Origin of the sequence: Shewanella sp. SM21, from assembly GCF_025654335.1 — a bacterium.
In the GTDB taxonomy this organism is placed as follows: domain Bacteria; phylum Pseudomonadota; class Gammaproteobacteria; order Enterobacterales; family Shewanellaceae; genus Shewanella; species Shewanella oncorhynchi.
Map to the genome: position 1 here is coordinate 115,343 of NZ_JAKKRL010000002.1, position 57,516 is coordinate 172,858.

At 44.8% G+C, this 57,516-nt stretch carries 55 protein-coding genes and 1 tRNA gene (1 of these 56 running past the window's edge); 20 read left to right on the forward strand and 36 right to left on the reverse strand.

Annotated features, from left to right (window positions below; genetic code table 11):
* Positions 1-1,247: the 3' portion of a TonB-dependent receptor plug domain-containing protein gene (locus L5L94_RS02595; protein ID WP_263160999.1), read on the forward strand. The gene continues 814 nt to the left of window position 1, outside the view; 1,247 of the gene's 2,061 nt are visible here — the last part of the coding sequence; its start codon lies off the left edge, out of view; the stop codon is at positions 1,245-1,247.
* Positions 1,248-1,771: 524 nt separating this feature from the next.
* On the opposite strand, the gene L5L94_RS02600 is transcribed toward L5L94_RS02595, so the two are convergent.
* The 3 genes from L5L94_RS02600 to L5L94_RS02610 all read right to left on the reverse strand — a co-directional run bounded on the left by L5L94_RS02600 (position 1,772) and on the right by L5L94_RS02610 (position 5,319).
* Complete coding sequence (locus tag L5L94_RS02600; protein WP_263161000.1) at positions 1,772-2,662, reverse strand: DMT family transporter; 891 nt, start codon at positions 2,660-2,662, stop codon at positions 1,772-1,774.
* A gap of 691 nt (positions 2,663-3,353) precedes the next feature.
* The gene (locus tag L5L94_RS02605) at positions 3,354-3,854 is read right to left on the reverse strand and encodes a peptidylprolyl isomerase (RefSeq protein ID WP_263138382.1); all 501 of its coding nucleotides are present in this window, start codon (positions 3,852-3,854) and stop codon (positions 3,354-3,356) included.
* A gap of 61 nt (positions 3,855-3,915) precedes the next feature.
* Complete coding sequence (locus L5L94_RS02610) at positions 3,916-5,319, reverse strand: DEAD/DEAH box helicase (protein WP_105252329.1); 1,404 nt, start codon at positions 5,317-5,319, stop codon at positions 3,916-3,918.
* 310 nt (positions 5,320-5,629) lie between these two features.
* On the opposite strand from L5L94_RS02610, the gene L5L94_RS02615 reads away from it, so the two are divergent.
* Positions 5,630-7,402, forward strand: a complete 1,773-nt coding sequence (locus tag L5L94_RS02615; protein ID WP_263161001.1) for a DUF885 domain-containing protein — start codon at positions 5,630-5,632, stop codon at positions 7,400-7,402.
* Positions 7,403-7,653: 251 nt separating this feature from the next.
* Here the strand turns inward: L5L94_RS02615 and L5L94_RS02620 are convergent, their stop codons facing one another.
* A complete protein-coding gene (locus L5L94_RS02620; RefSeq protein WP_028760093.1) occupies positions 7,654-7,974 on the reverse strand; it encodes a hypothetical protein in 321 nt (106 codons plus the stop codon).
* Positions 7,975-8,194: 220 nt separating this feature from the next.
* On the opposite strand from L5L94_RS02620, the gene L5L94_RS02625 reads away from it, so the two are divergent.
* The 3 genes from L5L94_RS02625 to L5L94_RS02635 are packed head-to-tail and all read left to right on the forward strand — an operon-like array spanning position 8,195 to position 11,193.
* A complete protein-coding gene (locus L5L94_RS02625; protein WP_028760092.1) occupies positions 8,195-8,689 on the forward strand; it encodes a putative 4-hydroxy-4-methyl-2-oxoglutarate aldolase in 495 nt (164 codons plus the stop codon).
* Positions 8,690-8,746: 57 nt separating this feature from the next.
* Positions 8,747-10,573, forward strand: a complete 1,827-nt coding sequence (locus L5L94_RS02630) for an AsmA family protein (RefSeq protein WP_263161002.1) — start codon at positions 8,747-8,749, stop codon at positions 10,571-10,573.
* Complete coding sequence (locus tag L5L94_RS02635; protein ID WP_263161005.1) at positions 10,573-11,193, forward strand: BsuPI-related putative proteinase inhibitor; 621 nt, start codon at positions 10,573-10,575, stop codon at positions 11,191-11,193. Before L5L94_RS02630 ends, L5L94_RS02635 begins: the two co-directional genes overlap by 1 nt.
* Positions 11,194-11,316: 123 nt before the next feature.
* On the opposite strand, the gene L5L94_RS02640 is transcribed toward L5L94_RS02635, so the two are convergent.
* Positions 11,317-12,864 carry a LysM peptidoglycan-binding domain-containing protein gene (locus L5L94_RS02640; protein WP_028760089.1) on the reverse strand — a complete coding sequence of 516 codons (1,548 nt, stop codon included), beginning with the start codon at positions 12,862-12,864 and terminating at the stop codon, positions 11,317-11,319.
* 232 nt (positions 12,865-13,096) lie between these two features.
* Positions 13,097-13,888 carry a hydroxyacylglutathione hydrolase gene (gene gloB, locus L5L94_RS02645; RefSeq protein ID WP_263161007.1) on the reverse strand — a complete coding sequence of 264 codons (792 nt, stop codon included), beginning with the start codon at positions 13,886-13,888 and terminating at the stop codon, positions 13,097-13,099.
* A gap of 154 nt (positions 13,889-14,042) precedes the next feature.
* Between gloB and L5L94_RS02650 the strand changes: the two genes are divergently transcribed.
* The gene (locus L5L94_RS02650) at positions 14,043-14,780 is read left to right on the forward strand and encodes a class I SAM-dependent methyltransferase (RefSeq protein WP_263161009.1); all 738 of its coding nucleotides are present in this window, start codon (positions 14,043-14,045) and stop codon (positions 14,778-14,780) included.
* A 33-nt stretch (positions 14,781-14,813) separates the two neighbouring features.
* Positions 14,814-15,722 (forward strand): LysR substrate-binding domain-containing protein, encoded by a 909-nt coding sequence (locus tag L5L94_RS02655; RefSeq protein WP_105252337.1) that lies wholly within the window; start codon positions 14,814-14,816, stop codon positions 15,720-15,722.
* A gap of 190 nt (positions 15,723-15,912) precedes the next feature.
* Here L5L94_RS02655 and rnhA read toward each other — a convergent pair whose 3' ends face one another.
* Entirely contained in the window at positions 15,913-16,383 is a 471-nt protein-coding gene (gene rnhA / locus L5L94_RS02660; RefSeq protein ID WP_006081489.1) for a ribonuclease HI, read from the reverse strand.
* 70 nt (positions 16,384-16,453) lie between these two features.
* Here rnhA and dnaQ point away from each other — a divergent pair, with 70 nt between their 5' ends.
* The 3 genes from dnaQ to L5L94_RS02675 all read left to right on the forward strand — a co-directional run bounded on the left by dnaQ (position 16,454) and on the right by L5L94_RS02675 (position 19,035).
* A complete protein-coding gene (gene dnaQ, locus L5L94_RS02665) occupies positions 16,454-17,182 on the forward strand; it encodes a DNA polymerase III subunit epsilon (RefSeq protein ID WP_263161013.1) in 729 nt (242 codons plus the stop codon).
* A 10-nt stretch (positions 17,183-17,192) separates the two neighbouring features.
* Positions 17,193-18,566, forward strand: a complete 1,374-nt coding sequence (locus tag L5L94_RS02670) for a TIGR03503 family protein (protein WP_263161014.1) — start codon at positions 17,193-17,195, stop codon at positions 18,564-18,566.
* Between the two features lie 392 nt (positions 18,567-18,958).
* Positions 18,959-19,035, forward strand: a tRNA-Asp gene (locus tag L5L94_RS02675).
* Between the two features lie 145 nt (positions 19,036-19,180).
* Here L5L94_RS02675 and L5L94_RS02680 read toward each other — a convergent pair.
* From L5L94_RS02680 to L5L94_RS02710, 7 genes are all read right to left on the reverse strand, one after another.
* On the reverse strand, positions 19,181-20,044 hold the full coding sequence (locus L5L94_RS02680; RefSeq protein ID WP_028760081.1) for an OmpA family protein: 864 nt from the start codon (positions 20,042-20,044) through the stop codon (positions 19,181-19,183).
* Complete coding sequence (locus tag L5L94_RS02685; protein WP_131525782.1) at positions 20,044-20,466, reverse strand: DUF4398 domain-containing protein; 423 nt, start codon at positions 20,464-20,466, stop codon at positions 20,044-20,046. Before L5L94_RS02685 ends, L5L94_RS02680 begins: the two co-directional genes overlap by 1 nt.
* 344 nt (positions 20,467-20,810) lie before the next feature.
* Positions 20,811-20,987 (reverse strand): hypothetical protein, encoded by a 177-nt coding sequence (locus tag L5L94_RS02690; protein WP_263161017.1) that lies wholly within the window; start codon positions 20,985-20,987, stop codon positions 20,811-20,813.
* A gap of 501 nt (positions 20,988-21,488) precedes the next feature.
* Positions 21,489-22,256, reverse strand: coding sequence for a Crp/Fnr family transcriptional regulator (locus tag L5L94_RS02695; protein ID WP_173496650.1), 768 nt, complete (start codon positions 22,254-22,256; stop codon positions 21,489-21,491).
* A 122-nt stretch (positions 22,257-22,378) separates the two neighbouring features.
* Positions 22,379-23,077 (reverse strand): Crp/Fnr family transcriptional regulator, encoded by a 699-nt coding sequence (locus L5L94_RS02700; protein WP_263161019.1) that lies wholly within the window; start codon positions 23,075-23,077, stop codon positions 22,379-22,381.
* Between the two features lie 105 nt (positions 23,078-23,182).
* Positions 23,183-23,524: a BON domain-containing protein gene (locus L5L94_RS02705; RefSeq protein WP_263161021.1), complete on the reverse strand. Its 342-nt coding sequence runs from the start codon at positions 23,522-23,524 to the stop codon at positions 23,183-23,185.
* A gap of 38 nt (positions 23,525-23,562) precedes the next feature.
* Positions 23,563-23,724 carry a DUF3309 family protein gene (locus tag L5L94_RS02710; RefSeq protein ID WP_081729035.1) on the reverse strand — a complete coding sequence of 54 codons (162 nt, stop codon included), beginning with the start codon at positions 23,722-23,724 and terminating at the stop codon, positions 23,563-23,565.
* 285 nt (positions 23,725-24,009) lie between these two features.
* On the opposite strand from L5L94_RS02710, the gene L5L94_RS02715 reads away from it, so the two are divergent.
* Complete coding sequence (locus L5L94_RS02715; RefSeq protein WP_028760076.1) at positions 24,010-24,429, forward strand: PRC-barrel domain-containing protein; 420 nt, start codon at positions 24,010-24,012, stop codon at positions 24,427-24,429.
* Between the two features lie 508 nt (positions 24,430-24,937).
* The gene (locus L5L94_RS02720) at positions 24,938-26,845 is read left to right on the forward strand and encodes a cation:proton antiporter (protein WP_263161023.1); all 1,908 of its coding nucleotides are present in this window, start codon (positions 24,938-24,940) and stop codon (positions 26,843-26,845) included.
* Positions 26,846-27,052: 207 nt separating this feature from the next.
* Here the strand turns inward: L5L94_RS02720 and L5L94_RS02725 are convergent, their stop codons facing one another.
* On the reverse strand, positions 27,053-28,411 hold the full coding sequence (locus L5L94_RS02725) for a PLP-dependent aminotransferase family protein (protein WP_263161025.1): 1,359 nt from the start codon (positions 28,409-28,411) through the stop codon (positions 27,053-27,055).
* 92 nt (positions 28,412-28,503) lie between these two features.
* On the opposite strand from L5L94_RS02725, the gene L5L94_RS02730 reads away from it, so the two are divergent.
* Positions 28,504-29,130 (forward strand): LysE family translocator, encoded by a 627-nt coding sequence (locus tag L5L94_RS02730; protein ID WP_263161027.1) that lies wholly within the window; start codon positions 28,504-28,506, stop codon positions 29,128-29,130.
* A 184-nt stretch (positions 29,131-29,314) separates the two neighbouring features.
* The gene (locus L5L94_RS02735; RefSeq protein ID WP_105252613.1) at positions 29,315-31,072 is read left to right on the forward strand and encodes a SulP family inorganic anion transporter; all 1,758 of its coding nucleotides are present in this window, start codon (positions 29,315-29,317) and stop codon (positions 31,070-31,072) included.
* A gap of 131 nt (positions 31,073-31,203) precedes the next feature.
* On the opposite strand, the gene L5L94_RS02740 is transcribed toward L5L94_RS02735, so the two are convergent.
* Positions 31,204-31,401, reverse strand: a complete 198-nt coding sequence (locus L5L94_RS02740; protein ID WP_028760072.1) for a hypothetical protein — start codon at positions 31,399-31,401, stop codon at positions 31,204-31,206.
* Between the two features lie 187 nt (positions 31,402-31,588).
* Positions 31,589-32,245, reverse strand: coding sequence for a glutathione S-transferase (locus L5L94_RS02745; RefSeq protein ID WP_263161029.1), 657 nt, complete (start codon positions 32,243-32,245; stop codon positions 31,589-31,591).
* 144 nt (positions 32,246-32,389) lie between these two features.
* Between L5L94_RS02745 and L5L94_RS02750 the strand changes: the two genes are divergently transcribed.
* The 3 genes from L5L94_RS02750 to L5L94_RS02760 all read left to right on the forward strand — a co-directional run bounded on the left by L5L94_RS02750 (position 32,390) and on the right by L5L94_RS02760 (position 34,422).
* Positions 32,390-32,563 (forward strand): hypothetical protein, encoded by a 174-nt coding sequence (locus L5L94_RS02750; RefSeq protein ID WP_173496656.1) that lies wholly within the window; start codon positions 32,390-32,392, stop codon positions 32,561-32,563.
* A 47-nt stretch (positions 32,564-32,610) separates the two neighbouring features.
* Positions 32,611-33,615, forward strand: a complete 1,005-nt coding sequence (locus tag L5L94_RS02755; RefSeq protein WP_028760070.1) for a rhodanese-related sulfurtransferase — start codon at positions 32,611-32,613, stop codon at positions 33,613-33,615.
* A gap of 339 nt (positions 33,616-33,954) precedes the next feature.
* Complete coding sequence (locus L5L94_RS02760; RefSeq protein WP_131524476.1) at positions 33,955-34,422, forward strand: hypothetical protein; 468 nt, start codon at positions 33,955-33,957, stop codon at positions 34,420-34,422.
* 166 nt (positions 34,423-34,588) lie between these two features.
* Here the strand turns inward: L5L94_RS02760 and L5L94_RS02765 are convergent, their stop codons facing one another.
* The 18 genes from L5L94_RS02765 to L5L94_RS02850 form a co-directional block, all read right to left on the reverse strand.
* A complete protein-coding gene (locus tag L5L94_RS02765) occupies positions 34,589-34,846 on the reverse strand; it encodes a DUF2897 family protein (RefSeq protein ID WP_263161033.1) in 258 nt (85 codons plus the stop codon).
* A gap of 45 nt (positions 34,847-34,891) precedes the next feature.
* Complete coding sequence (kdsB, locus tag L5L94_RS02770) at positions 34,892-35,629, reverse strand: 8-amino-3,8-dideoxy-manno-octulosonate cytidylyltransferase KdsB (protein WP_012197229.1); 738 nt, start codon at positions 35,627-35,629, stop codon at positions 34,892-34,894.
* 97 nt (positions 35,630-35,726) lie between these two features.
* The gene (gene kdnB, locus L5L94_RS02775) at positions 35,727-36,797 is read right to left on the reverse strand and encodes a 3-deoxy-alpha-D-manno-octulosonate 8-oxidase KdnB (RefSeq protein ID WP_028760066.1); all 1,071 of its coding nucleotides are present in this window, start codon (positions 36,795-36,797) and stop codon (positions 35,727-35,729) included.
* Between the two features lie 20 nt (positions 36,798-36,817).
* The gene (gene kdnA / locus L5L94_RS02780) at positions 36,818-38,005 is read right to left on the reverse strand and encodes an 8-amino-3,8-dideoxy-alpha-D-manno-octulosonate transaminase KdnA (protein WP_028760065.1); all 1,188 of its coding nucleotides are present in this window, start codon (positions 38,003-38,005) and stop codon (positions 36,818-36,820) included.
* Between the two features lie 193 nt (positions 38,006-38,198).
* Entirely contained in the window at positions 38,199-38,816 is a 618-nt protein-coding gene (gene can, locus L5L94_RS02785) for a carbonate dehydratase (protein WP_028760064.1), read from the reverse strand.
* 298 nt (positions 38,817-39,114) lie between these two features.
* Positions 39,115-39,552 (reverse strand): phosphate ABC transporter substrate-binding protein, encoded by a 438-nt coding sequence (locus L5L94_RS02790; RefSeq protein ID WP_105252606.1) that lies wholly within the window; start codon positions 39,550-39,552, stop codon positions 39,115-39,117.
* 10 nt (positions 39,553-39,562) lie between these two features.
* Entirely contained in the window at positions 39,563-40,741 is a 1,179-nt protein-coding gene (locus L5L94_RS02795; protein WP_105252605.1) for a porin, read from the reverse strand.
* A gap of 325 nt (positions 40,742-41,066) precedes the next feature.
* Complete coding sequence (locus L5L94_RS02800) at positions 41,067-41,897, reverse strand: alpha/beta fold hydrolase (RefSeq protein ID WP_263138723.1); 831 nt, start codon at positions 41,895-41,897, stop codon at positions 41,067-41,069.
* 112 nt (positions 41,898-42,009) lie between these two features.
* Positions 42,010-42,723, reverse strand: coding sequence for a M15 family metallopeptidase (locus tag L5L94_RS02805; protein ID WP_263138724.1), 714 nt, complete (start codon positions 42,721-42,723; stop codon positions 42,010-42,012).
* Positions 42,717-43,856: a succinyl-diaminopimelate desuccinylase gene (dapE, locus tag L5L94_RS02810; RefSeq protein WP_263161410.1), complete on the reverse strand. Its 1,140-nt coding sequence runs from the start codon at positions 43,854-43,856 to the stop codon at positions 42,717-42,719. Before dapE ends, L5L94_RS02805 begins: the two co-directional genes overlap by 7 nt.
* A complete protein-coding gene (locus L5L94_RS02815; protein ID WP_263161037.1) occupies positions 43,856-44,200 on the reverse strand; it encodes an ArsC family reductase in 345 nt (114 codons plus the stop codon). Before L5L94_RS02815 ends, dapE begins: the two co-directional genes overlap by 1 nt.
* A 279-nt stretch (positions 44,201-44,479) precedes the next feature.
* Entirely contained in the window at positions 44,480-45,568 is a 1,089-nt protein-coding gene (locus tag L5L94_RS02820) for a porin (RefSeq protein WP_263161039.1), read from the reverse strand.
* Positions 45,569-45,630: 62 nt separating this feature from the next.
* The gene (locus L5L94_RS02825) at positions 45,631-47,499 is read right to left on the reverse strand and encodes a methyl-accepting chemotaxis protein (RefSeq protein ID WP_263161042.1); all 1,869 of its coding nucleotides are present in this window, start codon (positions 47,497-47,499) and stop codon (positions 45,631-45,633) included.
* Positions 47,500-47,945: 446 nt separating this feature from the next.
* On the reverse strand, positions 47,946-48,455 hold the full coding sequence (gene crr / locus L5L94_RS02830; RefSeq protein ID WP_263161044.1) for a PTS glucose transporter subunit IIA: 510 nt from the start codon (positions 48,453-48,455) through the stop codon (positions 47,946-47,948).
* Positions 48,456-48,526: 71 nt separating this feature from the next.
* Positions 48,527-50,230 carry a phosphoenolpyruvate--protein phosphotransferase gene (gene ptsP / locus L5L94_RS02835; RefSeq protein WP_263161046.1) on the reverse strand — a complete coding sequence of 568 codons (1,704 nt, stop codon included), beginning with the start codon at positions 50,228-50,230 and terminating at the stop codon, positions 48,527-48,529.
* A gap of 178 nt (positions 50,231-50,408) precedes the next feature.
* Complete coding sequence (locus tag L5L94_RS02840; RefSeq protein WP_028760055.1) at positions 50,409-50,666, reverse strand: HPr family phosphocarrier protein; 258 nt, start codon at positions 50,664-50,666, stop codon at positions 50,409-50,411.
* A 28-nt stretch (positions 50,667-50,694) separates the two neighbouring features.
* Complete coding sequence (locus tag L5L94_RS02845; RefSeq protein WP_198573284.1) at positions 50,695-51,090, reverse strand: ACT domain-containing protein; 396 nt, start codon at positions 51,088-51,090, stop codon at positions 50,695-50,697.
* Positions 51,091-51,298: 208 nt separating this feature from the next.
* Entirely contained in the window at positions 51,299-52,936 is a 1,638-nt protein-coding gene (locus tag L5L94_RS02850; protein ID WP_263161047.1) for a methyl-accepting chemotaxis protein, read from the reverse strand.
* 357 nt (positions 52,937-53,293) lie between these two features.
* Here L5L94_RS02850 and L5L94_RS02855 point away from each other — a divergent pair, with 357 nt between their 5' ends.
* Both L5L94_RS02855 and L5L94_RS02860 read left to right on the forward strand, forming a co-directional pair.
* Positions 53,294-54,022, forward strand: coding sequence for a DUF3334 family protein (locus L5L94_RS02855; RefSeq protein ID WP_028760052.1), 729 nt, complete (start codon positions 53,294-53,296; stop codon positions 54,020-54,022).
* A gap of 104 nt (positions 54,023-54,126) precedes the next feature.
* Positions 54,127-55,173, forward strand: a complete 1,047-nt coding sequence (locus tag L5L94_RS02860) for a LacI family DNA-binding transcriptional regulator (protein ID WP_263161049.1) — start codon at positions 54,127-54,129, stop codon at positions 55,171-55,173.
* Positions 55,174-55,299: 126 nt separating this feature from the next.
* Here the strand turns inward: L5L94_RS02860 and L5L94_RS02865 are convergent, their stop codons facing one another.
* A complete protein-coding gene (locus tag L5L94_RS02865; protein ID WP_263161050.1) occupies positions 55,300-55,926 on the reverse strand; it encodes a PolC-type DNA polymerase III in 627 nt (208 codons plus the stop codon).
* A gap of 219 nt (positions 55,927-56,145) precedes the next feature.
* On the opposite strand from L5L94_RS02865, the gene L5L94_RS02870 reads away from it, so the two are divergent.
* A complete protein-coding gene (locus L5L94_RS02870) occupies positions 56,146-57,303 on the forward strand; it encodes a cupin domain-containing protein (protein ID WP_263161052.1) in 1,158 nt (385 codons plus the stop codon).
* Positions 57,304-57,516: the final 213 nt, after the last annotated feature.

The window sequence follows — 57,516 nt, forward strand, 5'->3', positions numbered from 1 at the left end:
GTGACAATCTTTATCTTACAGCGGGCTATATGACAGAGAACCGTCGAGGTGGGACACTAAACGGGTATACTGTTGCAGACGGCAATCCCTTTGTTGAAACTCAGAACTCTGAGCGGATGGATGGTGGCATAGTCTACAATCGCCCCGTGGCCGATACTTTGACCTTTAGCACCCGAGCTTCCGCCATGGTGCAAGAACACTTCCATGGCTATGGCGTTGATAACGACAATGACAGGCATGGTAATTACCTGATGGAAGCGAGTCTATCTGGATACCTTGATCGTTTGGATTGGGTCATTGGTGCAGCGTATCAATCAGAAACCTACAGTTCAGATAATTATTCTGAATTTGATTATTCCTTCGATGTGCCGGGACTCTTTGCCCTTGTCGACTATAACTTGACCGAAGACTTAATTGCCTCTGTCAGTGCTCGTATGGATGACCATAGCCAGTACGGTAGTGAGCTTAGCCCACGGTTCTCGCTCTTGTATCGAGCTGATGATTTTACTGTACGAGGCTCATATGGCCGAGGTTATTATGCTCCAACCCCATTTGTGGAAGAAATTGAAGCGGCAGGGTTATCAAGACTTGAGCCTCTAGGGGAGCTCAAAGCAGAAACCGCCAAAACAGCTTCACTGGATTTTACTTACCGCTTCGACGATTTAGAGACGAGTTTAACCTTGTTCGGTTCAGATATTAGCAATGTCACCGAACTTGAAGAATTCACTGTGGGAAATAATGAGACTCCTAACCGAGTCCGTTTAGTCAACGCAGAGGGCGAAAGCCGTATTCGCGGTTCTGAAATGCTACTGCGTTACTATCTTGGCGACCTTAAGCTGACGGCGAGTTATCTATATCTTGACGCTACTGAATCCAGTCAAGATAACACAGCACGTCGAGCTATTGCGTTAACGCCTAAGCATTCCGCTGGATTTGTCGCGATGTGGGAACAACACGGAAACTTTAGAGCAGGATTTGAGGCCTATTACACTGGCATTCAACGTCTAAATGACAATCCTTATCTATTCGAATCGGAACCCTACTGGCACTTAGGCCTAATGGGAGAAATGACATTTGGCCGCTACAGTTGGTTCATCAATCTGGAAAACCTGCTGAATATCAAACAGAGCGATACCCATCCGTTGCTGTTGCCTGAAAGGAGTCCAGCAGGACAATGGACTACCGATATCTGGTCTCGAAATGATGGGTTTATTGCTAATGCAGGAGTCAGGATAAAATTTGGATAAACTGTATGCCTAGGTTTGCTTGCTGATATTCGGAGTAAACCTAGGGATGAACTTGTAGTTACTTATATCAAGTCACTACATGCTCAAACTTACAGTACTATTTTTTCGATGGGACTTCTTCACTCAAGATTGTATTGGCTTTCGGGCTTAACCTATGTCCCGACGCGAGTTGAGTTATATACGATATTTAATACTTGATTTCAGGTAACATCAGATGTAGTAATCAGTATTGTTTTTGAAGGAGTCGACTTGAAAAGTCTGCTCCTCTAGTATTTAAAGTGGTACAAAAAGCTGGTACAATCTGAAAAAATCAAGGTGCACAACACTATGATTTTATAGGGTTTGTTAGAGAAGCGTGTGATTCGAGGGTTCGACTCCCTCTCTCGCCAAATTAAAGCAAAGGTAATCAGTATCTTACTGGTTCCCTTTGTTGCATCTGGGCAAAATCGCCGTTTTGTTCTCCTTCCGTGTCCTTGGTAAAACCAAGCATTTCTGACACTCGATTAGCCATTCTTAGTGAGTCCTTAGGTTTTTGCCACATTAGCTATGTTATTCATTGTCATTCTTTTACGCGCTTGAACTAAGGTATAGCCGCCACTTAATACTATGAGTAGGCTTCCCAGAATAGTCAGCAAATCTGGGGATTCTCCAAATATAAATATTCCTAAAGCTAAGGCAAAGAGTAAACGTGTATAACGAAAGGGGCTTACTACCGATACATCTCCAGTGCGCATAGCGATTGTCAGCGCATTATAGGCAACTACACCAAAGACGATTGCTCCAATTATTTGTATTGCTGCGGTAGCACTAAACTGTATTGCTTCATTTTGGTAAATCAGTATCGCTAAGCCTGTAGGAATCAACACAAAAAAACCATATACTCCAAGCTGCATATTAGATAACACGGGAGAGGCTGCGCGTGTTGCTAAATCGCGTCCTGCAAAACCTAAGGTAGCGATAACGGCGAATAAAGATGTGACCTCAAAACCATCAAGTCCTGGACGAATAATCATCAGCACGCCCATAAAACCAATCAATACTGCAAGCCATCTCTTATGACCCACTTGTTCACCGAACAACAATGCCGCGCCAAGCATGGCGATTAAAGGTGTGGCTTGCAAAATAGCGGATGCACTTGAGAGTGGCGTTAACGTGATGGCTAAAGCAAAACAGAATCGGCCGACGATTTCACATAGTGCACGTACTAATATGGGGGTAGACAAGACTGCAGGATGAAGCACAGTTTCACCCTTTCGCCAGGTTAACAGTATAAAAATCAACATTCCACCTAGGCCAAATAGCGCTAAAATGAGGCCGATAGAGGTGGTTTCTGCTGCGGATTTGATCAGCATGTCTTCAATAGAAAATGCTGCCATCGCAGCAACCATAAACAGACTACCTTTTCTATTATTCAAAATAAATTCCCTAAATGCTTAGACGCTATCTCTAGTCAAAAGTTTTGTCATGAGAGTTCTGGTTTCATCAACAAAGGCACAGAAGTTACGATATAGCTTATTAGAATCCAATAGAAACATCATTTTCTGATCACTATAGCAAGCTTTCTCTGCTTATCTGAATAGGGTTCGTAGCTTAAGTTAACAATGATTCTGGCTTAAAAATAAATAGGGATAATAAGCATTAGCAAGAAACGATAATAGATACAGAAATGGTTTTTTTATCTATATCAGATGGCAAGTTAAGCCTCTTTTTACCATAAGGATTATGGTTGGTGTATTGTTTTAATATTATCAACTTGTGCGGCTAGTCTAAGATATTGATGTCAGGTATGTGCTGCTGTTTTTCAGCTTTTATGATGAATAACATTGTTTGAAAGAGGTCTATATTGTTTGAAAGAAGCCTATATTGTGAGGTTAATTTTATATTTAGTAGTCTTAAGTCAATAATGGGAACGATTAAATAATCCATCAGTTTATTTTACACTAAGTGATTTTGTATTGGGGATTTAGTGTTTTTAGGTTTATATCAAATGAAATTGCGTTGAATGGTACTGAAAAGTTAACTAAATAACTTTGGGGAAATGATTAATCGCTTAACTAAAACTGAGCGATTAATCATATTAACGAAAAAGTCTTATTGTTTTAAAAATTAACTTTGGATATTAATCGTTACTTTCTCGATGACGATAGGTTCACGGGGCACGTCTTCGTGGCCAGCGACCGTGGAGGTTTTGACTTTCTCAATCTGCTGGATAATGTCCATTCCCGCCGTAACCTTACCAAATACCGCGTAGCCCCAACCGTTATTGGTGGTGGCAGTATGGTCTAAAAAGTCATTATTGGCTGTGTTGATGAAGAATTGCGCGGTGGCCGAGTGAGGCGCATCGGTGCGAGCCATAGCGATTGTGCCTATGGTGTTACTTAGGCCTTTGTTGGCTTCGTTAACAATAGGCTCGTGGGTCGGTTTTTCCTTCATTTTTGCGGTAAACCCGCCGCCTTGGATCATAAAGCCTTTGATCACTCGGTGAAAAATCGTGTGTTCAAAGAAGCCTTCTTCACAATAGCGGACAAAGTTTTTTGAACTGACAGGCGCATGTTCAAAATCGAGTTCTATAGTGATGTCGCCTAGATTGGTGCTAAATGTAATCATGCTAATATCTTCTATCTTAATGAGTTTTTATATCTAATAAGTCACGACTTGTACTGAGTCATTACTTGGTTTTAGGGCCGCTATTCCACGGATTAAAGGGCGCGCTGCGACCTGTTGTCTCGTTACCGTTGTCAGTCTGAATAGATTGCGGCCGTGTTACATTGGCTTTAACCTCTGGCTTTGATTTCGCGCTGCGATGCTTTTTCGCATGGGCGGTTTCAAAGGAGCCTTCTTTCGCGGGGCGCGAGGATCTGGCCTCAGGTGCCCGAGCTTTAAAGGTTTTTGGCGTAGTATTTTTGGGCACAAAATCGAGAATAGACACAGGCACTTCTTTGTTCGGCACAAAGCCTTCAATTTCTTTACGCACTATGAGGTGACCTAGACGGCGCTCGATAGCACATAGATTCCTAAAATCATCTTTAGAAACAAAGGAAATGGCTTCGCCGCAGGCGCCAGCACGACCGGTTCGGCCGATACGGTGAATATAATCATCGGCTTCATCGGGCAAATCATAATTGACCACACGGGTGAGGGCGTCGATATCGATACCGCGGGAAGCAACGCCAGTCGCGACTAAAAAGCGTAGTTTGCCAGATTTAAAATCCACTAATAATTGCTCGCGTACCGCTTGGCTGCGACCGCTGTGAATGGCTTCGGCGGCAATGCCACGTTTTTCGAGTTGACTAACCAGTTTGGCGGCGCCTTGTTTCGTCTGGATAAAGATCAGTGCCTGTTCCCACGCTTGCTCAGTGATGAGTTTGCTTAACAGTGCCGACTTTTTATCTTTATCGACAGTGATCAACCATTGGTCGATTTGCGGTGCGTTTGCGCTGTCGCGGGCAATTTCAATTTCGACTGGGTTTTCAACCGCTGTTTTCGCTAAAAAGCGCACTTGCTTAGATAAGGTTGCCGAAAACAACAGATTTTGGCGTTCTGTTGGCAGACGTTCGATGATCTTATTGATGTCTTCGATAAATCCCATATCGAGCATTCTATCGGCTTCATCTAGGACTAATACCGAGATTTCATCGAAATGAATCGCTCTTTGGGTGTACATATCGAGCAATCTACCGGGTGTTGCCACCAGAATATCGACGCCTTCAATAAGACGTTGTTTCTGCGGTGCGGAATCCACGCCACCATACATGGCCATAGACGTCAGCGGCAGGTATTTTGCGTACTTGGCAATATTGTCTTCTACCTGAACGGCCAATTCGCGGGTTGGTGTTAAGATTAATGCACGAACGCGTTTAGCACGGATTTTCGGCATCTCGGCGAACATTTGCAGTATAGGCAACACAAAACTGGCGGTTTTACCTGTACCTGTTTGCGCGCCAGCAAGCAGGTTTTTGCCTTTCAAGATCACCGGAATGGCTTTTTCTTGGATCGGAGTAGGTTGTGAATAGCCGAGCTCAGTAATGGCTCTTAAAATCGGATCGCTTAATCCAAGTTTGGAAAATGGCATTGAATGTCTCAGGTAAAGGGTCAGGTCAATAATGTATAAGCAAACTGTTACGCTAAAGCATGAACAGTGGAGCAGGGCGATATTATAGCAGGAGGTGAAACAGAATAGGCGATTATCATTATTTGTGTGTGTTTGGTAAAGAGGGGCTTAAACGTCGAATAGGCGAATGATAGGCGGCAATATATTGAGAACTTACAATTTTGTAACCACACATGTATTCATGGCTAACATAGCTGCAATTATTGGGGCAATATGATTAACTGAGGTAATTTTTGTATGCCTGATAAATCTCAACAAAGGACCCATAATAATGAAAAAAAACGCTATTTCCCTTGCGATAGTGCTATCGCTGGCCAGCCTTGCTGGTTGTCAGTCCCATACGAGTCAAATCGCGCCCGTGGTCGCACCTGAAATTAAAGCCCACTCATTTGAGCAATTTTCAGCATCCTTTATTGATTCATTGTGGGAATTGTCACCGACTTGGGCCTTATACAGTGGCAAGCATGTTAACGATGGTTACCTTGAAATCCCCGATGCAGCAGGTCGAGCAAAGACCTTAGCGTTTGTGAAAGCTCAGCAAGCGCAATTGACTCAGTTCGAGCAAAAGTCGCTAACGCCGAATGAACTGATTGATTACCATCTGATCGACAATTTACTCGGTAGTATGGCATGGGAAATTGACAGTTTTAAATCTTGGCAGTGGGATCCTTCAAGTTACAACGTATCGGGCGGTTTTGCCCAAATCATCAATGAAAATTTCGCTCCATTAGATGACAGATTACGTTCGGTATTAGCGCGTTTAGAAAATGTGCCAGCTTATTATGCTGCTGCGCAGGCGAACATTAGCAAACCAACATTGGAGCACTCTGAGTTAGCAGTGCTGCAGAATCAAGGTGCATTTTCGGTTTTTTCCGATGACTTATTAAAACAGGTCGCCGACTCTGGTCTGACTGATGCGGAAAAAGCGTTATTTAAAACGCGTTTCGATGCAGCAACTGCCGCGATTAACGGCCATATCGCTTGGTTAGACAAATTAGTGGTTCAACTTAAAAAAGATGGAGCACGTAGTTTTAGAATTGGCGAGGCATTATATGAGCAAAAATTTGCCTTTGATATCCAAGCGGGGATGACGGCGAAACAGCTATATCAAAAAGCCGTAGCCGATAAAGAGCGTGTTCAAGGAGAAATGGCTAAAATTACCGATAAGTTATGGCCTAAATATTTTACTATGCCAAAGCCCGCTGACAGTAAGCTCGCCATTCGCCAATTAATCGATAAATTATCGACTCAGCATGTTCAGCGCGATGAATTCGTGAATGAAGTGCGTAAGCAAATTCCAGAGCTGATTGAATTTGTAAATAAGAAAAAACTAGTCACATTAGATCCTAAAAAACCACTCGTTGTCCGTGAAACGCCCGAATATATGCGTGGTTATGCCGGTGCATCAATTAGTGCGCCTGGACCCTATGAGAAGTCAGGTAATACTTATTATAACGTGACGCCGCTCGATGGCATGAGTGATGAGTCTGCCGAGAGTTACTTACGTGAATATAATCACTGGATCCTGCAAATCCTCAATATTCATGAAGCCATCCCAGGGCACTACACTCAACTCGTTTATTCTAATCAATCTCCGAGTTTAGTGAAAAGTTTATTTGGCAATGGCGCTATGGTTGAAGGTTGGGCGGTTTATACCGAGCGTATGATGTTAGAAGAAGGCTATGGAAATTTTGAGCCTGAAATGTGGTTGATGTACTACAAGTGGAATTTACGTGTTATATGTAACACGATTTTGGATTATAGCATTCATGTGAAAGGCATGACCGAAGACCAAGCTATTGCCCTGATGATGAATGAAGCCTTCCAACAGCAAGCTGAAGCCGAAGGAAAGTGGCGCCGTGCGACACTTAGTCAAGTGCAACTGACGAGTTACTATTCAGGTTATCGAGAAATCTATGATTTCCGTGAAGAATACAAAAAATCGCAAGGTAAAGATTTTGACCTTAAAACTTTCCACGAAACATTCTTGAGTTATGGTAGTGCACCAGTGAAATATATTCGCCAATTAATGCAGAGCAAATAAGTTCGCATATTGATATAAATCAGCAGAGCTTAGGCTCTGCTTTTTTATGCCAAATAGCTAGACAGGTATAGTGTGAGCTTAACATAAGTTGGCATTGTTACTTATGAAATGAAATCGTTAACACTGTGCGAATAATGAAAAGCCAAAAATTCTGCCATATAACCGAAAAAGTATATATTTCGTTATATGGCATATGCAGATGTTAATCAAACAATTTCACTGCGTGGTGATAGAGCACAATGGCGATAAACTTACTTCTTAGATTTAGATGATGCCATCAGCGCTAATACTTCATCGTAAGAAATGTTAAATTCTCTAGACAAGTTAATGATTTTTGTTTTGTAGGTTTGAATATTCTCTTGCTGAGCTAATTGATGTTTCTTTTCTTCAACTAACTCATTAACGGTTTCTTGTAATATCAATAATCGACGTAAACTATAGTCGAGAGATTTAATATATTTACCCATTTGTTGCTTGTTACGTGCTTGCTCAAGATCCGTTGAGACTTTCTTATCATATCCATACTCATCAAGAGCTGCGATTGCGCTCTGTAAATCAAGATCAGTTGTCATTTGGTTTTCGCTTTATAACAAAGAGGTGTGGGAACAAATTTATGAAACTTTAAAGAGTGTCATAGGACGTTAACTATCGCAGATTATAATGCTTATGCCAATATACACCAAGCCTTTGCACGTTAAAATGAAATAAAAAATTCCGCTGATTTTTGCTTTGACCTTGTCGGGGTCTACAATAATGAGTAGTCTAAAGTTATAGACTATCATGGAGATTCAAATGCTTGATCTACTACCAGATTTATTCGACCACTATCCGTCTAAATTACAGTTACTTCCCCTTGCATTTAAACCCTTTGGTGGTAAACGGCTCTTCTGGGGCGAGATAGTCACAGTAAAGTGCTTTGAGGATAATTCAAAGGTAAAAGAGATACTTGCACAGGATGGGCATGGAAAAGTGCTCGTTGTCGATGGGGGCGGTTCTCTGCGCCGCGCATTGTTAGGGGATCTCATAGCGCAGAGCGCCTTAGATAATGGTTGGCAAGGGATAGTGATTAATGGTTGTGTTCGCGATGTGGCGAGATTAAATACTTTCAGCTTAGGTGTCTTTGCCTTAGGGGCTATGCCGATAAAAACCGAAAAGTTAGGTCAAGGCCAAATTAATGTGGCTGTCGATATGGGGGGCGTGACGGTTAAGCCTGGTATGATGCTCTATGCTGATGAAAATGGTATTGCAGTAAGTGATGAAATGTTGAACTTTGCATTTTTAAATTAACATTTCTAAATGCATTAGTTGCTATAAATTCAAGTTGTTTTTGATAAGGATATTTATATGAAATTCATTAAGTGGCTCTTAGCCTTAATGGTGACGCTCATTCTTTTAGTTACCGTTTATCTCACCGTCTTTTTCGACCCTAATGATTTTAAACCTGAAATAGTCGATGCCGTAAAAAAACAAACGGGTCGTGAATTAGTCATTACTGACGATTTATCTTGGACATTTTTCCCTGTTATAGGGATTAATTTAGGAGGGGTGTCTTTATCTAACCCTGAAGGCTTTACGCCTAAGGCTATGTTAGAAGTCAAAAAAGCCGTTGCTGAAGTGGCGCTAATGCCGTTGTTTAGTCAGAAAATTGAAATTGCAGAATTGAGTCTCGATGGCGCAACGATCAATTTAGTCACCCGTAAAAATGGCACTAGCAGTTTCGATGGGTTGAGCGGCGATAATAGCCCAAAAACAGCGTCTCCAGCTGCTGCCGGATCCTTATCGAATGCCAAACTTAACGACATTAATATTGGTGGCATTTCTATCACCAATACCCAAATTAATATGATTGACGAAGCTAATAAGCAGACACAAGTCTTTACCTTAAGTAGCTTCACCCTAGGTGAGTTCGCTTTAGAACAATTTGCGCCCATCGCCTTTGAATTCAGTGCAACTATGCCGGATATGACGGTAAGTAGCGAAGCTAAAGGTGAACTAAAACTCAGTCGAGACTTTAAACAACTCGTTATCAATGGGCTGAAAATTGATACTGTGGTGGAAGGTGAGAGTATTCCGAACAAGAAACTCGAAACATCTGTCAGCTTAGCAACTCAAATCGCCCTTGATAAACAGCAATTGTCCGTCGATATTGCGCAGCTTACCGCGGCGAGCATTACCGCTGCGGGTAAAGTGGGTGTTAATTATGGTACGAAAATTCCACAAATTAATGCTGATTTTCAAGTTGGCGATATTGATTTAGATACACTGTTACCTAAAACAGAGGCCACCGCCACTGCTGAACAAGCGCCAGCAGCAAACTCTCAGGCAGTTGAGCCTGATCTCTCAGCCCTTAAGCAGCTTGATGTAAAACTCAAGTTGACTGTTAAGTCTATTAAGGTCGCGAATCTGTCGACTCAAAATTGGTTAATGGATGTGGGCATTAAAAATGGCGTGTTAGATCTGACGAAATTGAATGCGGATTTATATCAAGGTCAGTTGCTGGTGAGCGCTCAGGTTGATGCTCGTCAAGCAGTGGCAAGTTATCAATTCGATAAAAAAGTGACGGGTGTACAAATTCGTCCTTTGCTGAAAGATGCGGCGGATGTGGATTTACTGGCGGGTACAGCCAACTTTGATGTGAAGGGGAAAGGTAAGAGTTTGATCCCTGAGCAGTTAAAGAAAAACCTGTTAGCGAATGGTCATTTTGATATTAATGACGGTGCTCTGTACGGGGTAAATATTCCACAGATGATCCGCAGCGCCCAAGCTAAGTTAAAGGGTGACTTATCGCCAGAAACGAAGGCGGAGCGCAAAACTGACTTCTCGAGCCTGACGGGCAATTTCTCGTTGGATAATGGCGTTGCCACGAATCCAGATCTTGCCTTGTCTTCGCCTTTACTGCGTTTGGATGGTAAAGGCACTGCAAATTTATTGACTGAAGCCTTGGACTACAGACTAACCGCTAGCCTAGTGAATTCATTGAAGGGTCAGGGCGGTAGCGACAAAGATGCGCTGGCTGGAGTTGATATTCCGTTGGCGATTACAGGCACTTTCCAAAAACCTGAATATGCTTTGGATACTAAAGCCTTACTGAATAATCAGCTTAAGGAAGAAACCGACAAAGCTAAGGAAAAATTAAAAGACTCCTTATTGAAAAAACTAGGCGGTTTTTAATGGTTGCTTCTACGCGTTACGCATTACTTGTTTGCGCGAGTGCTTTTGTCGGCGGGCAACTTGTTGGGTGCTCGGCGCCCGAAGCCGCTGACACGAGTCAGTCAACCAAGGGTGAGACTACAACAGCCGCGGCCGTTCAGCCTGAGATTATTCGCGCTGCCGATCTGGCGCTCGATGTTTCTGGGCTTAAAAGCACTCCGACATTAAAGGCTGAACCTGTGATGGCAGAAAAGGCACAAGGCCTGCTTCGCGGCGAATTAACTTTAGAACCTTTTATCGATTTTAAGCAGCCGGTAAAGGCGACATTGACTGTGACAAATCCACAAACTTATGCTGTCGGCCTACGTTATAACTCTGGGATGACGGCGGATTTGTGGTTGGTAACGCAGGAGGGAAAACGTCTGTGGGCTTGGTCGGATGATATGATGTTTACCCAAGCATTACGTGATAGCCAATTGGCTGCAGGGAAAGTGATCACGACTTCATTTAGTATTCCGCCCAAAGCATTTGCAGGAATACCTGCAGATGGTGCTCGCCTAGAAGCGCATTTTGCCGCTAAAGCATTAGAGTCTGATGCCGTTGTTATGGCGCCTGTTGTCTTATTACTGACGATGGAATAACGTCGCCTCTCATATAGAAAAAGGCAGCAATCCGATAGGGTTGCTGCCTTTTTGTTATCTATGGCTCAATTTTGCTTAGGATTTATAGCACTAATCCGTTCGAACTATGTGCCAGTGTAGTCCTTACGCACTCAACTTAGTTTCATCAACCACTAATTTGATCACTTGGCCTGGTTGTAAATACTGTGATTGCGCTAGGCTATTCCACTCGAGTAGCTCGGCAACAGTTACGTTAAATTTATTGGCGATACGGGCAAGTGAATCACCGGATTTTACCTTGTAACTGACAGTACGAATTTGTGCGGTTTGCTCAAGCTCCTTTGGTGCTAAGATCACTAACTTCTGACCGTTTTGTAGCTTGCTATTCTTAGCCAATTTGTTCCAAGTGCTGAGTTGTTTCACCGTCACTTTATGGGCTTGGGCTATTTCTGAGAGTGTGTCTCCTGACTTAACCTGATAAGCAATTTTTGTTGATTCAACTGCAGCATGTGATTTTTTCGGCAATTGCTGCTTAGTTGACAGGGCATAAAGTTGCTTGTCTTGCGCATCGACAGGAATAATCAAATGCTTGCCTGCGACGATCGTGTTGCTTTTCATGCCGTTGGCGGCGCGAATAGCGGCAACGGTCGTATGGTGCTGCGTAGCAATCTTGCCAATGCTATCGCCAGATTTGATCGTGTAACGTAACCAGCTGATCCTATCTTCGGTTTCTGTTTCTGCGAGCGCTTTTTTAAATTCTTCCGATTTATCAATTGGTAGCACTAAGGTGTGCGGACCAAGTGGCGACGTAGCCCAGCGGTTATAACCTGGGTTGAGTTTTTGTAACTCAAGCGTGGTCATATTGGCAAAACCTGCCGCCATGGCTAAATCAATTTGGCTATCAATATCAACCACTTCAATAGTGGGATTGTTGTCGATTGGCGCTAAAGATATGCCATATTCATCAGCGTGTTTAATGACTTCTGCCAGTGCGAGCAGTTGCGGCACATAGCGTTCTGTCTCTCTGGGCAAATCCAATGACCAAAAATCCGTTTTTAAGCCTTTTTTCTCGTTACGTTTGATCGCATTGAGCACCCGTGATTCACCCGAGTTATAGGCAGCAATGGCATAAAGCCAATTGTTATTGGTTTTATCGTAGAGGTATTCCAGCATATCGAGCGCCGCAGTCGTTGATGCGGGGACATCACGGCGACCGTCATACCACCAGTTCATTTCTAAACCGAAATGACTGGCCATAGGTGTGGTAAATTGCCACAGACCCGATGCCGCGCCAGTCGATGATGCGGAAGGATCAAAGGCGCTTTCAATTATGGGTAACAAAGCTATCTCAATAGGAAGATGACGCTTTTCAAGTTCTTCTACAATCATGTACATATAAGGTGCAGCACGTTCCGAGATGATCGCCAGATGCTGTGGATTTTTGATGTACCAATCACGGTATTGATTCACCAATTTTTGATCTGGAACCGGTAACTGCATGCCTTGACGAATTCGCTCCCACACATCGGTAATTTGCGCCGATGGAGCCTCGGTTGCGAGGTAATATTCTGGGACTGTATTTTCGGTTGTGACGGCTTCAACTTCTGTTTGGTTAACGCCATGGTTGTCTAATGTTTGACAGCCTGTGAGTAGGGCAAATCCCCCTACAACAACATAAAGTGATACTCTCATTGAAAACGGTAGTCCTCTGTTAGTGCATCGCTTTTCTTTATAGTAACAGTATGTTTTATATGAAGATAAAGACGACGCAGCGCGCAAAGTTTTCACGCAAAACGAGCCATTCTATGGGATCTTTTCGATCTTGTCCCTTAATTATCGTACATAATGTAAGGCCATTTTTGACTTACATCATCAAAAATGAGAAAAACTGTTTGAATTTCAATCTATAATATTGCTTTTGTGATCAAAAATTATCTTTCCACTGTCTGAGTAAGGTAAAACCGCTGAGTTCGTCTAAATTTGCGTGATTTAGACCGCTAAAATGCTGTTTTATGTTATCGACAATTTCAATGTCGCTAGGGCGTAAAAAAGGATTGATGGCACGCTCTAAAGCGATGGTGGAGGGAACAGTCGCTTTGTCTTGGCGACGTAACTGCATCGCGCGTTCGTTATAGTCTTGGAGCTCGCGATTGTTGGGATTGACCGCGAGGGCAAATTTGAGGTTTGAAAGTGTGTACTCATGGGCACAATAAACCCGAGTGTCGGCGGGAAGCTGGGCAAGTTGCTGTAGTGAGTTGTGCATTTGCGCTGGCGTGCCTTCAAATAAGCGTCCGCAGCCGCCGCTAAACAGGGTGTCACCGCAAAATAAGGCATCTTCAACAACGTAGGCTATATGTCCTGCTGTGTGGCCTGGTACATCTAAGACTTGCAGCTCAGCGCTGAGATACTCCAGTGTGAATCTGGGCTTGGCTTTTGCGTGCAGTGGATGTGTGATGCCTTCGATCTTCTCATTATCTGGGCCATAAACCGTGAGTCTATTATGACTATAGGCTTGAAGCGCTGCTACGCCACCCGTATGGTCATTGTGGTGGTGGGTCAGTAAAATACCCGCTAGCGTGAGTTGATTCGCTTGCAGGTAGTCAATGACCACACTTGCATCGCCTGGATCGACAACATAAACCTGAGTATGGGGCTGTTGTTGTAACACCCAGATATAATTGTCATTAAAGGCTTTGATCGCTGTTATAGTGAGCATAGAACTGCCTATGTCTGTATTTCAATTTGAAGATAAAGGTATTATCCATGAGTGAACGGCCCTTGGCGACCTTTGCCGCTTTTGCCCTGTGGCAGAATGTTGGTCATCTTTGACCCCATTGGATACTTGTCTACCCAGCTAACGGAGGAACTCTGTGTCGCATTTTAGTACTGAGCTCAAGCCCGAACAATGGAGTGACCTACCCAATGGTGAGGCACTACAGCAAGCCGTCGCTAAACAGCTTGAAGATTGGTGGCCAAGAGTCTTTGGTTATCATTTATTAAAGTTAGGGCCTTTGAGTGCCGAATTGTCGAGCATGGCATCGCCAGTCGCCCATCATTTTTCACTCTCGCCATCTAAAGGCACCTCTATTGAAGGCGATTTTTGCCATCTACCCCTGCAGAATGCGGCGATAGATGCGGTGGTGATGAGTTTATTGCTCGAATTTGAACCCGATCCTTACCGTATTCTTCGCGAAACCGATAGGGTACTCATCGCTGGAGGCTATCTTTTTATCGTCGGTTTTAATCCCTTGAGTCCGGTATTTTTGGGTAAGTTATGGCCTAAATATCAGGATTGTCTTCCTTGGAATGGCCGTTTTTTTATGCCTTCGAGGGTGCGAGATTGGTTAGGTTTATTAGGTTATCAAGTGGTGGGGGATGAGCGTTTGGTCTACCACCCATTAATGGGCGAGTTTACCCAAGGTAGATTTTTTCAACAGAGTTTAGCGTCATGGCTTCCTAGCGCGGGCAGTTTGTATTTGATTGTGGCACGTAAACTCGAGTCGCCACTCACACCTATTCGCGATAAACGTAAGGTGCGGCAGACAAATTGGACCACGGCACCGACTGCGGGTCGTTCGGGGCATTTATCAGAGCATTCGGAAAACTGATAAGCCATTTCCATTTTTAGTACAGGTTTTTATATGCGGATCACCTTAAGACAACTGGCAGTATTTGAGGCCGTGGCACGTAGCGGCCAAGTCGCGAAGGCGGCTGAACAAGTGAATTTATCACCACCGGCGACATCTATGGCCTTGGCTGAATTAGAAAAGCAGCTAAATGCCCGCCTATTTGAACGTATTGGCAATCGATTACAGCTTAACTCGCAGGGTAATTTACTGCTGCCATTGGCAACGGATCTATTACACCGTGTTGAACAAATTGAGCAGGCATTTACTTATCATGGTGGTGATCTGGTTGGGCGTTTAAGCATCAGTGCCAGTTCGACAATCGGCAATTATCTAATGGCGAAAGCCGCAGTGGCATTTTGTCAGCAACATACTCAAACCCATGTGGATGTGGCGATTACTAATACTCAAGATGTGATCCAAGCGGTTGCTCAGTTCCGCTCTGAAATGGGTTTTATTGAAGGCCATTGCACTGACAATCGTTTGAGTGTCGAGGCATGGCATAAGGATAGGCTGCTGGTGTTTTGTCATCCGGCGCATCCTCTGGCGGGGAAAGTGGTTAAACCTGCGGCGGTTAAAGGCCTGTCTTGGGTGCTACGTGAGGAAGGATCGGGCACTCGTGAATATTTTGTAAATGCCGCCAATGAGTTGGATATGCAGCCAGAGGCTAAATTCTGCTTTACTACGCCGGATGCGATTAAATTGGCTGTGAAACAAGGTGCTGGGCTTGGGGTGTTATCTGAGTTGGCGCTGGAAAAAGAAATCAGCCGTAAAGAGTTAGCGTTAGTCACGATTGAGGGACTCGTACTCGAGCGGCAGTTTTATCGCATCACCCATAAGAGCCGTCAGGCGACATCCCTAGGTCAAGCTTTTGTGCTGTTTTGTGAGAATTTTTTTAATATTGCAGGTGTGGAACTGAAATAAACCGTTTGATAGCAATGGCCCTCGTAAACAGTGAGCTTAAGCGATTTATTTAAAAGGTTAATTTTGACGGTAAGCTTAAACTGTGAGATGAATCGCGAATTAAATCATCACGCCCAAATGTTTAACTTAGGCGTGATTGCATCGAACTTACTTTTTCGCACTTAGCGAGTTTACACTGAGTGGCACAGAGTTAAGGCTGGTAGCCTAAATCGGGTTGGGTTGGTTTAGATTCTGCTGCGGTGCGAGCTAATACATCGCAACGTTCGTTTTCGGCGTGGCCCGCATGACCTTTAACCCATTGCCAGTCGATAGTGTGCATCTGTGAGGCTTTATCTAATCGTTTCCATAGGTCAACGTTTTTGACTGGGGTACGGTTTGATGTCATCCAACCTTTTTTCTTCCAGCCATGGATCCATGTCATTATGCCTTGGCGCATATATTGGCTGTCGCTGGTGAGCACGACTTGGCAAGGCTCTTTCAAGCTTTCTAACGCTATGATTGGGGCTAACAATTCCATGCGATTATTGGTCGTGAGCGCAAAACCGTCGGACATCTCCTTTGTATGGCCTTTATAATTCATTACAATGCCATAGCCGCCAGGACCGGGATTGCCTAAGCAAGAGCCGTCGGTGAAGATGTGGATCAGTTTTAGTTCAGTCATCAAATTGTTACCATAGCCGGGAATTTCGGCCGAGTATAACTAAAAATTGTCATAAGAAGCGCATAAAAACATGAATATTATCTCTAATGCTAGCCGTCAGGTTATTTTAGATACCGAAACCACAGGTATGAACCAAGGCAGCGGCGCCATCTATTTAGGCCATAGGATCATCGAGATAGGTTGTGTGGAAGTGGTGAACCGTCGTTTGACGGGGCGTTATTACCACCAATATATCAATCCAGGTCAAGCAATCGATCCCGAAGCCATCGCCGTTCACGGTATTACCGATGAGCGCGTTTCCAAAGAGCCGCGTTTCCATCACATTGCTCAAGAGTTTATCAACTTTATCGACGGCGCTGAAATCGTCGCCCATAACGCAAACTTCGACGTGAGCTTCATGGATCATGAGTTTTCATTGTTGCAGCCACGTGGGCCGAAAACCGCTGATATTTGTCAGATCCTCGATACCTTAGAGATTGCTAAGTTTTTACATCCCGGCCAGAAAAACAACCTTGATGCCCTCTGTAAGCGTTATGGCGTGGATACGTCTCGCCGCGAGTACCACGGCGCTTTACTCGATGCCGAGATCCTCGCCGATGTTTATCTGATCATGACCGGCGGGCAGACAAAGTTTAATTTGTCTAACGAAGAAGCGGGGCAGGAAGCGGGGGGGATTCAACGTTTTGCTCCACAATCACTTAATCTTAAAGTGATTGGCGCATCGGCCGATGAACTGACAATGCATGAACAACGCCTTGATTTAGTCGCAAAATCAGGTAAATGCCTCTGGAGAGGATAGAAGAATTACTATGCCGATGTCGCGCCATAAACCCATTTTAGCGCTTTGCCTTGTTGTCACTACGCTGTTATTAAGTGTGGCGAGTGTATTGGCCGCTGACCTAGATCCCGCCAAAAAAGTCGTCAAGCCACCAAAGGCTACGCCGATTGTAGGATTGGAGACGGCTTCCGAGCTTAAAAACCGTTTTCGTATTGATCATATGGTCGATAATATGACCTTATTAGTGGAGCGTGAATATGGCTCTGCGCCTGTGGTCATAGTGTTACCCGATGGCAGTAAATGGTACGCCAATCGTCATCCAGAAACCGTTAAGTGGGTTGATGGTATAACGGGCGATATTATTTACATTGAGTCACCACAGCCCGGACCTTGGCAGTTGGTGGGCAAGGTTGTCTCAGGTTCAACCCTTAAGAAGCTCTCTAAACTCGAAATCGAAGTCCAGCCTTTACCACAGCCAATCTTCCAAGGTGAACAAGTTAAAATTGTCGCGCAGTTAATGGGTGACGAGCAGCGTGTGCGTATGCCTGGGTTAGATTATTTAGTCGAATGGACTGCACATTTTGTGAGTAAACATAAGGCGGGCGATGAAAACTTTGCCGCGGGTGATATTATTGTTGGTTCTTATAAAGACAATGGTGAAGATTACGATGAAAAACCTGACGATGGTGTATTTACCAGCAATATCAATATAAAGCAGCCTTGGGGTGATTATGAGTTTGTCGTGCAGGCACGTAATAATGTGTTTGAACGGCAGGTTTCATTCCCGTTTAAATTGTCACCTCGGCCAATTAATCTAGAAGTAATTACCCCTGACGATCCGTTAACGGGGCAATGGAAAGTCATGTTACACGTGGATAAGACAGTGTTGCAGCTGGCTGAGACGCATTTTTCCTTTGAGTTAGTCGGCCCTGCTGGCTTGCAACTGCCTTTGGTTGTAAATGGTCTCACTGAGCCTGACTCTGAATTAGATTTACCTACAGTGACAGAGTTTGGTAGTTATCGAATTAAAGGTTTTGTGGCTACGACGACTGTCACTGGTCGTGAAATCGTGCTGGATTTACCTGAGCTTTTCTTTAACTTAATTGAACCACCAGAACCACCACCAAGTGCCGAAGAGTTGGCTGCTGTTGCTGCACAAAAAGCGGCAGAGGAAGAAGAGCTTGCGAAGAAAGATGCAATGTTCTGGATCATTACAGTCAACGCTATCTTATTAGTCTTAGGCGTGGTGGGATTAATTGTGTGGCGTAAGCGTCAAAGTTTGGCGCAGGCCTTAGCTGCCGCGGAGTTACGTTTATTGAATGAAGCATCTGTAAATCCACCCGCAGCACCTTCATTAGATGAAATCGATCTCACTATGCCAGATGAGGCAGATAAAGACCGTTAGCCAAACGTTGCTTAATGTGTTTGATTTATGACTTTGAACTGGAACGTTGAGCGATATTTGGGATATAAATCAAGGTCTGCAATTGATTTGGCTTTTTTTTAATCAAATGATAAATCGAAGTAAAAAAACGGTTGACGCCTGCAGGGCTCAACCGTATTATTCTTCGCATCTTACAGCAGAGCCTTGATAAGTGTGTTGAATTATCATTCTGTTTTAATATCAGCGGCCTGTCACGCTGGAGTTAGGGGGGGGTGATGCCCGTAAGATACTTGGATATGGAAAAATTTGGAGCGGTAGTTCAGTTGGTTAGACTATCGTTTTGACATCAGCGGCCTGTCACGCTGGGGTTAGTGGGTTAGATACCCGTCAAATATTTGGATATGGAAGAATTTGGAGCGGTAGTTCAGTTGGTTAGAATACCGGCCTGTCACGCCGGGGGTCGCGGGTTCGAGTCCCGTCCGCTCCGCCAAATTGCAAAAAGCCCCATCGAAAGATGGGGCTTTTTGCTTTTTACTGATCTCCTTAATTTCTGCGCTGTTCATCTTATTAGCGATGAGACTCGATTCAAATGTCAGCAAGGATCACGCTGAAATCTTAATATGATTAAGTGATAGCTACTGTGGAGCCTGTGCGGTGTCGGTGAGGATGACTTCAACCCGACGGTTTTGCTGGCGGCCACTGGCGGACTCATTATTGGCAACCGGTGAGCTTTCACCTTTACCTAGGCTACTGAGCCGATTGGATTGGATCCCTTTTCCTTGTAAAAAATGGCTAACACTATCAGCTCTTTGCTGCGATAAACCCAGATTGTATTGTTCACTGCCTACACTATCTGTATACCCTTCAATCATGGCACCACGCGCGGGATACTTGTTCAGAAAGTTCGCTAGGTTGGTTAGATGTTGACTGGTCGATGACTTAAGATCCGCTTTGGCAGTGTCAAATAAAACATCACCTAAGGTTACGACCCAACCACGTTCTGACTGACGGGCATTCAGCAATGTGAGCTGGGCTTGCAGTTCGGTCGTTTCCTGACGCGCATCTGCAGCATCAGCACGGGCTAGTCGCGCATCTTGATGGGCTTGATTGGCCTCTGTGGTGCGAGCATCCAATCTGGCGTCATCGCGTTTTTTAGCGAGGACTTTGTGTTGATCCTCGGCAAAGCGGCTCTGCGCTTGAGCTAAGGCAATATTGACTTTCTTATCAGCAACAAACACTAGGTGCTGTGATTGTTGCTCATCTTTTACCGGTTGTTCAGCAGCGCGAACGGCTTCTTCAGCTTGTTTAATGGCAGCAGGGGCTAAAATTGCCAGTTCATTATTCGCTTGCAGTTTATTAAGTTCTGTACGGATATCACCGATGCCTTCAGCTATTTTGGGCGTACTGCTACAAGCTGCTACAGTGGTTAGGAGTAGGCTATATGCCAGTATTTGGCTAAAACGTAAAGGCAGACCCGACGAAGCGATAAGTTTTTTCATTACTGAATTCCTCCTGAACGGCGCAACATTTCTTGCTGCAGTATGCTGATATTGTTTTTCATTTCATTATTGACGCTATTGGCTTGTGCCAGCTCAGCGCGAGCTTGTGCCAGTTCGGCCTCAAGGCTCGCCTCTATGGCGTAACGATCGGCGCTGACAGTGTCCATATTGAGTAATGCGCTGCTTGCAGATTGAAGTTTAAGTCTGGCCTGTGCCAGTTCATTTGAGGCATATTGGCCGACTCTTGCTTGCTCAGCGCGGGCAATGGTGTGTTCAGCCCGTTCCATTTCTGCGGTCTTAGTCAATGGCGTTGAACTACAGCCCACGAGCGCTGTTGCAATACAGCCTGCCAATAAGAAGTGCTTGGCTCGCTGTAAACCGATTGGATATTGCTGTGGTTGTTGATTTTTATTGATGTTCATTTGAAATTCCTTTCTCGGAAACAGTGCACCGAGTGTGGTCTTTAGGTTTGTTATTGCACCATGCACAGTCAATATGCTGGTGAATAGCCCCATTTTTGAGTCAGTTGGTATGAGTGAGTAATTTGACGCCACGGAAATTCATGAGCTACTCCTCTGAGTAAAGAGGGCCGGTACACTAAGGGTTGCATCGGCTTGAGCTAAACGCAGTGTGTTACTGCATGGTTTAGTTTTTGCACTTAATCAATGAAACTTTTCCCTGTTTGTTCGTCACGTTCTAGGCTAACGAGTGATGATTTGGCTCTTTTTCAGTCCAGTTATCTTCCTTGTCGTTTGATTTAAGTTCTTCAACCTCGCTTATTGTGTGTGCTTTTACTGGTATCCACGTCTTGTTTAGCTTTATCTGCAACTGTGGTTTTGATCATCTGACGGTTGCGGGCTACGACGGGAGGATTGGCTTTGTTGGTGTTGGAATTCTGTGCATCGTTATCGATGGATTTATGTTGTTCTGTGAATTTTTTCATATAAACCTCAAGTAACCCGGTGTAGTGCAAGAGTGCATGAACCGTACATTCAGCATGACCTGCTAAATATTGAACGTCTGTGCGTTAGCGCGCATGGGATTAGTGATGGCAATATTGGCCGCTCGGCACGTTTTTTGTTTGCTGGGCGGGCCGATATAATCAACAATAATGCATTGATTACAAAGGTAATGTGTCGGATATTAGGCAGCATCAGTTTGCGCCATGTTGGCGTGTAGGGTTGATGACTGCCTGTTCTTATTTATGGTTTGCAGTACCAGTGTGGGTTTAGTACTGAAGTGGCATATGGGATAACGATAGAATGGCTGTTGTACGAGTGGTCTAGCCATCCGTTATGTGTATTTTTATTTGAAGTACCGGTTAGGATACAAGAATTGAAATGTGAGTCTTTATGGCTGATGTACTAAAGTATCGGTTGTTTTTAAAACACTTCCTTTTTAACGCACTTCCTATTGTTACTGTATTCTTATATTCACTGTAGGTTTATGTTTGCTGCGCTTGTTGAGGTGGCATCAGCCGTTCTGATTCCTGCTTAACGACTGAGTAACATTCACAACAGGTTTGTTCTAGTAACGCGCGATCGACCACTTCAATATTCCCACGACTGTAATTGATAATTCCCATGCGCTGCAGTTTGCCTGCCGCATCGGTGACACCTTCACGGCGTACGCCGAGCATATTAGCAATCAATTCCTGTGTCATCAGCACGCGATCATCGGGCAGCCTATCTATCGAAAGCAGTAACCAACGACACAGTTGCTGTTCAATACTATGGTGGCGATTGCAAACCGCGGTCTGGGCCATTTGGGTCAGTAGCACCTGACTGTAACGCAGTAACAGATGGAGCAGGGCGCCATGACGGTTAAATTCGTCTTTAAGCCGCTGACCAAACAATCGATAGGCAACGCCAGCACTTTGCACTACAGCGCGACTCGTCGTGCTTTCTCCTCCCATAAACAGTGCAACGCCGACCATACCATCATTGCCAACGACGGCAATTTCAGCGGATGCCCCATTTTCCATCACATACAGCAGCGAAATAATGGAGTCCAACGGAAAATACACATAACGCTGCTTTGAGCCTGCTTCACAGACCACTTGTCCGAGTTCTAATGGAACCAGCTCCAGATGCGGGAAAATACGTTGTTTGACTTCCTCTGGCAATTCACATAACAACCGATTGGATTCTGGCGGGAAGTGAGTTTCCGGTGGCGCGCGCTCTGATACAGATTTCAGTTCTAGTGTGTCCATTATGATAGCGTGTCCTTGTGTGGTGATATAGCTAACTCAGGTTACAGCGAGAAACACCCATGCTATGTACGGTAGCGAACATAATGGCAGATTTTTTGAATTGTTGAGCGGAAAATATGCACTTAAGTGCGCATTGAGTGATAGCAACTGCAGCAACGGGCAAGTAGAGCTTGCCGGTCAAGAATATGTAACCGCCCACGATTATATGAAATGCTACCGCGGAGCTGTAAATTGCCTGCGGCCTCGGTAATACTGCTTCGCCTAACACCTAGCATGTCGGCTAAAAATTGATGGGTTAGATATAACTCATCAGTCTGAATTCGGTCGTGACTCATTAGCAACCAACGTGCTAGCCGAGACTCAATGGAGTGAAAATGGGCACAGACTGCATTTTGTGATAATTGGCATAACAAGGTGTATAGATAAGTCTCTACTATTTGCTTCAGATTGGTATTTTGAGCGAGTAAGTTTTCAAAGGTTTCAATGGGGAGCCGCCAAGCTTGGCCAGAACCTTGGATTATCGCCTCGGAAGGCACTTGCCGAGTGCCCAGCAAAGTCGTCGCCCCAAGCATACCTTCGTAACCAATCAAACCCATTTCCAATGCAGGATGTTTGGGGAGTTTAGCAATCAAAGAAATAAAAGCTGTTAAGGGAAAATAGACATATTGATATGACTCGCCAGGCTTGCACAGTAAGTCGGCAAAGTTAAGTTGGACTAACTCAGCTTGCGATAATAAATCCGCTTGTTCCACCACTGGCAGATGACGGATTAATCGATTCTGAATTTGTGGCGCTGATGTATCTTGGTGTTGAGTGGGCATAGCGGTTCAACCTGTGGTGGCATTGACTTGGCACCAGAAAATCTGCTGCAAAAAGAAGGGCCGCAGCCCCTGAACGGGGGCTACGGAATGATGGAGATTAAACGACTAGTTGTTTAGTTGCGGTGAAGGTGCAGCTGATTTCAGTTGCATATCGTTTTTGACTGAAATGACGCCGGGGACTTTGCTTGTTAGTTTTACCGCTGTATTGATATCTTCACGCGATTTAACAAACCCGCTGAGCTGGACCACGCCTTTAAAGGTTTCAACATTAATCTCGGCCACACTTAAGTTTTTATCACCTAAAATGGCAGCTTTCACTTTGGTGGTGACCACACTGTCGTCTAAATACTCGCCAGTACCTTCTTTGTTGTATGCAGAACTGCAACTGGCCACGGCGACTAAGCCTAGAGCCAGCAGGAAGATACTTAACATTTTAATTGTTCTCATCAGATTATCCTTTTTGATAAAGAGTAAAAATGGGGGCATTAGCTAACGCGTCCCGTTAACAGCAATATAATCAGCACCAGTAGCACTATGCCTATAAGGCCACCTGGACGATAACCCCAGTTTCGGCTATGGGGCCAAGTGGGGAGCATGCCGAGAAATAACAAAATTAAAATAATCAATAAAATAGTCGCAATTGACATGGCTAATCTTCCTGATACCGGGGCAATTTTGCACTGGGTAACATGAGTCTGTGCCGTAGCAAATGGGATGTCGGTACGCTGGCGCACTTACAGGGATCTGACGAGTCGATGTGTTTATATTCGCATTACCTGATAAGCGGTATGCCGAACAGAGCGAGTGATTGTAGAGATGCATACTCTAACTTATGTCCAATGACGGACATGTTCAATTCGAAACCAACGTTTGGTATTTCACTTATTCCGTTGTCCAGTTTCATGGGCTGCGCTAATAAAGAGGTCAACAAAATGAATTATCATGATCGCGATGTTTACGGCATTTACAACAATCCACAGTTCGCTTCTCCATCATTGGCACAAGGACCCGGCCCATATCTGATGGGCGCTGAAACACTGATCGGCAATAATGTTGTTAATAACTCTGGTGAAACCTTAGGGGATATCAAAGAAATTATGCTTGAAGTGGAAACGGGCCACGTCGGGTATGCGGTACTGTCGTTCAGTACTTATTTTGGTTTTGGAGAAAAGCTGTTTGCAGTGCCTTGGAAGATGCTGACACTTAATCATGAGCAAAAATGTTTTGTCATGGATATATCATTAGAGCGACTCAAAACGGCGCCGGGGTTTGATAAAGGCCATTGGCCCAATATGAAAGATGTTGAATGGGAAAACGAACTGCACGATTACTACGGTAGCCGTAGGGATTAATGGTGTTAAGCAGGGGATTTATCCCCTGCGTTATTATTTGGATTCAGTAAATATGTATAAGTGTGGTTGTGTCTATCAAGTGAGTAGGGCCCACACGCATTTTAGTTGTTAGGAATTTGCTTATCGCCATGGTTGTAACCTAATAACGATAAAAGTTTGAGCTAGCGTATTATCGAAAGTCACTAGCGTGTATCGCTGATCAATGTCTTCGCTTCATCAAATGATTAAAGCCTTGTCGAAAGATAAGGCTTTTTTGTTTTTCTATTTTAAGTTTAAATCCCTATTTAAGGTAAATCTGATGTTTTCGGATTTGTACTACAGCTTATTTTACTTGATGTCGCTAGATTGCTCCGTTTTCTTGATTTTTCTCCATAGGTGATGAGGGAAGAGTCATATTTAACAGTGGATATATCGAATAGATAATTTCAGCTTACTGTTCATGCTGTTGTCATCTGCGTCATTAAAGCTAAGCTCATTAGTATTTAGCTCAGTTATCTAAAGGATTTATATGGTTGAACACATTACTGGCATGCTAGCGCTAATTGGAGTGCTATCGTTATTTTGTCAATGGCTTGGCTGGAAACTGCGGTTACCAGCGATTTTACCCTTGTTGCTATGTGGGCTCACTTTAGGCCCTGGGCTTGGACTCCTCAATCCTGATGCGATTTTTGGTGATTTGCTTTTTCCGATTATTTCCCTCGGGGTCGCCGTGATTTTATTTGAAGGTGCTTTGACTCTTAACTTCAAAGAAATCAAAGATCATGGTCGTATGGTGACGCATCTTGTGACTATCGGTACCGTGATCACTTGGGCCTGTATCAGTACGGCCACCTTTTATTTACTGGATTTTAGTTGGGAAATTGCATTGCTCTTTGGGGCGCTAGTGGTGGTGACTGGGCCTACGGTTATCGTGCCAATGCTCAGAAGTGTGCGTCCTAAATCTCAGCTGGCGAGTATTTTGCGTTGGGAAGGTATAGTGATTGACCCAATAGGTGCGCTGCTCGCAGTGTTAGTCTTTGAATACATAACCGTTGCTAGCGATCAAACGACGCATGTGCTCTATGCCTTAGGCTCTATGTTGTCCCTCGGATTAGGACTTGGCGCAGTAGCGGGTTATCTAACGGGACAAATCTTAAGACACAACCTATTGCCACACTATCTGCGTAATACCGCCGTTTTGACCTTAATGCTGGGTATCTTTGTCGGCTCGAACCTATTACAAGAAGAATCGGGTTTATTGACTGTGACAGTTATGGGCATTTGGCTTGCGAATATGCGTGGTGTGGATATTGCTGAAATCCTTGAATTTAAAGAAACATTAACCGTACTGTTAATTTCTGCACTGTTTATTTTACTGGCGGCGCGATTAGATTCTAATGCCATGCTCGGCTTAGGTTGGGGTGGACTGGGTGTTTTAGCGGTGACCATGTTATTGGCACGACCGCTGAGTATTTGGGCTTCTGGTATCGGCACATCTCTGTCGAAAGCGGATAAGTGGTTTTTATGCTGGATTGCACCGCGAGGCATAGTTGCTGCTGCGGTATCGTCATTGTTTGCGATTAAGTTAGAAGCCAACAATGTGCAGGGCGCAGATGCAATTGTGCCCTTAGTGTTCTTAATTATTATCGGCACTGTGGTGGTCCAAAGTTTAACGGCGGGACGTTGGGCACGATTTCTTGGGGTTAAAGCCGATTCTGCCCAAGGTTTATTGATCTTTGGCGCCTCTAAATTTTCCAGAGAGTTAGCGAAAATTTTAAAAGCCAAAGATGTCAAAGTGCTATTGGCTGATAATAACTGGGATAACATTCGCCTTGCGCGTATGGATAATATCCCAGTGTATTTTGGTAATCCCGTATCGGAACATGCTGAAACCTATATGGATTTAACTGGAATTGGCCGCGTATTGATTATTTCACCTTACCGACAGTTAAACCCGTTAGTGAGCTTTCATTTCCAAGACTTTTTTGGTGCTAAAAAAGTATTTGGTCTTAATAATACCGAAGTAGGCAGTGCGCGCCACCAGCTCTCTGAAAGTTATAAGCAACGTTTATGTTTGTTTGGTGATGCAGTGTCTTATGCCAAGATAGCCAGCCTAATGGCGAAAGGCGCTCAACTGAAAGTAACGAATTTAACCGAAAACTTCAGCTTTGAACATTTTCGTAAACGTTACGGTGAGACGGCAATACCACTGGTTTACCTGACAAAAGAAGGTAAGGTCGTCGTTGTTTCGGGTAATGATACCGTATTTCCGAATGGCATTGAGCTTATCAGTCTATTGCCAATTGAAGCTTTAGAAGAAGCCAAAGTGCAGCAAGCGATTGCAGAGCGGGAAGCCCAAGAAAAAGCAGCAGAATCTGCTTTAGCAAAGGTAAAAACGGAAGAGCATGAAAGTGAAGGTGATGACGCTATTGGGTAAGTTATTGTTACCAAGAAATTTATTATTGAAATATTTTTTGACTAGCTGAAAAATATTTCTCAAATAGCACATTCAAGGCATCATAGCTGCGTGAGTTTTATGGCCAATCTTACTGCAGCTATAGATTACATCCCAAAAAAGAGTATTAAAATGACTTGGCTAGAAAGCCATGTTTATGCAGAAAGTTAGCTCTTATACAAGCAGTCATTACACTACTGAATAAGCATTTTGCACTAAGGAACGTATGGTCGATTCTATGCATTCAACCGCGAGATTGAATTGAGTGTCGTTTTCGGCGCCACCAAGGCTCAAGCGGATAAAATTATCATGGCAATTAAAGTCATCACCATTACGGACTAATATGCCTTTTGCGGCCAGTGCGGTAACGAGGTGATGGGCTTTGATATCTTCTGGCAGTTGTATCCAACCGTTTAACCCTCGCCAAGTTTGGGTTAATCCCAGTCGTTCGCCCATGGCGATACAGTGACGTTGGCGTTGACGTACGAGCGTATCTCGTTCTGCAGTGATATGACCTTTCTTTATCAACTGACAGGCTATTTCAATATTCAGCGGCGACACCATCCAGCATTGGCTATGAATAGCGAGTCGCACTTGGGCGATAAGGGGGTCAGGAACCAGAATAAAACCTTGCCTTAAGCCGCCAGAAAACAATTTTGACAGGCTGGAAATATAAATCACCCTTGGGATCGCCAGCTGTTTTGCTAATTGCCACAGGGGCGAATGCCATTCTTCAGGTAAACAATAATTCACGTCATCTTCAATGATATAGAATTGATATTGCTCTGATAATTCAAGGATTCTCTGCCGCTGTGATTCACTGTACTGAATGCAAGTGGGGTTTTGATTATTCAGTGTGAGATAGACTAATTTAGGGTTGTGGATCTGTAATAGGGCTTCAAAGCACGGCAGATCTAATCCTTCGTGGGTAAGGGGCACACCAACGCTAGTGACGCCAAGCTGTTTAGCACAAATTCTCACGCCTGGATAACTGTATTGCTCGTGTAACAGTACATCGCCTGTTGATAAAAATGCGCTCAAACAGGCAAAAATGGCTTGCTGGCCGCCATGGGTAAAGACCAGTTGCTCGGGCGTTTGCTGTATGCCGCGTTGGTTTAACCATTGGTGGAACACTTGTTGGTGTTGATCTAATGGACTGGCGCGATAACCGAGTAACTGACTCAATTTAGTGGGGTCTTTCGCTAATTGGCTGAGGCAATCGCTTAGGGTGCTGATTTGATCTGTGAGTGGCTGCTGACAGGTCGCCATATTCAATTGTACGTTACCCATTTCAGGTACAGGGGAGGCGTTGACGTAGGTGCCATCTCCCACTCGTGCTTCGACGTAACCCCTTTGTTCCGCCAATGCATAGGCGCGGGTCACAGTGCCAATAGTGATGCCTAAGGCATCGGCTAAACGGCGCTGTGGTGGCAGTTTACTACCTTGGGTTAACACCTTCTGCAAAATGCCTTGTTCTATGGCACTGACTAAGCGCTGATATTTCGGGCCTGAAAAAGTCGTTAGGTCTGGCGTCCAGATTGTACCCATGACAATAAATCCATTGATCTCTAATATTCTCCGTATATTATTTATTGCATCTTTTTATGTCAACAAATGTATGCATACAATTTAAGGCGAATATGAATACTGCACTGCTTTATGATCCACAATTATGGACTTTAATGGCCTCGACCGCGCTATTTTGCGCGACGATGACAATGACTCCTGGACCGAACAATATTCTCTTAGCTAGCTCTGGAGCGCATTTTGGTGTGCAGCGTACCGTGCCACATATTGCAGGGATCCGCTTGGGTTCGACCTCTTTACATCTTGCGGTATTATTCGGCCTCGGTACCTTGTTTGAAGCATTACCGGTATTGCACCAAGTATTGAAATATTTCGCTTTGGCGTATTTGCTGTATCTCGCGTACAAATTAGTGACGTCGCCAGTGCAGAGCACGCATTTGGATGATGGACGAAAACCTATGACGCTCATTGAAGCTGCATTATTTCAATGGATTAACCCTAAATCTTGGATGTCGACGATTACCCTGTGTAGCGCTTTTACATTAAGTGGCGATGGCTTTTGGTTGAGTGCGTTTCTTGGCGTATTAATGTTCAACTTAGTGGGATTTCCTGCATCATTTACTTGGGTCTTTGTCGGTGCCGCGATCAGTAAGAAACTCAATACCGATAGACGTAAGCGCCATTTTAATTGGTTTATGGGCAGCTTGCTCTTAGTGTCATTACCTATGATATTACGCTAGCTTGGCTTGAATTAAGTGCCTAACCCTATAAATATTCTGAAGAAGACACTCGCGTAATGATTGGCTTTATGCCATAACCAACATACTATTGATGGCTTTTTAGGTAATGACCTTTTAGCTGAACATTTTCAGTCTCAGTTATACTTGTTGCTTATCTTGATAGTGTGTATATGGAGGTTGCCGAGTGAAGTTCCCTAGTTTGATTTCGTTTATGCCGGGATTGGCGCAATTATTACAATATGAAAAGCAATGGCTTAGGGATGATGTGCGCGCAGGCTTATCCGTTGCCGCTGTGGCATTACCCGTAGCGATTGCTTATGCCCAGCTCACTGGTGTGAATGCTGCCGTGGGTTTGTATTCCTGCGTATTACCAATGTTGGTATACGCACTATTTGGCACCTCAAAACAATTAATCGTGGGTCCAGATGCGGCGACTTGTGCTGTTATCGCCGCGGTTGTCACGCCCCTAGCTGCAGGGGATAGTATGAAGCACTGGCAGTTAGTGATGACCATGACGGCCATGACAGGCTTTTGGTGCTTGATTGCGAGTCGTTTTAGGCTGGGGGTGCTCGCCGATTTTCTATCAAAGCCGATTTTGATGGGGTTGCTTAATGGCGTTGCAATTACCATTATCGTGGGACAGTTTTCAAAAATATTCGGTTTTACCTTCGATGAGCGCTATTTAATTGAGCGCCTCAGCGGTGCGCCTTCTTACTTATCCAAAACCCATTGGCCGACATTGACTATGGGGATTGTGACGCTAGCGACTTATGCCTTAGTGAAACGGTTTCGTCCCCAATGGCCTGCTTCTATGTGCGCAATGGCGATGGCGGCTTTCCTTGTTTGGGTGTTTAACCTGACGAGCTTTGATATTAGCGTCGTCGGAGAAGTGACCTCAGGATTACCTTCATTCCAAGCGCCTGTATTTGATTTAGGTATCGCCCGTGAGCTTGTGGTACCAGCGCTTAACTTAGCCATGGTGAGCTTTGTGAGCATGATGTTGACGGCTCGAAGCTTTGCGGCAAAAAACGGTTACGATATAGATGCCGATAAAGAGTTCAGGGCGTTAGGAATAGCCAATATAGCGTCTGCCATATCTCAAGGTTTTGCGGTGAGCGGCGCGGATTCCCGCACTGCGGTTAATGATGCCAATGGTGGTAAGAGCCAGTTAGTGTCTATCATTGCGGCGGTATTGATTGGTGTTGTGGCGCTATTTTTCACTGCACCTTTGAAGTTTATCCCCAGTGCCGCCTTAGGTGTAGTGCTGGTGATCGCCTCTATCTCGCTTATCGATTTAAAGTCACTGTGGAATCTGCGAGTGCGGGATAGGTCTGCTTTTCTACTTGCCTGTATCACCTTGTTCTCTGTGTTGTTTATTGGGGTTATCCCTGGGATAACCTTGGCTGTATTACTGGGTTTATTCCAGTTCCTTGCTACTGTGATGCGGCCTACGGATCAAGTGCTTGGTTTAGATCATAAGGGCGTTATCCGCAGTGTCGATGAATCGGGTAAAGCTAAATCGGTTCCAGGAGTATTTATATATCGCTTTAATTCACCGTTAACTTACTTTAATGCGACGTATTTTAAGCGCCGTTTACTGGAAAAGTTTATTCGGGAATCTGAGCCTGTTGATTGCATCATTATTGATGCAGTGCCTTGTTTTACCCATTTGGATTTAAGTGTGATGGCCATGTTGGCTGATTTACATCAACTGCTTAAAAAACGTGGCGTTCGTTTAGTGCTTGCGGGACGTAAACGGCAGATGCTGAGTTGGTTTGAGCAAGCGGGCATGCAGACAGGGGAAGGTGGTATTTTGATCCGGCCAGATTTGTATCTCGCCCTTAAAATGAATCAAAGCTATAAACAAGCCTTGGCTGAAGGGCAAGCGCCTGTGATCCAAAAAGTTCCTGATGACTCGGTATTGTTGCACAGTCATTTGTAGTTAACTGTAATGCCTTGTTTGATTAAACAGGGTCATAAATAGCGCAGCTTAAGGTTGCGCTATTTTTTGTCTTAATTTGATAAGTAAATCAATGGTATGACTAGCTTTTTGAAGGTATTCAGTTTTACCGTTTAGTCTTTGAGAATTCTATCTAGGGGAATAAAACCGTGAAAACCATAATAACCCATAGGGCCGAGTATCAGACTCAGTAGGCACCATAAGCACTTTTTGTTAGTGCTGAGATCCACTTTACTCTTGAAAGCCCGAAGGGCAAATAGACAATGCAATAGCACCAGGCCCCCAAGCATAATAACGATATTAATATCCATATTTTCCAACTGTCTTATCCTTGTGTTCTATCATTCACGTCCTTGAGTCTTCAGGCGTGGTTACTTTTCTTGAGAAGATTGTCTAGCTACGATTAGCTAAATTAGTTACCTAGTAGCAAATACCTTACTTGAATATTTTACCGATGGCTATAACATAAAATAAAAATAATCTTTAAATCTTATTGGCTTACACGTCTCCTAACAAGCAAGTTGGAGAATGGCTAGCGTCCCAGATCACATATTTTTCCATCGCACGAATAAATATTTCACTCGAAATAAGTCGATTCAGCCAAGCGGCGACTCGCGGAAAATCATCACTAAGCGCACGTTTAAGATCCACTGCGGCAAACTGGCGTACAAAAGGTACGATTGCGTAGTCGGCAAGGCGAGGTGTATCGGCGACTAAAAAGGGGTGTTGCCCTAAGCATGTTTCAAGTTGCAGGAGGAAATGACTCGCCTGCTGATAATAATAAGCTTGCGTTTGCTCAGGGTAACGGTCGGCATATTTATAGCGGTCAAGGCATGGTTTAAATTGCTGATCATTTTTCGCGATAAGCTGTGCCATTTTATCTTCAATAGCAGGATTTTGCTGACACAATAGATCTAAGGGATCTGCTTGCGTGAGTGCCCAGCGCATGATCTCAAGACTTTCGGCAATCACCTCGCCGTTTGCTAGTACTAATACTGGCACAGTACCCTTAGATGAGGCCGCTAGCATTTGTGGTGGTTTGGCTTTAAGGGTGATTTCACGGACTTCAACATTGCATTGGGCTAATAAGAGTCCCAAACGTGCTCGCATGGCATAGGGGCAACGGCGGAAGGTGTATAAGACGGCTAGAGTCATTCGGATTTCCTCTACTGTGCGGCGCCATGCGTGGAAGTTGATGCGACTAAAGCTGATGTCAGCGTGTTCATACTTGCTTATTGACGACGCGAGCATGCCAATGCGAATGTTGCGTGCCAATCATGCAATATTCAAAGGGCGCAGATGGTAACGCTTTCATACTGGGATTTCTGCTTAAATTACCATCATAGAATGATTTTTCTCACCACTGTGCGTAAAGAATTAAAGACCCTGTATTTTATCTGTGTTTATCTTGCTGTGACTCAGGTAGAATTCCGCGCTATTTTTGGGATCTGCAGCAAGGCTGCAGATGATTGATTTGTTTATGCACTGGAAATTAAGTTCCAGCCAGCAAAGAGGGTGTTATGGCTAAAGTTGTCGTATGTGCGTTATATAAATTCGTGTCGTTACCGCATTTTGAATCTATCCGAGCGCCATTGCTTGCTATGATGGAACAGGCCGAGATCAAAGGCACTCTGCTCCTCGCAAGTGAAGGGATCAATGGCACAGTTGCTGGCACTCAAGAAGCGATTGAAGCGTTATTAGTGTGGCTTAATAGCCAAAATGGCCTAGATAATATCGTTCACAAGTTATCATTTGACGATGAAATGCCGTTCTACCGCACTAAAGTCAAACTGAAAAACGAAATCGTGACTATGGGCGTTGAAGGTATTGACCCACTTAAAGTGGTTGGCACCTATGTGAAGCCTCAAGATTGGAATGCGCTGATTTCTGATCCGGACGTGATTTTAGTCGACACCCGTAACGACTATGAAGTGCAAATCGGCACTTTCAAAAATGCTATTAATCCTGTGACTGAAACCTTCAGAGAATTCCCTGAGTATGTGAAGCAAAATCTTGATCCTGCTAAACATAAGAAGGTCGCCATGTTCTGTACTGGCGGTATTCGCTGTGAGAAATCAACTGCTTATTTAAAAGAGCAAGGCTTTGACGAGGTCTATCATCTCGAAGGCGGTATTCTTAAATACCTTGAAGAAGTCAAAGCGGAAGAAAGCCTGTGGGAAGGCGAGTGCTTTGTATTTGATAACCGCGTTGCGGTAAATCATGACTTGAAGAAAGGCCAATACGATCAATGTAATGCTTGCCGTATGCCAATCACTGAAGCTGAAAAACAGAGCCCTGCCTATGTGCAAGGTGTCAGTTGCCCACATTGTATCGATAAAATTTCTGACGAGCAGCGTAAACGTTTCGTTGAGCGTGAACGTCAAGTGAATCTGGCTAAAGCCCGTAATGAAGCGCATATCGGTAGCGATGTAAATCAAGTGATTGAAGCGCGCCGTGAGAAAAAAGAAGCGCAGCGTCGACTCGCCGCCGAGAAAAATAACGCGAAAAAATCGCAAGCGCTTTAACTTTATATGCCATTAGATGAGTAGTGAGTTAGTCATGAGTTTGCACTGAGCTTGTTTGTCACTCAGGCAGTTTTCACATGGCTCTCACAGTGAATATGGCTTGCACTCTGGCCCGACTCGTTCGGGCCATTTTTTTATATAGATTTTAGTTTTAGCGTGAATGTGCTTTTAGGCCATTATTTAACTTATTATTTATCATAGCGCTATGCCGAAAACCTTAAATTTATGATAACTTTCAGTCGCTAGTATTAAAAACGTTAGTATTAACAACGCTAGCATTTCAAAAAAGTCGAGTGCTATATACGAAGGGAGCGATTCAGTGCAAGGTAGGCAAAGCGCATGAGCATTTGGAAAGAACTATACGATATTTTCGATAAGGAACGCAGTCGCTGGCAGCAATCGAGCGCCAGTAAGCAGGCGATTGCCTTCGAGTTAAAAGCCAATTTGGGTTTTCTGGCCGATGCCTTAAGCAGCGGTTTGTCGCAAAGTGCGATCGCCAGCGGTTTAGAATGCAGTATTTTTGAGGCAAAACTGAAAGAGGGCGCAGCACTCACTGCGTTAAATCACCGTAAAGTGACACTGAAATTTATTGGTGAATTTGCCGAGTTTAATAAATATGTCGGTAAAGAGAACGACGCTTTAGTCGAGAATGCTTACGCTAGAATCAAATCGCTGCAGAAGTTAGTCGCGGCAGAGCCCAATAAAAATCATGATCTTAAGATTAAATCCCTGTTTCGCTTTTTAGTCTTTTTAGTGGCGCACCTTGAGGAGCAGCCATTGAGTCGCACATCAGCGAAAAAAGCCTAAGGCGGATGAGTGGCATTGGCTAGCTTGTTATTTGAGAGACAAAAAAGGCGCCTGTGGCGCCTTTTCTATGTTTGCGAACGTCATTGCTCAGTGTTTATAGCACAGTCTTTAAAAGGCATGTTTAAGAGCCATCTTTAGACTCACTCTTTAAAAGCCGCCATTGAGCTTAGCCCCTAGGTGGTTCAGTTTTGCTGTGATCTGCTTTATTGGGTTCGGAGTCCGCAGAACCTGGCTTGTTTGAAGCCGCATCGGCGTCATTGTCTGCTGCCGAAGCCTTCGTAGTACCTGGCTTTATCTGCTTATCTTTACCATGTTGACCGAACTGCGGCAGTTTGAACTTAGCACTGTACTTCAACGCAGCAAGATTGCTGGCGATGACACCGACGATCAAAATAATAATGATCCAGACTTCTAAGGTCGACATACTCAGCTCCTGTTTCGAATTGACTCGCGCACACCTAACGGGCGATTAATCAACCGCTAAACGTTGCTCACATTTACGAATGTCCTCTGGCGTATCCACTTCAATAGAATCAAAGGCGCTAATGGCGATTTTGATTTTATGGCCGTACTCTAATGCACGTAATTGCTCGAGTTTTTCCAGATCTTCTAGGCGACCTAATGGTAGGGCGGCGAAGGCCTGTACGAATTTGCGTGTATAAGCATACACACCTAAGTGCTTATAAACGGGGTAATCTTGAGTATCGCGGCCAAAAGGAATACGCGAACGAGAGAAATACAAGGCGTAGTTGTTGTTATCGAACACCATCTTCACATGCATAGGATCGTCAAGCTCGGCTTTATTGACGATTTCAAAGCCTAAGGTGGCCATTTCAAACTCCCCAGGGTGACGCTCGAAGAGGCTGATGACTTGCTCGATAGAGGTTGGGTCAATTAGAGGTTGATCGCCCTGTAGGTTGATCACTAAGTCGTCATCTTTCAGTCCCAGTTGGTTTATTGCATCATTGATACGATCTGTACCCGAGGCAGCATCTGGGCTGGTCATGACTACTTTGCCGCCAAAACCTTCAACGGCCGCTTTAATGCGATCATCATCGGTAGCGACGTAAATATTGGTGAGGCCTTTGGCTAACGACGCGCGTTCATACACGTGTTGGATCATTGGCTTGCCGTTAATCGGGGCTAAGGGTTTGCCCGGGAAGCGGCTTGAACCGTAACGAGCCGGGATTAACAGAGTCACATTCATCAAATTATCCTAATTTTATCAAAGATATACAGTGTAGAGATACAATGCATATAGACAAAAGGGCTCACAATTGAGCCCTTTTAATATGTGTTAGAGCTTAGATACGACGGAACAGGGCAGTCAACATTTCATCTGTGACTTTCTCTTCCCAACCCGCGCCGTAAACGTTAGCCCATAGTGGACCCATGCTCTTAGTCACGGCAACCATTTTCGCTATCGTTTCGTCTGGCAGATCTTTACAGATGTTCTTCGGCAGCGTGATGTTATGTTTCTTCATCATCAGACGGAACTCTTCAACGCCTTCTGGATAGAATTCTTCTAACACATCAAAGGCGATACAGTTGCCGATACCGTGGTGGTAACCCAGGATATAGGACAGACCGTAAGAAACCGCATGACAGGCACCCACTTGGCTATAAGCTATGCTCATGCCGCCCATGAAAGACGCCATCATTAGCTTGTCGTCTTTTTCTACGTGGTCGTCTAAGTACACTTGGCGACATAAATCCATCGCTTTTTCAGCGTAGGATTTAGAGAACTCGTTTAAGAAGGTACCTTGTAAAGATTCAACACAGTGGATATAGCAATCCATACCTGTGTAGAACCATTGGTCCGTTTCCACGCCTTCGATTAACTCAGAATCCATGATGATTTGATCGAATACTGTGTAATCTGAGTTCAGGCCTAGCTTACGCACTGGACCACATAATACGGCGGTGCGTGACGCTTCTGCACCCGTACCAGAAATCGTTGGGATACCAATGTGGTGTACCGCGGGGTTCTTGATCAAGTCCCAACCTTGATACATAGCAGAGCCACCTGGGTTTGTCAGCATCAGCGATACCGCTTTAGCTACGTCCATGGTTGAACCGCCACCTAAACCGACGACGCTCACTGGCAGTTTGCTATTGAAAGCTTGAACTTGTTCAGTCAGGGCATCGATTTGAATTGTGCTTGGCTCTTCATCAACGTTAACCCAAATTATCATGTCTTGTGCTTTAGCTGGAATGCGGCCCTCAAGGGCTTTGCCTTGATGCACGTCATCGACTAAAAACACCACGAAGTCGTCGGCGGTTTTACGTTCAGCAGCTAACACTTCATCCAATTGGACGAATGAGCCACGGCCGAAGATCATTTTTTCAACTACTTTAAAATTCTTAAAACTCATTGCAACAAACTCCCGTAGAATTATTGGGCAAATGCTTTCTTGATGTTTTCGATACGCTCGGCGATCTGAGCATCGGTCCAAGACAACTTGATGAGCATAGAAATCGTGCGGCTCATAATGGCATCGGATTTAGGCACAGAAACTTGAGTATAGTCAGGTCTGTCGGCGATTAATGTGATTGGCAACGCAGCAGATGCCTTAAGCTCCTGAATGTGTTTCCAGTTTTTCAAATAATGCCAGTTGTTTACATACCAGTAGAAGCAGCCATCAACGCCGTTTTCAGCCAGTTTTTTGCTGATTTCTTGCGTGCGCGCTTCGGTTGGCAACATAAAGGTTAAGAAGCCAGCCGAGTCGCCTTCGGGATCTGGGATCTGGCGGAAGGTGACTTCTGGAATAGCGGCCATTGCATCTTTAATGGTCTTTTTGTTTTTACGTTGAATATCGATAATGGTATCGAGTTTACGTAACTGCGCTAACCCTAAGGCGGCATTCATTTCCGAAATACGGAAGTTCAAGCCAATGATAGGGTGTGACTCTGCGCCGCGGTCTTTACCAATATGGTCATGGCCGTGATCTGAGAACATGTGCGCATTGTTGTAGATTTCTGTGTTGTTAGTGATCACAGCGCCACCTTCACCACAGGTGATGGTTTTGACTGAATCGAATGAGTAACAACCCACATCACCGATAGTACCTAGGGCTTGGCCCTTGTAGCTACCACCGATGGCTTGGCAAGCATCTTCTAAAATCAGTAAGTTATGTTTTTTACAGACGGCTTTGATCTCGTCCATCTTCGCCATAGAACCGCACATGTGCACTAAGTTGATGGCTTTAGTGCGTGGGGTAATCGCGGCTTCGATACCTTCTGGAGATAAACACAATGTCTCATCAATTTCGGCAAAAATCGGAATCGCGCCTGCCATAAAAATCGCTTCAACAGAGGCTACAAAGGTAAAAGGTGGCACGATAACTTCATCGCCAGCACCAATGCCTGCAGCCATCATGGCCGTTTGCAGCGCAGCAGTACCGCTTGATAAAAGGTGAGCATGCTTCACGTTCATCTTCTCGCACAGTAGTTGCTCCATATCGCGCGTCTTCCAGCGATCATTACGCATATGGTCGAAGTTGTAACGGAAGGTAAAACCGTTTTCCATAACGTCAGCGACTTCCTGCTTCTCTTCAGGACCAAATAATTCAAAACCGGGCATGGAAGGTATCTCCTTAGAATTTGTGGCGCATAGGTCGCCTGCAATTAACTGGCGGATTATAACTGGCGTAATAGACCCTTGCGATGTTTTATTGCTGAAAATTGTCATGGAAAAAGAAAAACCTGCACAGGGGCAGGTTTTATCTGAGCATTGATGACACTCAGCTAAGGGTTAAAAGCCTATATTCAGGCCGTTAGCGTGGATTGGCTAGACCATGTTCACGGTCAACCGTGACATCTAAATCTGTCAGTAAACCGTTATCAATGCCGTAAATCCAGCCGTGTACCGCCACTTCTTGGCCGCGATCCCAAGCTTCTTGCACTATGGTTGAACTGGTCACATTAGCAACCTGCTCAATCACGTTTAGCTCGCACAGGCGATCAAAACGTTTGGCTTCGTCCATCTGTTGTAATTCTTCCTGATAAATACGATAGATATCACGTAAATGCCCGAGCCAGTTATCGATGAGTCCTAAGCGTTGCTGACCCATGGCCGCGCGCACACCACCACAGCCGTAGTGACCCACCACCATAATATGCTTCACCTTGAGCACATCGACGGCGTATTGCAGTACAGATAAGCAGTTAAGATCGGTATGGATCACCATGTTGGCGATATTACGGTGAACAAAGACTTCACCGGGCATAAGATCAATGATTTGGTTTGAGGGTACGCGACTATCTGAGCAGCCAATCCACAGGTATTCAGGATGTTGCTGTTTCGCTAATTGTTCAAAAAAATCAGGATTTTCTTGGCGTATACGTCCGGCCCAGCGGCGGTTATTGTCGAATAAAGGTTTGAGTAGTTTCATTTTAACCTATTGTTTTATTGACATATAAAATGTCTTCTCATGCTCTAATTCATGCAAGCAGCACATTTTTAGCAAGAGTATACCAGCAAATTTGGCTCTGCTGGTCTATCCAATTAAGGTTTGAATCAGGATATTGAAAAATCGAGATTATTTTTTCTTAATAGTACTGCAAATGGATAAGCCCTCTCTGAGGGTTCAAGCACCATTTGATAATGTGTTTGTTGTTTATATCGCGCTAATGCTGAGTGGAAACCTTGTCCGCCACAGATTAAGGCGGACAAGGATGATGCAGTATGGGTTAGAACTTACTGATCACTTTCACGCTGTCGTTTACTTCGCTGACGTCAACAAATCCGATCATATTGGGATTGGCGGCAATCAATGCGAGCATTTCAGCGCTGGAGTCGACGACTTTGGGCGGTTGACCTTGGCCTGAAAAGACCAGTTTTGACCAATAGGCTTTTAACTGACTCTCGGTTTTATTAAGGATCTGTTTAACAAAGGCATCACGTGCGGGCGTGCCTTCAGGTTGATCGAGTGCGACGACAGTGCCACCACTGGGGAAAGACTTGAGTTTGCCTAAATAGATCCGTGAAATATCCGCAGCGCTAATTTCTGACGTATTAGAAGGGTGCACCACGACGGCAATTTCGGCTTGAACACAGGCACTGCCAAATAGAAGCGCACTGGCGACTAAGGTTTTTATCATCAACCGAGAACTTATTAATAGTTTCATGCTTAACTCCTTAAAAAACTAAGTCTATTGCCATACTCAGCAACTGTTCATCGGAGGACGGTTTGTCGTTACTGTAGTTGGTGTACTCTAGTTTCAGTGCGGCAGAAGGATGGAAATCCCAGCGGGTGCCTATGATGTAGTAGGCGCTGTCTTCCTGCTGTGCTTCAAGCGCTGCTTGTGTTCCAAAAACAAGCGGTGCGAGTGCAGCTTGGTTTGCCGGTGGCAGACCATTGTAAACAGGTAACATAGCGTCATAGGCATCGTATTGGGGCTCACCTTTATCAATACCGTAGGTCAAGTGGAAGGTGAAATCGTGATAGCGGATCCCGCCGGAAACAAAGGCTGAATCTTGAATATTAAAGCTACTGGGATCGACATCAATTCGCGTGTATTCGGCCAAAATAAACCATTTTTCAGCATCATATTTAACGTTAGCGCCAATGAGTAACGCGCTGTCATTAATCGGTAAAAGATCATCAACTACTTGCTGAGTAAAGAGTCCTGTTTGAGAAATTGCATTACCTAAGCCAAGCAGTGCGGGTAATTCGTAGGAGAAATCGGTAACTATGCCAATATTTAAACCGTACTCAAACCCTGAGGTTACAAAGTTAAAGTTCATTATGTGGCCCTCGGCGGAGAAGGGCGCAGGAGGTGTTGATGAACCTGTAGGCGAGTAGTCAGAAACTGAAGTGGTAATGTATTTATAGGTCAAACCTACTTCGGTATCGCCCCATAAATCGGCATAAACTAAGCCTACACCTTCACCTGAATTAAATGGCAGGGAATAAACTCCGCGGGGCGGAGTGATCCAGTGATAGGCATAGCCTACATCAATATAATCGGAGTATTTATAGAGATTAAAACGTTGGCGACCTGCCATAAGCATAAGTTTGTCGCTGATGTCATAGGAGATATAAGCCCATTCGAATTCAGCGCTATAATCGTTACTGCCTCTGGATAGCACTTGTGCAGTCGCTCTTAAGCCACTACCAAGATCGGCGGTAAATTGTAAGGCAACTTTGGAATCATTATTAAAATCGAGTTCTTTATCGTAACCATAATAGCTTTTATCGTCACTTAGACTTGAGCCCGCGACAATAGAGGCAAATCCATTTATTTGAACATCGGCATAAAGAGACGGCATATAAAGTGTGCTGAATACGCAGAGGGCAACTGTACTTTTTCTCATGGCATAATACCTTGTTGAGGGAATACAGTATAAAGGTAGTTGATAATTAGTAGATTTCACCTTTGTGCAACATTTTTTAAGCCGCTTGGAACAAAAACAACGTCTTTAATTGTTAATAGAGGTTTCACAGGTGAGTTTAATGAAACGAGGCGTGCTCAATAACAGACTTTAATAAAGTAAAGCCTAATGTATTTATCCATAAAATAGGAATTAAGTATGGGTGAGCAATATTGATATAAGCACATCTTGGTAACATGTGCTAAGTAGAAATACTCATCTTCAAGATGCGAGTTTTCGCACCTTGAAGCGTAGATTTAGCGATTGATTAATAATATTTAGCCAGAAAATCGGCTAAATGTTGGTTAATAAATTCCGCTTGTTCGAGAGTTGATATGTGTCCTGCAGCAGGAATATGCACAAGTTGGCTGCCGTCAATGGCATCACTCATCAGGTAACTTTCCAATACGCTGCGGGCCTTATCTTCCACGCCAGCCATGATGAGGCAGGGCCGCGTCAATTGCTCGGCGTATTCCATGGTATCGCGACGACCAAAAATCATTCGTCCAAGTTTAACTATCGTGGGGATTTGCTCCGCTGTGATACTGGCAAGGGACTGTTCAAAGCCCGTAACCAGTTCGGGCGTGTTATTCTCGGCATCATTGGCGAAGAATAAAGGTGAAATTGCACTGATCAGCGGCGCAGGGATCGCCTTAGCGGCGCTGATCATATCCAGCATGCCATCATATTTCGCACGGGTGACTTCGGGTTCGAAACCGATAAAACTGTTGAGCATAACGAGGGTTTTAACTCTTGTTGGTGCTTTCAGTACCAATTCTGCGCCCCACATAGCACCGACAGATTGTCCGACAACACTAAAGTGAGTTATCTCAAGAGCATCCATTAGCTCAAGCATTTGATCGGCAATATCGAGTAGCGTTTTGCTGTTATTGGGCAGTAAATCTGACTGACCATGGCCCCAAAGTTCAGGCACTATGCAGCGATATTGGGCGCTTAAGGTGGCAATTTGAGGCGCCCACATAGCGCTATCCCATAAATAACTGTGCCCAAACAACAATACAGGGCCTGAGCCGACATCAAGGTAACTTAATTTTCGATCGGCAATAACAAGCTGCTGACGGTGTGAAGAAAAATCCATAAAACCTACTTAATCAAATATATCATTGTGTTAAAAAGCATTTTGGCGCCCATTTTGACGATATAGCGCTAGGCTTAACCTTTGTTGACTGATCTTGGCGAGTATTTCGCGATTAGGGCTGAGCGATACGCAGCACATATTCATCTATTAGACAGTCTAATCGGGCGAGTACTGCATCTTTGAGCAACATATCACTGTTTGCTAACAGTGTGGCTAATTCCGCACGATCAAATTGCGGCAGCAATAATTGTGAAATAGGGAAATAGCTGATGTGCCAAGGTTCTGGGCTCACCGCACTTTGTCCCTGCTGAAACGGGAAGTAAAAGCCAAAATGATGGGCATTTTCTACCAGCCAAGCATGCAATTTAGCGCAGGGACCACCCTGAACATATTCAGCTTCAACAAGGCGCAGGGCTTTAACATCAATTTGAGCCGCATCGAACACATCGAGATCGGTACCCCAATGGTGGCGTGAAGCGCCGGGCAACGCCGACCAGAGCAAAATCAAGTCAACTATGGCATCGTCACTTAAGCCCTGAATATTGACCGGTAACTCATTGGCATCCAATACCGCGCGTTTACCGCTAGCCTTGGCATTCCAAATTGCCAGTTGCCGTTCAAAGGGACGATGAGCTGAGCAAATAGCGAGTTTTATGCCCGCATCTTCAGCTTTTGCCGCCATAGACTTAAAAGCGATAGCTGTGTTCTCCTCTAACCCAAAGCTATGATAACCAAGGTGATACGGGCTTAAATAATCCACTAATTCAGGGGAGCTTAAGCCGTAAAGCTTTGCGGTTTCGGGACGGATCTTAAGGTGTGCTAACACAGTAATTGTTCCAAAATGACTTCATAACACAGGGCTAACTGCTCAAGGTCGTCCACTTTAACGCATTCATTCACTTTATGAATGGTGGCGTTGACAGGGCCAAGCTCTAACACTTTGGCACCCGTTGGCGCGATAAAGCGACCGTCTGACGTGCCGCCTGTGGTTTGTGGATCGGTTTCATAACCTGTGACTTGGCGGATCGCGATACGGGTTGCATCTAATAACGGGCCATCACCGGTTAAAAATGGCAGACCATTGAAAATCCAGCTGATATCGTAATCTAGCTCATAGGCTTTCAGTAGAGTTTCAACTCGCTCAATCAAGATTTCGGCGGTCACTTCGGTGGAGTAACGGAAGTTAAACATCACGTCCAGTGCACCAGGGATAACATTCGATGCACCTGTGCCGCCATTAATATTGGCGATTTGGAAGCTGGTGGGCGGAAAGAACTCATTGCCATTATCCCAGTGCATTTGACTTAGCTCGGCTAAGAAAGGCGCGGCTTTGTGGATTGGATTATCGGCAAGGTGTGGATAGGCCACGTGGCCTTGAATGCCTTTCACGGTTAAGTTGCCGGTTAAACTGCCGCGGCGACCATTTTTGACCACATCGCCCAGCTTTAGGGTTGATGAGGGTTCGCCGACTAATGCCCAAGTGATCTTCTCGTTGCGCGCTTCTAAGGTATCAATGACTCGCGTCGTACCGTTAATAAATGGGCCTTCTTCATCGCTGGTGATCAAAAAGGCGATAGAGCCATGATGATCGGGATGTTTAGCCACAAACCGCTCGGTGGCAATGACCATAGCCGCCAATGAACCTTTCATGTCCGCCGCGCCGCGGCCATATAAGTAGCCATCAATGATGGTGGGCACAAACGGCGGCGTGTGCCAACGGCTCACATCACCCGTTGGCACAACATCTGTGTGGCCGGCAAAACAAAAAACCGGACCTTCATTGCCACGGCGAGCCCACATATTGGTGGTGTCTTCAAATACCATAGATTCGATATTAAAGCCGATGGCGCTGAGTCTTTCAGCCATTAAGGTTTGACAGCCTTCATCAAGCGGCGTCACCGAAGGGCGGGCGATCAGCGCTTTTGTCAGTTCTGTAACGGGATAATCGTCGGCTGGCATCATAGTGAAAATACTCTTTTATAGGCGGCTTCATCAAAGCCAATCAGCACTTGTTCACCGACGACCAAGACGGGGCGTTTGATCAGTGTCGGTTGCGCCAGCATAAGTTGAATGGCTTTGGCTTGATCGATATTGGTTTTATCTGCGTCACTGAGGGCACGAAAGTTTGTGCTGCGCTTATTGAATACGGTTTCCCAGCCTGAGGTTTTACACCAGAATTCGAGGTCTTCTTGACGTAGGCCGTCATCTCTAAAATCATGGAAATGAACTGGAAGTTGATGATTTTCAATCCATTTACGTGCTTTACGCACTGTATCGCAATTCTTAATACCGTAGAGGGTCAAAATGATGCTCCAGTGTGGATGGACGCTTGGCTTGCAAGCATTGATTTTGCTGGCATTGTGGCATTGTGCGTCGCATGTCACAAGTGGGATGTGTTACTGAGGTAGCGTGAGCATAAAATGTCAGTGTGCTTGAAGCGTATTGGGATTATCGGGTGATGTCTGTCACTTTATGTAACCAAACGCCCTCAGGGCGTTTAGTCATATCTTGCTGCTTACTGATGCCGTATAGCACGCTTCATTGAGTGCGCTGCGGGCTTAACGGTAATGGGATGGCGTTGACTAAAGTTGCCAATTTAAATCAAAATCATAGCGAATGCCTAAGGCTATGATAGTGTTGTTTTCACGTTGATCATTATTTTGTTGTAAATATTCTAAATGCATGCGGACATTTGTTGCGGCTTGCCACTCTAAGGTGAGATTGTAGCCATCATAATTTTGGCTGCTGGTATCTTCTATCCCATCTTCAAACCTGAAGTATCCTAGTTTCAGCTTATAAGCTTTCGCAACTGGAATCGCGATGGCGCTATCAAATGTATTACCGGTTCTATTGACTGCGGTTTCAAATTCGTAGTCTTTATGCTGATAACCAACGGCGGCATATATGCCATTGCTAAATTCATAGGAAATGACGCCCCCGGCCAGTTGTTCTTCTCCAGTCATAATATCGTTCACATAGGTATCCTGTTGTAAGTAGGCGATACCTACGTGAAATCCACTCTGGTTAAATCCTGCGCCGACATTAATTACATCGGCACCACTGCCACCTGAGTTACCATCAAAAATGGCTGAAGCCATTAAGGTGATTGGCTTAATGTTAAGCTCATAGATCAAGGCATTATCAACAAAAAATGGACTCTCTTGGTTATAACCAAAGGGGCTATTCGCATTGTTAAAGATATCGACATATTCAGCGACTAAAGTGTACTGCACCGGCCTTTGGCGCCCAAAAGTCAACTTGCCATAGGGAGAATCGATCCCCGCAAAGGCGAGTCTCGCCTCGCCGAATCGGCCATTGTCATCGAGACGGATTTTCCATTCACCTTGGGCAATGGCACGCCAACCAGAGGCGAACTCGGTTTCAGCTTTAACCCCTAAGCGGGAGAGTGCATCGCCGATATCCCACACATCCTCACCTTTGTCTTGGTATTCTAAGGTCGGACGTAGTGAACCGTAGAGGATAAAACGACTGTCTTGTAGGGAGGATTGCAATGAGGGACTGGCAGGCTCCGCTTTGGCTTGTTGCTCCAGTTCTTTAACTCTTTGCTCGAGTTGTTGCAGTCGTTCCGACTCTTCTGTGGTTGTTTGGGCATTAGCCTGTAGTGGGATCTGAAGCATGCTAACTATGACGAACAACGTTATTTTGCTCATGATGAGGTCCTGTTGTTAGTAGATGTCATGGTGAGCCATGGATAAAATCATGGCTCACTGGCTTAGACTATGAATTTATTAAGGATTGCATCTTGTTCTTTGATGTATTGAGTTTGCGTATGCATGGCTGTATTTGCATGAACTGCAGTGTCAGAAACTTGGACTGATAAATCTTTGATCCTGATAGTATTATTGTTAATTTCTTCAGCTACTAAACTCTGTTCTTCCGCTGCAGAGGCAATTTGTAGGTTCATATCACTTATCTGTAATATTGCTTCACGAATTTTGTTTAATGCGGTATTAGCACCTTGGGCGCGTGTAACCGCATCTTCTGCATTATCTTTACTTTGGTTCATTACCTCTGCAACAGCCCTTGCTCCTGCTTGAAGTTGCTCTATCATGTTACGGATTTGAGTTGTAGATTGTTGAGTCCTTTGGGCGAGGGTTCTGACTTCATCTGCTACCACAGCAAAACCACGACCAGAATCACCGGCTCTTGCTGCCTCAATAGCGGCATTTAAGGCTAATAAATTTGTTTGATCTGCAATGTCATTGATCACTTTCAATATTGTGGCAATGTTGTCAGTTGCAGATTCTAATGTTTTGACTTCAGTGACGGCCATATCGATTTTGGATGACAGGGCATTAATGGCATCAGTTGTATCGCTGACGATTTTAGAACCTACACTTGTCGCTTCATCTGCTTCTTTCGCAGCAGAAGCCGCTCCTTGGGCATTACGGGCTACGTCAGTTGAAGTGGTTGCCATTTCGTGCATGGCAGTTGCAAGTTGTTCTAGTTCATGCAGTTGCGAGTTCATGGCATCAGTAGATTGCTGTAATTCTAGCGATGTCATTTCTGAACTTTTATGGATGAGCTGGCCAATGGATTTAGATTGAATGATCAACTGTTGTAGATTTGCCGTGAAGGTATTGAATCCCAAGGCTAACGCTGAAAACTCAGTGTCTGTTTTAGTATTTAAGCGTTGAGTCAAATCACCTTCGCCAGAAGCAACATCTTGAATTGCATCGTTTAATGTTTGTAATGGGCGCATTAAGGTTGTGATCAATAGTAGTAGGGTTGTGATACTGATGATTAAGGCGAGAACGGAATAGAGAATAGAGCTATTGCGTAAGTCCGTCACTGCAGCATAGGCAATCTCCTCATCCAAGATAACACCAACATACCAGTCCTCTCCCGCAACGCGTGAGAAATCCAAGGTGAAGCTTTTTCCCTCTATGGTTACTTTTTGTGGCGTTTCCATCACTTTGACATTAGGTAAATAATCGGCCATAAGAGTGCCATTTCGTTTTTCCTCTGGGTGGGCTATGGTCGTTCCATCCCCAGAAACAATAAACACATGGCCAGCGTTGAAGAGTTTGACCTCATTGACGAGTTTGGCTAACCCGACCAAGCTAACATCATAGAAAATGGCACCGATGAATGTACCGTGATCTTTCACGGGCGTCGCAATTGAGACGAGAATTTCACCGGAGGCTGAGTCCGCATAGGGAGCCGTGATGATTAATTTATCGGCTTGTTTTGCATCGAGATACCAAGGCCTTACTCTTGGGTTCCATCCCGCACCCGGATCCCAGCTAGGATTATTATTGATATTCGTGCCATCTTTTTCATAACCTAAACCGACGAGAATAAATGCATTTTTAACTATGGGGCGAGTGATGACTGCACTGATGTGTGCGGGCGTGAGATCTTGTTCCAGTAGGCTGGTCGTATAAGCTGCCAATTGTTTACGGGCTTCAATTTCCGATGAAACCGTATTTCTAACCCCATCGACGATTTCGGTGACACTGGCTTCCACCTGTGCCTGCATTTCATTCTGAATCGAGTAGTATTGTTTGGTCGTTAGAAGCGTTACTGTCACTAACAGTAACGCAGAGGATGCGGCGACAATCTTATGACTGAACTTCATTGTTATTCCTCTGTAATATTAAAAGCACCTTTAGATGTATAGTCATGATTTCGTTCGAGAGCCAGCGGGTACATTGATCTTTTTGCTTTTTGTGACCAATGTGAGCCGATACTCTGACGCTCGAACAGCACTCGCTATACAGGATAGGAAGTTTTGTTGGCCTGGTTGTCTTAGTCTACTCGGCCTGCAAATAGCCACATTGCTAACGTGCTTTCGATAGTCATTCAATCCTACATCTGGGTGGTTGATATTTGGTTTATTCTGTTTTAAATCAGTTTGAAACATTATGTCGGTTTTGTGATGAAAATATTTCAGCTATCAGACAGGCCTCTTCGCGAGGAAAGTGGAGATAAATAAAAGGCTGGCGCCTTTGGGGGAGCCAGCCTTTTTATATCAATCAAGGGTATTTTCAAACTGCTAATTCAAACACTTAAAGTAAAGCTTGATTAGAGCTGTACCGTAAAGATCACGTCTTTGCCTGCAGTGACGCTGCCTTGGGCTTTGTCGAGGTATTTGACATCTTCCATGTTCGCCAAAACGACAGGAGTGAGTAGGCTGTCGACTTGATCTTTTAGATAATCAATATCGAATGACAGAATCGGATCGCCGACTTTCACTTCTTGACCTTCCTGGGCTAAACGTTTAAACCCTTTACCTCTCAGCTCGACTGTACCTACACCAAAGTGAACAAATAGCTCTAAACCTTGGGGAGACTCAATACTGAATGCATGATTTGTCTCAAAAATTTTACCTATGGTGCCGTCGATAGGCGCCAGAATGAATTCGCCTTTGGGAGCGATAGCGATGCCATCACCGACAATCTTTTCAGCAAAAACCACGTCGGGGACTTTTTCAATGGCGACGATATCCCCGGAAACGGGGGCATATACCATGATACCGCCAGCTAACTGAGTCTGGCCCGATACCAAGCGCCTTATTCGGCTTAAAAATCCCATAATCTAGAGCCTCTTTTGCTTGTTTTTGTCATTGTTTTTGTTCTGTAACGCAGCATAACGAATAAATGTCTCTATTTATAGCTTGTTATACACTGTTGTAAGCTTGCAATTCTATCTTGTTGTAATGCCGTGTGCGCTAATGCTGAAAATTGTGTGATGCTGCCTTGGCAAATGGCCGCTTTCACTTCTAAGAGTGAGCTTAAGTTAACACTGAGTTCGTCCAACCCCATGCCGATTAACAGCGGCGCAATTTGCGGTGAACTGGCGAGTTCACCGCACAGAGAAACTTTAACATTAGCGGCCTTAGCTTGGGTTATTGTCATGTTAATTAAGGCTAAAATGGCAGGCGAAAGGGACGGATAGTCACGGGTAAGCTGCGGGTTTGTCCTATCGGCTGCCATTGCATATTGGGTTAAATCGTTGGTGCCAATGCTGACAAAATCAAGTCTTGGCAGCATAGCGTTGAGGTTGAATACCGCTGCAGGGGTTTCGACAACGATACCGTAGCTAAGTTCGCCATAGCCTTTCTCTTCTTCTTCCAAGGCATCTTGGCACTGGGCAATAAGTGCAAACACCTCGTCCAATTCTTCGACTTGATTGACCATAGGGAACATCAAACGGATCGGGCCATGGTTAGCGGCACGCAAAATTGCCCTCAATTGGGTTTTAAATAATTCTGGGTGCGCCAAGGTGTAGCGAATGCCGCGAAGACCCAAGGCAGGATTATCTTCAATTTCTTGGCATAAACAGGGGAGTTCTTTGTCTGCACCGATATCTAAGGTGCGGATGGTAAAGGTTTTACCGCCTAGGGCGTGCAATGCATCGCAATATAAGTTGTATTGGGCTTTTTCATCGGGCAGGGTGGCGACGTTCATCAACATAAATTCGGTGCGAAACAAACCTATTCCATCGGCGCCGACATCGCTGACATGAGTGATGTCGTTGAGATTACCCACGTTTGCCATGAGTCCCACGGTATGACCGTCTTGGGTTTGCGCTGGGACATCCTTGTAAGTTTGAAGTGCCGCGCGCCTTGCTTGTTCATGGTGAAAGGTGACTGTGAGTCTTGCCTGTTGGTCTGGATTGGGATTGACACAAAGTTCACCCGCGAGTGCATCGAGCACTAAGGGCGTACCGTTGGGAATAGAGTCTGCGTCGAACTGACAACTTAAGATGGCTGGAATGCCGGCTGCTCTGGCTAAAATGGCCGTATGGCTCGTTAAACCGCCCGTTTTCAGTACAATACCGCAGAGGTTTTCCCGCGGCAGTAAGGCAAATTCGGCGGGGGTCAAATCCTGCGCTAATAAGATAGTGGGTCTATCGAGTTTTTCGAGCCCTTGAGCTAAATGGCCGTTTATCGCCGCGACGACTCTTTGGCCTAAACAGCGCACATCTTGGGCTCTATTGGCTAAATAGGGATCATCTAAGGATTGTAACTCATTGGCCTGATGGGCAAAAATACGTTCAACCGCCACACTTGCCGACAATTGTAAGGTGCGAATAGCATCGTTCACTTGCTCGATTAATTCATCGTCTTCTAATAACAATAAGTCGGCTTCGATCAACTGATAATTTTCGGAGTCGCTGTCGAGTGCAGCTTGGCTGTGGGTCAGTTGTGCCTGTAGTTCTTGCAAGGCTTTGGCAAATTTACCCTGTTGTTGAGGGATTTTAGACAGGGGAATAGGGCGATAATCGAGGTGATGTTCGGTGTGGAGCAGGTGAAGTGCCTGTCCAAAGGCAATTCCCGATGACACTATAATCCCCGTTATTGACATATCCCTTCCTAAATTAACCACTGAACTGAGTGTCCGTTAGCGATAGCGAGTCTAGTTGAGTGACGCTAAGCTTGTAAAGCGTTTGTATGTAAAGCATTAGCATGTCAAGACGGTCGAGACGAGTTTTTTGCGTGTCGGTTAAACCTGCAGATAAACGCATTTTAGCGTAAGAAAAGGCCTAGCTTAGGGTAATGAGCAGCTCAGAGACTTTCTCAACCGCGGCCTGAGCCTGTTCACCTTCGGCAAACACTCTTACCGTGACGCCAGAATATAAGCCTAAGGTTTGTAGCTTAAACAGACTCTTAGCACTGGCTTGCTTACCATTACACTCGACCATGACATCACAGTCAAAGGTTTTGGCTTCTTTAACCAGTAAGGCTGCTGGACGGGTGTGAATGCCATGTTTGGCGGTAATGGTGACTGTTTTTTCGTACATAGTAGATGAACTCATATTTAAAGGGGTATTACATTTCGTCTTTCGATTCTATGATGTGATAGCCCTGTTTTTTCAAGGCGGCGATGGCACTTTTGAGGCGATTATTTTTTACTAAAATGTAATCGGTATCAAAGGTCGAAATCGCAAAAATACTGATTTGTTCGTCCGCTAAGGTGCCAGACACTTTAGATAAAATGCCTGTCATCGAAAATCCCAGTGGCCCGAGTACTTCAAAGCAACACCAGCCCGGTTCTTGCTCTAGGCTGTCGAGTTCCATTTCACTGGAAACGACTAAAGATAAACCTTCTTGGGTCTTACCAATGAAATACATGTCCTGTGCAAAAACCTCACTGGGCAATACGGCATTCGGGCTAAAGCTATGAATTGTGTACTGTTCAGGGTGAACGGCTAAGGTCATTCGCATGGCAGTGTCTCGGTTGGATTTTTAAGGTTAAAGCATACCGCATATCAAACGTTAGCGTGACAGAGAATTTGTGGTTAATGGGATTTTTTCGTTGAAATTCATTGTTGGTGAGCTAGCGGTTAATAAGCGTTACCAGAAGGTTTACCCAAAGAAAAGGGCGCCCTATGGCGCCCCAATCGACAAGTCATGCCGTTCTCATACACTTTCGTTAGATTTTAAACTGGCCTAAGGTGCGGGACATGTCTTGGCTAATGTCTTGCAGTGACTGAGCTGCATGGCTATTACTTTCGTTAGCTTTTACTGAAACTTCGGTTAATTCCGAAATATTACAAATATTTCGATTAATTTCTTCGGTCACCAGTGATTGCTCTTCGGTGGCGCTGGCTAATTGTGTGTTCATGTCACTGATATGGGCAATCAATTGCAGAATCGCCGCCATGGCTTTACCCGCTTCGTGGGCTTGGGCCTGCAGCTCATCGGATTGCAGTTGAGTTTGATTGTTGCTCTTCATCACTGAGCCAACACCGGATTGGATCTCGCTAATGATTTTTTGGATCTCATTGGTCGAGTCTTGGGTGCGAGTAGCAAGGGCGCGGACTTCATCGGCAACTACGGCAAAACCACGGCCGTGGGTCCCAGCTCGAGCAGCTTCAATGGCGGCATTGAGGGCGAGCAAGTTGGTCTGCTCGGCAATGCTGCGGATCACATCGAGAATGCTACCGATTTGCTGTGAGGCGACGCCCAGCTTTTGGGTGATGACTTCAGAGGCTTTTAATTCTGCCACCAGTTTTTCTGTGTTGCTGACGGTGTTGTCGATCACGACTTGGCTTTGCTGCGCTTGTTCTTTTACACTGTTCGCCGCATCGGCCGCTTGCTGGGTGTTGCTCGCCATTTCGTGGGTGGTCGACAGCATTTGATTGACGGCTGTGGCGACGCTGCCAGTTTCTCTGTGGATATGTTCAGCACTCTGATTGGACTCTTCAACTGCAATCAAAAGCTGTTTTGCATCTTTATCTAATGCTTGGCCTAAAGGTTGTAAATGGCCGACCATGTCGCCAATTTTTTGGGCGAACATGTTGAAGGCGCGGGCGAGATGGGCAATCTCATCTTTACCTTGAGCATTAATGCGCTGACTTAAGTCGCCTTCGCCTTGGGCAATATCTTCAAGGGCATCAATAGCATCATTTAATGGTGAGGTGATGGAATGGTTAAGCACAAGGAAGAAGGCAAAAATCGGCACTGAAATCAAAAACATGATAATCAGATAGTCGATAATGACTGACTTTAAGCTCGCTTTGACATCGCTAAGATAAGCGCCTGTTATGACTGTCCAACCCCATTGTGGGTAGTAACGGGCTTCAGCAAGCTTGTCTTCTATCGCGCGGGTCATAGGATCGGCGATAGGGTATTCGAGGGTTGTTTTCGATTTAGCACGCGCTAATGGCAGCATAGTGGCTAAGGGATTTGTGCCATTAGGTAACTTGAAGGTTAATGCTGAGGTACCAATAAGATTTGCGCTATCCCCGTGGGCGAGGATTTGATTATTATCATCAATAACAATGAAGTAGCCGGAACCTGAATAGCGAGTTTGATTGATTAAATCCGCGGCGATTTGTTTAGCTTCTGATTCGCTAAACTTACCTTTGAGCGCATCCTGACGGTGCACATCTATCACACTTAACATGCTGGCGAGCTGACCGTCTATCTGTAGCCATTTCTGCTCAATTAAATTACTGTACTGCTCTTTAATTGAAAAACTGGCAAAACACACAGTCCCTATCGCGGCCATAAGGAGCATCATCATTAAGCGTTGCAAAATGGTAAATCGGCGCAAAAATGTGATCATTTGGATTCCTTAAGGGCTTATTATTGTGCATCAATATACCTGCGAATCAATCTCAATTGAATCGTCTGTGACATAAATTAAGCAAAAGCCGTTATAAAATATGAGTTTCTTTGATCTAAAGCAGGGAATAGTGATAGGGAACTTTAATCTGTTGCATTATGGGGCATGTTCTTATTAAGTTAGGCCGTTTTATAAGTCGTTTCATGTTGAAGGTTTTATCTGATCTATTAAATATCAATAAGTTAGCATTATGTTAATTTTGCCATCTTGCTATATTAGGCTAATCAATTGTTTTAATTTTGATTTTTTACGCTTTTACGCGCAAGATTAATTCATTATTCAGTTTGAGAATCGATTATGACCACAAATACTATCGTAACGTCGGATGATATTTTACTGAAGTTATGCCACTCAGTCGCCCACGTCCTTTCTAGCACCAGTGCCAGCAATGTTACCCATGCGGGTATGGTACAAAGTATTGCGCGTACTCGTCTTAAACCTGATCTCGGTTGTTTCTCGATTTTCGACGGTGGTTTTTCAGGGCTGGTTGTGATCAACTTTTCAGCCTCTGCAGCGATTGAAATCTACCGTCGCTACATGCTGAACATGGGCATGCCTGAGTCTGAGCTCGCGTTTTCGCATACGTCAGATGAAGTGAGTAATGTGATGGGCGAACTGATGAACCAAATCTTAGGGGATTTTATTAATAAAATTTCAAAAGAATTGCAAACGTCAATCAGCCAAAGCCAGCCAAAAATGTTGACGATTAATAAAGAGCTAACCATATCAATCGACGCTAACTTAGACGATGCGGTTGCCCGTAGAGTGTCGTTTAGAACTGAAAATAACCATATTTTTTACCTCGAGTTTGCCATGGACAAAACCGAATTCATTCGCTTAGATGAATTTGTCTACGATGAAGAATTCGATCCCGATAGTCTGTTAGAGCAGCACAGTTCGATTGGGGGAAATAACGACTCAAATTCGAATGTTTCGCCTTGGGTTAAGATGGCCGATAAACCCGCCATTGCGACTCGTGCCATTGATAATGAAGCCGATGATTTGCTCGATCAGCTCGGCATTTAAGCAGAGTCTCTAATGTAAGACGGATGTTAACTCATTCGTCTATACAAGTGGGTGGAACTGTTTTAGTATCGACGCAAAATAATAATTAAGGTTATATCCTCTTTATGGCATCGAAAGCGACCTCGATTGATATTGCTTATCGTGCTGGCGTATCCCAGTCAACGGTTTCCCGTGCCCTTAGAAACAGCCCGTTAGTCAATTTAGAAACTCGCCAACGTATTCAAACCATTGCCAAAGAGCTGAATTATAAGGTCGATAAAAATGCCAGCAATCTTCGCACCCAAAATAGCCATACCTTAGCGCTGTTATTGTGTGAAGACCCCACCAACGATGACTCGTTAATCAATCCTTTTTTCCTGTCTATGCTTGGCTCCATTACCCGAGCAACGGCGCAGCAAGGTTATGATTTATTGGTTTCTTTTCAGCAATTGTCTAGCGATTGGCACGCCGATTATGAAGACAGTAATAAAGCTGACGGCATTATTCTGCTCGGTTACGGCGACTACATGGACTACGAGCAAAAGTTGGAGCGATTGCTCGCGCAGAATACTCACTTTGTGATCTGGGGCGCTGAGCATAACAATAAGTCAGTACTTTCCATTGGTTGTGATAATCATCAAGGCGGCTTGATTGCCACAGAGCACTTGATTTCCCTTGGTCGTAAAGCTTTTGCCTTTTTAGGCGATGCCTCAAGCCACAGCCCTGAGTTTAGGGACAGATATTTAGGCCATGTGAAGGCGCTGCAAATGGCGAATATTGCTGTCGATCGCACTAAGCAAGTGTCGGCAATTAGCACTGAAAGTGCTGGTTACGATGCGGCTATGGCATTGATGGCCAAAGGCGCACAGTTTGATGCTATTTTTGCTGCTAGCGATCTGATTGCCATTGGTGCTATTCGTGCGCTGAAAGAGAAGGGCATTTCAGTCCCAGAACAAGTTGCAGTGGTGGGATATGATGATATTCCGGTGGCGAGTTTTGCCAATCCGCCATTAACGACCATTAAGCAGAACACCCAATTAGCCGGTGAAATATTAGTCGACAGTGTACTCAAACTTATCCGCGGACAAGAGGTGAGTGCGCAGCTTATTCCGACGACCTTAGTGGTTCGTAGCTCCTGCGGAATAGATAGCACGCCGCTTAAGCCGTTATAGATGGCCGTTATTGCTAGGACTTAATAGCAGCTTGCTACTATTGGTTGGCAACTCGTTAAGCACTTAATTTACTTATTGAAACATCGCCGATAATCCTTGGATTTATCGGATTTTTGCTTTTGGGGATCACTTAACCGCATATTGACGTAAAAACTTCGGCACATCTGCTTTGGTTTTCTTGGCGATTTTTTGCAGTAACTCGAAGGTGGGAGCATTGAGACCGAACTCTTGCTGAAGGTCTGCCAGCATTGCCAGCCACAAATGGCCAGTCATTTCGGCATCGGCTAAGGCGCGGTGAAAAGTGCCATCGCTTGGTAACTGTTTATAGCGCACTAAAGTACCTAGCTGATGATTCGGTGCCGCTTGATATAAACGTCTTGCCACTAGCAAGGAGCAACCAAATTGCCCTCGATAGCGATGGCGAATTTGGGCAAATTCCGCGTCTAAAAAGCGCTGATCAAATGCCGCATTGTGGGCGACTAAGTTATGATCGGCGATAAAGTCGGCAAAACGCGCCATCACTTCATTGCAGGGCGCTGCATCCCTGAGCATTTGATTGCTGATCCCTGTGTAGTCCTCAATAAAACGACTTATTCTAAATCCTGGGTTCATCAACTCTGAAAATCTTTGGGTGATCACGCCGTTTTCAATCAGCCCAGCTCCGATTTCAATCGCGCGGTCCCCTTGATTAGGCGATAGCCCTGTGGTTTCAAAGTCGAGCACGACCAAAGTGTTAGCTGCAGATGTAGGCATAGATCTTATGTGGACTCTATAAATGATGTGTCAGCATTGCCTTCTTTGACAGCGCAATGCTTTTAGATAAGCCGATTGTAATTCAATACGTTAGTAAATTCACTATCACATTGACGCTGATAAAAGACTTAATGCTTTGTTGATCCGGTCGAGCTTTCTTGGTTTCGCTTCCTGTTAGCATTTACCTCTATGAATAACAGTTTGGTTTGTGAGCGACCCATGCAACTCGATATTAATGGCTTAACGCCCGCGCAATTTTTAGCAGAATATTGGCAGAAAAAACCTTTGGTTATCCGCCAAGGATTCAAACATTTTCAAGATTTAATCTCGCCCGAAGAGTTAGCTGGCTTAGCCATGGATGAACTGGTGGAATCTCGGCGAGTGTACCAACAGGCAGGGCAATGGCAGGCTGAATTTGGCCCTTTTGATTCCTACGATCATCTCGGTGAACGGGATTGGACTTTGATCGTGCAAGCCTTGAACAACTGGGTGCCCGATGCAGAAGCCCTGATCCAATGTTTTGATTTTATTCCGCGCTGGCGTTTAGATGATGTGATGGTGAGTTTTGCCACTCCTGGCGGTGGAGTGGGGCCGCATATCGATCTGTATGATGTGTTTATTTGCCAAGGTTCTGGACGTCGCCGCTGGCGCGTAGGCGATCTGGGGCCGCACAAAGAGTTTGCCGCCCATCCCGCTTTGCTGCACACAGAAGCTTTTGAACCGATTATCGATACTGAGTTATTGCCCGGCGACATCCTTTATATTCCCCCAGGATTCCCCCATGACGGCATAACTTTAGAGCAGTCTTTAAGTTTTTCAGTAGGTTATCGCACAGCTTCCGCCAAAGATATGGTAAGTGCTTTGGCCGATCATCTGTCTGAGCAAGATTTAGGCGCACAGCAGATTGAAGATCCAGACCGCGAGCTGACAACGCGCAGTGGTTGTGTTGATAATCGCGATTTAGCGCGGTTACGCACGCAACTGACTAATATGTTAACCGATGAACTGGTGAGCGAGTTTTCGGGCCGCTATTTAACTCAATCTAAATGCGCCCTCGATTTACCCGATGAGCCGTTGGACATCACGCAAGACGAAGTGCTCGCTTGGCTCGATGAGCAGCCGCTTATTCGCCTCGGCGGACTGCGTTGTTTGTATTTTGATATCAATGTGGGACAAGGCGTTGTCTATATTAATGGTGATAAGTATCTGCTTTCAGCCGAATTGGCCGCGGTGATCCCACTACTATGTGATAGCAATCAGTTAGATAAAACCGCCTTAGCCCCCTGGTTAGCCGATGCCGATTTGCTTACGCAGCTGACTGAGTGGGTGAACCTCGGTTACTGGTACTTTGAAGACCTGAGTGATGAAGAGTGTTAAGGCTGAATTAGCTCTAAAGCCCTACAGGTTTAAAAACTGAACAGTTTTTAAAGTGGCATGTCAGCGACTTACTAACATGGTATTCTTTTATCAATGGACTGATAGTAATGTCATTTGCATAGTACTGTTCAGTCATACTGAGCAATGAAAGCATTGGTCAAAGTCGAGGTCGTAACTCAACCAAATTCACTTAGTTGTGGCACGCCCTGCCAT

What these genes read in the sequence shown, in the direction of transcription:
- L5L94_RS02725 (WP_263161025.1), bottom strand. Translation starts at nt 28,411, where the DNA reads ATGGGTACAATCTGGACGCCAGACCTAACGACTTTTTCAGGCCCGAAA.
- L5L94_RS02760 (WP_131524476.1), top strand. Translation starts at nt 33,955, where the DNA reads ATGAGCATTTGGAAAGAACTATACGATATTTTCGATAAGGAACGCAGT.
- L5L94_RS02865 (WP_263161050.1), bottom strand. Translation starts at nt 55,926, where the DNA reads ATGCCTACATCTGCAGCTAACACTTTGGTCGTGCTCGACTTTGAAACC.
- L5L94_RS02630 (WP_263161002.1), top strand. Translation starts at nt 8,747, where the DNA reads ATGAAATTCATTAAGTGGCTCTTAGCCTTAATGGTGACGCTCATTCTT.
- L5L94_RS02695 (WP_173496650.1), bottom strand. Translation starts at nt 22,256, where the DNA reads ATGGACACACTAGAACTGAAATCTGTATCAGAGCGCGCGCCACCGGAA.
- gloB (WP_263161007.1), bottom strand. Translation starts at nt 13,888, where the DNA reads ATGCTCACTATAACAGCGATCAAAGCCTTTAATGACAATTATATCTGG.
- L5L94_RS02610 (WP_105252329.1), bottom strand. Translation starts at nt 5,319, where the DNA reads ATGCCATTTTCCAAACTTGGATTAAGCGATCCGATTTTAAGAGCCATT.
- L5L94_RS02750 (WP_173496656.1), top strand. Translation starts at nt 32,390, where the DNA reads ATGGTAACGCTTTCATACTGGGATTTCTGCTTAAATTACCATCATAGA.
- L5L94_RS02685 (WP_131525782.1), bottom strand. Translation starts at nt 20,466, where the DNA reads ATGAACATCAATAAAAATCAACAACCACAGCAATATCCAATCGGTTTA.
- kdnB (WP_028760066.1), bottom strand. Translation starts at nt 36,797, where the DNA reads ATGAGTTTTAAGAATTTTAAAGTAGTTGAAAAAATGATCTTCGGCCGT.
- L5L94_RS02715 (WP_028760076.1), top strand. Translation starts at nt 24,010, where the DNA reads ATGAATTATCATGATCGCGATGTTTACGGCATTTACAACAATCCACAG.
- L5L94_RS02860 (WP_263161049.1), top strand. Translation starts at nt 54,127, where the DNA reads ATGGCATCGAAAGCGACCTCGATTGATATTGCTTATCGTGCTGGCGTA.
- L5L94_RS02655 (WP_105252337.1), top strand. Translation starts at nt 14,814, where the DNA reads ATGCGGATCACCTTAAGACAACTGGCAGTATTTGAGGCCGTGGCACGT.
- rnhA (WP_006081489.1), bottom strand. Translation starts at nt 16,383, where the DNA reads ATGACTGAACTAAAACTGATCCACATCTTCACCGACGGCTCTTGCTTA.
- dapE (WP_263161410.1), bottom strand. Translation starts at nt 43,856, where the DNA reads ATGCCAGCCGACGATTATCCCGTTACAGAACTGACAAAAGCGCTGATC.
- L5L94_RS02635 (WP_263161005.1), top strand. Translation starts at nt 10,573, where the DNA reads ATGGTTGCTTCTACGCGTTACGCATTACTTGTTTGCGCGAGTGCTTTT.
- L5L94_RS02825 (WP_263161042.1), bottom strand. Translation starts at nt 47,499, where the DNA reads ATGAAGTTCAGTCATAAGATTGTCGCCGCATCCTCTGCGTTACTGTTA.
- L5L94_RS02680 (WP_028760081.1), bottom strand. Translation starts at nt 20,044, where the DNA reads ATGAAAAAACTTATCGCTTCGTCGGGTCTGCCTTTACGTTTTAGCCAA.
- L5L94_RS02615 (WP_263161001.1), top strand. Translation starts at nt 5,630, where the DNA reads ATGAAAAAAAACGCTATTTCCCTTGCGATAGTGCTATCGCTGGCCAGC.
- L5L94_RS02640 (WP_028760089.1), bottom strand. Translation starts at nt 12,864, where the DNA reads ATGAGAGTATCACTTTATGTTGTTGTAGGGGGATTTGCCCTACTCACA.
- L5L94_RS02855 (WP_028760052.1), top strand. Translation starts at nt 53,294, where the DNA reads ATGACCACAAATACTATCGTAACGTCGGATGATATTTTACTGAAGTTA.
- L5L94_RS02755 (WP_028760070.1), top strand. Translation starts at nt 32,611, where the DNA reads ATGGCTAAAGTTGTCGTATGTGCGTTATATAAATTCGTGTCGTTACCG.
- L5L94_RS02870 (WP_263161052.1), top strand. Translation starts at nt 56,146, where the DNA reads ATGCAACTCGATATTAATGGCTTAACGCCCGCGCAATTTTTAGCAGAA.
- L5L94_RS02745 (WP_263161029.1), bottom strand. Translation starts at nt 32,245, where the DNA reads ATGACTCTAGCCGTCTTATACACCTTCCGCCGTTGCCCCTATGCCATG.
- L5L94_RS02795 (WP_105252605.1), bottom strand. Translation starts at nt 40,741, where the DNA reads ATGAGAAAAAGTACAGTTGCCCTCTGCGTATTCAGCACACTTTATATG.
- L5L94_RS02820 (WP_263161039.1), bottom strand. Translation starts at nt 45,568, where the DNA reads ATGAGCAAAATAACGTTGTTCGTCATAGTTAGCATGCTTCAGATCCCA.
- L5L94_RS02840 (WP_028760055.1), bottom strand. Translation starts at nt 50,666, where the DNA reads ATGTACGAAAAAACAGTCACCATTACCGCCAAACATGGCATTCACACC.
- L5L94_RS02845 (WP_198573284.1), bottom strand. Translation starts at nt 51,090, where the DNA reads ATGCGAATGACCTTAGCCGTTCACCCTGAACAGTACACAATTCATAGC.
- ptsP (WP_263161046.1), bottom strand. Translation starts at nt 50,230, where the DNA reads ATGTCAATAACGGGGATTATAGTGTCATCGGGAATTGCCTTTGGACAG.
- L5L94_RS02850 (WP_263161047.1), bottom strand. Translation starts at nt 52,936, where the DNA reads ATGATCACATTTTTGCGCCGATTTACCATTTTGCAACGCTTAATGATG.
- can (WP_028760064.1), bottom strand. Translation starts at nt 38,816, where the DNA reads ATGAAACTACTCAAACCTTTATTCGACAATAACCGCCGCTGGGCCGGA.
- L5L94_RS02690 (WP_263161017.1), bottom strand. Translation starts at nt 20,987, where the DNA reads ATGAAAAAATTCACAGAACAACATAAATCCATCGATAACGATGCACAG.
- kdsB (WP_012197229.1), bottom strand. Translation starts at nt 35,629, where the DNA reads ATGAATGTGACTCTGTTAATCCCGGCTCGTTACGGTTCAAGCCGCTTC.
- dnaQ (WP_263161013.1), top strand. Translation starts at nt 16,454, where the DNA reads ATGAATATTATCTCTAATGCTAGCCGTCAGGTTATTTTAGATACCGAA.
- L5L94_RS02765 (WP_263161033.1), bottom strand. Translation starts at nt 34,846, where the DNA reads ATGTCGACCTTAGAAGTCTGGATCATTATTATTTTGATCGTCGGTGTC.
- L5L94_RS02605 (WP_263138382.1), bottom strand. Translation starts at nt 3,854, where the DNA reads ATGATTACATTTAGCACCAATCTAGGCGACATCACTATAGAACTCGAT.
- L5L94_RS02670 (WP_263161014.1), top strand. Translation starts at nt 17,193, where the DNA reads ATGCCGATGTCGCGCCATAAACCCATTTTAGCGCTTTGCCTTGTTGTC.
- L5L94_RS02740 (WP_028760072.1), bottom strand. Translation starts at nt 31,401, where the DNA reads ATGGATATTAATATCGTTATTATGCTTGGGGGCCTGGTGCTATTGCAT.
- L5L94_RS02620 (WP_028760093.1), bottom strand. Translation starts at nt 7,974, where the DNA reads ATGACAACTGATCTTGATTTACAGAGCGCAATCGCAGCTCTTGATGAG.
- L5L94_RS02700 (WP_263161019.1), bottom strand. Translation starts at nt 23,077, where the DNA reads ATGCCCACTCAACACCAAGATACATCAGCGCCACAAATTCAGAATCGA.
- crr (WP_263161044.1), bottom strand. Translation starts at nt 48,455, where the DNA reads ATGGGATTTTTAAGCCGAATAAGGCGCTTGGTATCGGGCCAGACTCAG.
- L5L94_RS02730 (WP_263161027.1), top strand. Translation starts at nt 28,504, where the DNA reads ATGAATACTGCACTGCTTTATGATCCACAATTATGGACTTTAATGGCC.
- L5L94_RS02720 (WP_263161023.1), top strand. Translation starts at nt 24,938, where the DNA reads ATGGTTGAACACATTACTGGCATGCTAGCGCTAATTGGAGTGCTATCG.
- kdnA (WP_028760065.1), bottom strand. Translation starts at nt 38,005, where the DNA reads ATGCCCGGTTTTGAATTATTTGGTCCTGAAGAGAAGCAGGAAGTCGCT.
- L5L94_RS02625 (WP_028760092.1), top strand. Translation starts at nt 8,195, where the DNA reads ATGCTTGATCTACTACCAGATTTATTCGACCACTATCCGTCTAAATTA.
- L5L94_RS02800 (WP_263138723.1), bottom strand. Translation starts at nt 41,897, where the DNA reads ATGGATTTTTCTTCACACCGTCAGCAGCTTGTTATTGCCGATCGAAAA.
- L5L94_RS02705 (WP_263161021.1), bottom strand. Translation starts at nt 23,524, where the DNA reads ATGAGAACAATTAAAATGTTAAGTATCTTCCTGCTGGCTCTAGGCTTA.
- L5L94_RS02710 (WP_081729035.1), bottom strand. Translation starts at nt 23,724, where the DNA reads ATGTCAATTGCGACTATTTTATTGATTATTTTAATTTTGTTATTTCTC.
- L5L94_RS02790 (WP_105252606.1), bottom strand. Translation starts at nt 39,552, where the DNA reads ATGAAACTATTAATAAGTTCTCGGTTGATGATAAAAACCTTAGTCGCC.